The sequence below is a fragment of the Mycoplana sp. ABR4_002 genome (assembly GCF_056159645.1).
The window spans coordinates 2,284,559-2,341,716 of the sequence record NZ_JBSWVO010000001.1 but is presented as its reverse complement, the minus strand read 5'-3'; the positions used below and the strand labels follow the sequence as shown (position 1 = coordinate 2,341,716).

Genomic DNA, 57,158 nt, shown 5'->3' with positions numbered 1-57,158 from the left:
GACAAGGAGGAGGGCGTCATGACGCAGCTTTCCGGGCACTGCCTGTGCGGATCGGTGCACTTCCGCGCCGCCCTGCCGGTCATCCGCGCCGGCCACTGCCACTGCGAAAGCTGCCGCCGCGCAACCTCCTCGCCGGTGACGAGCTTCGTCAGCGTGAACCGGAGCAAGGTCGTCTTCGAGGGCGAATGCCTGCGCCACTACGCCTCCTCGCCGGGCGTCCGCCGCAGCTTCTGCGGACGTTGCGGCTCTCCGACGAGCTACGAGAGCGACGACCGGCCGGACGAAATCGACCTCTATGTCGCCGCGCTTGACGATGCCTCGGGCGTCAAGATCACCCAGCACTGGTTCTGGGGCGAACGGGTCCCCTGGCTTGCCTGCGACGACGACCTATTGAAACACCATTGAGGAGCAAGCGATGAGCGATACCGACACCTCGGCGATGAGCGAGGCCGAACTCGCCCGCCATTCGGAGAAGATGGCGAAGAAGAAGCAGGCGCGCGAGAAGATCATGGCGACGAAGACGGACGAAAAGGGCCTCGTCATCGTCCATACCGGCAAGGGCAAGGGCAAGTCGACGGCCGGCTTCGGCATGATCTTCCGCCATATCGCCCACGGAAAACCCTGTGCCGTCGTGCAGTTCATCAAGGGCGCGATGGTAACGGGCGAGCGCGAGCTGATCGAAAGGCACTTCTCCGACCTCTGCCAGTTCCACACGCTCGGCGAGGGCTTCACCTGGGAGACCCAGGACCGCGCCCGCGACGTGGCGATGGCGCAGAAGGCCTGGGAAAAGGCGAAGGAACTGATCCGCGACGAGCGCAATTCGATGGTGCTGCTCGACGAGATCAACATCGCGCTGCGCTACGACTATCTCGACCCCGCCGAGGTGGTGGAATTTCTGAAGCAGGAGAAGCCCTACATGACCCACGTGGTAATGACGGGCCGCAACGCCAAGGAAGAACTGATCGAGGCCGCCGATCTCGTCACCGAGATGGAACTGGTCAAGCATCCGTTCCGCTCGGGCATCAAGGCGCAGATCGGCGTCGAGTACTAGCGGAACCGGCGCGGGCCCGCCGGGGCCCGTGCTACCAGCCGAGCCAGAGCCGCAGCGGCTGGCTCGGATCGGCCATCAGGCGGATGGCGAGCGCGAGGCTGGTGAAGATCAGGAGCGGCTTGATGATCTTCGCACCTTTTTTCATGGCGAATCGCGAGCCGGCCTGCGCGCCGAGCAACTGGCCGACGCCCATGGTGATGCCGACCTTCCACAGGACGACGCCATAGGCGAGGAAGAAGGCGAAGGCGCCGACGTTGGAGCCGAAGTTCAGGAGCTTCGTGTGCGCCGTCGCCTTGAGCACGCCGAAGCCTGCCAGCGACACGAAGGCCAGCATGAAGAAGGAGCCGGTGCCCGGCCCGAACACGCCGTCGTAGAAGCCGATCAGCGGCACCACCGTGAAGGCGAAGGCCGCTTCCGACAGCCGCCGATGCTTGTCGACGTCGCTGATGTTCGGCTTCAGCGCGAAATAGAGCGCGATGCAGACCAGAAGCAGCGGCAGGACCATGCGCATCGCGTCCGCCGGGATCACGGTCGCGAGCACCGCGCCGAAGACGGCGCCGACCGCCGACAGCGCCCCCATCGGCAGCTGCCGCTTCAGTTCGACGTGGCCGGCAGCGGCATAGGCGACGGTCGCCGAGCCGGAGCCGAACAGCGACTGCAGCTTGTTGGTGCCGAGCGTCTCCAGCGGCGGGATGCCGGCGAGCAGCATGGCGGGAATGGTGATCATGCCGCCGCCGCCGGCGATCGAATCGATGAAGCCGGCGATGAAACCGGCGATGAACAGCAGCAGGAGTACGTGGAGCGCGAGATCGATCAAGGGGTCACCGGCAGTCAGGTCATGGTCGCGCACCTTTGTCAGATGGCGGCGGCAATTGCAAAGGGCAGGCCGCGACCGTCAGAACGCGCCGAGCACGGAACCCAGCAACAGGATCGCGACGAGCGCCAGAATCGCGCCGCCGATGCTGACGACGGCGATGTCGCGATAACTCTCCCGGTGGGCCGTGCCGCACACAGCCAGAAGCGTGATGACCGCGCCGTTGTGGGGCAATGTGTCCAGGGTGCCGGAAGAGATGACGGCGACGCGGTGGAGCAGCGAGAGGTCGAGCCCGGCATCCGCGGCTCGGGCGATGAATGTCGGGCCGAGCGCGTCCAGTGCGATCGTCATCCCGCCGGAAGCGGATCCCGTCAGGGCGGAGAGAATGTTGGTGGCGACGGCCAGCGATGTCGCCGGGCCGCCACCGATGCCCAGCACCCAGTCCTTTACCGACGCGAAGGCGGGCATGGCGGCCATGACCGCACCGAAGCCGACCAGGCTGCAGACGCTGATCGCCGGCAGCACCGAGGCATTCACGCCCGCGTCGACCGTGTCGCGCAACCGGGGCAGGCGGGGCAGGTTCAACGCAAGCGCCAGTACGATACCGGCCGCAAGCGCGGTCACCACCGCCCAGACGCCCGCCACGGCAGCCAGCGAGGTGGCGCCCCAGCGGGCGTCGGCAAGGAAGGCAGCATCGATCCGGGGGAGGATGACGAGCGAAAGCAGCATGTTGCCGGCGATGACCGCGGCGAGCGGCGCCGCTGCTGCGGCAAAGGACGGCTCCAGGCCGGCGCCCTTGCCGCGGTTGATTTCCGCCGGGTCGAATTCGCGCGCGGCGCTGGCCCGCTCCCTGAGTTTCGGATCTTCGGCGATGTCAGCCGCCGGCGCCGCCTGTTCCCTGCCGAAGCCTTCGCCGGCGCGCCGGGCGGTTGCTTCCTCGCGCACCAGCCACCACAGGCCGAAGGCGACCATGATCAGCGAGGCGACGATGCCCAGGCCCGGCGCGGCAAAGGGGGTCGTACCGAAGACCGGCATGGGAATCGCGTTCTGGATCGAAGGCGTGCCGGGCATGGCGGACATGGTGAAGGTGGATGTGCCAAGCACGATCGCCGCCGGCATCAGCCGGCGCGGAATGCCGGCCCGTCGGAACAGGTCCTCCGCCATCGGGGCAATTACGAAAAAGGCGACGAACAGACTGACCCCGCCATAGGTCACGAGCGCCCCGGCGAGGACGACGGCGGCGATCGCGCGACCCTTGCCAAGCCTGTCCATCAAGGCGCGAGAGATCACGGCGATGGAACCGGTCTCCTCCATCAGCTTGCCGAACAACGCGCCCAGCAGGAACAACGGGAAGTACTGGGCGAAGAAACCGGCAGCGCTGGGCATGAAGACCTGCGTCCAGCTGGCAAGCAACGGCTCGCGTGAGAACATGGCAGCGACAAGGGCAGCCAGCGGCGCCAGCAGAAGGATGCTCCAGCCGCGGTAGGCAAGCGCGATGAGGAGGGCGAGGGCTATGACATGCCGAGAAGTCCCATGTCATTTCTCCCGGATCAGGTCGTCGAGGTCGAGGGAGGGGCGCCTGCCGATATCGTCTCCGTGCGCGTCGAGAAAGGTCTGCGCTGCCTCGCGTCCCCTGTCGCGCAACATGACCAGGAAGGGCCATTCGGCGTTGAGCTTGGAGGATGCGCCAAGATCCAGCATCACGTCGCTTGCGATCCGGTGCAGGCGCATCGAAGCCCAGCGTGCGCCCTCGGCATGGCCGGGGTCGGCAACCTTGCGCATGATCGCAGCCATGCGCAGCTCCTTCAGGAGCACGGCGTTGAAGGAGACCTCGTTGATCCGGCTCTGAATTTCTCGCGCCGTCTTCGGCGTGCCCGGCCGCTCGATCGGATTGATCTGTACGAGGATCGTGTCTTCGGCGGCACAGTCCTCGATCAGCGGCGTGAGGGTGGGATTGCCGGCAAAGCCGCCATCCCAATAGGGGTCTCCGTCGATCTCGACCGCATGGTAGAGCGTGGGAAGGCAGGCGGAGGCAAGCAGAACCTGCGGGGTCAGTTCGGCGTTGCTGAAAACCCGACCCCGGCCGGTGCGCACGTTGGTGGCGGTGATGAACAAGCGGACCGGGGAGGCGACGAGCCGGTCGAAGTGGATGCAGGCCTCCAGGATCTCGGTGAGCGGGTTTCGCCCCGCCGGATTCATCTGGTAGGGCGAGACGACGCGCGCCATCGCCTCCATCAGGACGTAGGCCGGCGACAGGTCGAGCGTCCATCGACCGAGCAGAATGTCGAGCGGCGTGCGCTGGAGCGGGCTGTAGAGCGCGGCGTCCGACACGAGCCGCCAGAATCGTTCGAGCGATTCCCGCGCGCCCTGTCGGCCGCCCTGTTCATAGCCATCCGCGAGCACTGCCGCATTCATGGCGCCGGCCGAGGTGCCGGAAATGGCTTCCAGACTCAGCCAGGCCTCCTCGAGGAGGCGATCGAGAACTCCCCAGGTGAACGCCCCGTGGGAGCCACCGCCTTGCAGAGCAAGATCGATGGGGCGGGCATTGCTCTGCTTGGGCGCCTTGCTCAAGTGCAATCTCCGTGTGAACCGGCATTCTACTGCACCGCAGCAAGTTCCTGAACACGAAAAACCGAAGCAGTGGTCCATCGTCATCCTCGGTCGAATGACGCCAACGCTGCAGCCGACGCCGCAATCCGGTTTGACCGCAAATGGCCGCTCCGATAAACAGGTTGTACATGCGACGGTGCCCCGAAGGGGGCCGGAAAGGTGCCCGGTGCGGCCGACCCCGTTGGGGGCCACAGTCGGGACTGTCGAAACGGGTACGCCCGCACTGCGCATGTCCGGAAGGCGAGGACACGGCAGATGAGGCAACCGGCGCAAGCCATCGAGAGTGGACAACCGGCGCTGGTGCTGGGCCTTGGCTGCGAGCGCGGCACGGATGCGGCCGAAGTGATCGCGCTGGCCGAGGAGGCCCTGCGCCGAAGCGGCCTCAGGCGCTCCGCAATTGCCATGATCGCGTCGCTGGACACGCGTGCCGACGAGCCGGCCATGCTGGCCGCTGCTCGGCATTTCGGTGTGCCGTTCCGGACCTTTGATGCGGCCACGCTGGAGGCGCAGACGTCGCGGCTCGCTAATCCCTCAGAGGTCGTCTTCCGCTATACCGGCTGCCACGGCGTGGCCGAAGGCGCGGCTCTGGCCGCCGCCGGGTCCGGGGGGCGGCTGGTGGTGGCGAAGAAGCGCTCGGCTGCTGCGACCGTCGCAATTGCCGAGTCGGATCAATCGTTTGTGGGGCGATCTTCAGAGGTTGAGTCGGCTGGGCGGACGCCGGAGAGGGCAGGTTGATGGACGAGTTGCTTTCCACCCTGCCGGACCTTGAGCCCGGCACCGTCTGGCTGGTCGGCGCGGGCCCCGGCGATCCCGGTCTTCTGACGCTGCTTGCGGCGCACGCGTTGCGCCAGGCCGACGTCGTCGTCCACGACGCCCTCGTCAACGGCGAGTGCCTGAAGCTGGCCAAGGCCGGCGCGGCACTGGAGTTCGCCGGAAAGCGCGGCGGCAAGCCGTCGCCGAACCAGCGCGACATTTCCCTGCGGCTGGTGGAACTTGCCCGCAACGGCAAGCGCGTGCTGCGGCTGAAAGGCGGCGATCCCTTCGTCTTCGGCCGCGGGGGCGAAGAGGCATTGACCCTGATCGAGCACAACGTGCCGTTTCGCGTGGTGCCGGGCATCACCGCGGGGATCGGCGGGCTCGCCTATGCCGGCATTCCCGTCACCCACCGCGAGGTGAACCATGCGGTGACCTTCCTGACCGGCCATGATTCCTCCGGCGTCGTTCCCGACCGCATCAACTGGCAGGGCATTGCCGCCGGATCGCCCGTCATTGTCATGTACATGGCGATGAAGCATATCGGCCAGATCGCCGCCAACCTCATCGGTGCCGGCCGGTCGCCTGACGAGCCGGTCGCCTTTGTCTGCAATGCCGCCACGCAAGATCAGGCGGTGCTGGAGACAACGCTCGGCCGCGCCGAGGCCGACGCGGCCGACGCCGGCCTCGAACCGCCGGCAATCGTCGTGGTGGGGGAGGTGGTGCGGCTGCGCGGCTCGCTCGACTGGCTGGGGGCGCTGCGCGAGGGCAAGATCCTGGCTCCGGACCCATTCGGCTCGCGGACGCTCAAGGATCGCGCATGAGCGGCTTGATGATCGCGGCGCCGGCGTCGGGGTCGGGCAAGACCACCGTGACGCTCGGCCTGCTGCGCGCCCTGGCCGAGCAGGGCGTGGCGCTGGCGCCCGGCAAGGCCGGGCCGGACTATATCGATCCCGCCTTCCACGCGGCCGCCAGCCGGGTCGAATGCCTGAACTACGACCCCTGGGCGATGCGCCCGCAACTGCTCTTGGCCAATGCGGCCGCGCAGCAGGGCGGCGACAAGCTTCTCCTGGTCGAGGCGATGATGGGGCTGTTCGACGGCGCCGCCGACGGCAGCGGCACCCCCGCCGATCTCGCGGCGATGCTCGGCCTGCCGGTCGTGCTCGTGGTCGACTGCAGCAAGCTCTCGCACTCGATTGCCGCGCTGGTGCGCGGCTACGCCGCGTTTCGCGCCGACGTCGCCGTCTGCGGCGTCATCCTCAACAAGGTCGGCAGCGCCCGTCACGACAAGATGCTGCGCGATGCGCTCGAAAGGGCCGGGATCACGGTGCTCGGGAGCATCGACCGCGATCCGGCGCTGGAACTGCCGGAGCGGCACCTCGGCCTGGTACAGGCGGGCGAACACCGGGCGCTGGAGACCTTCATCGACCACGCCGCGCGGGTCGTGCGCCGCTGCGTCGACCTCGACCGGCTGCTGCAATGCGCAAGGGCTGCGCCGCGGGCCGGGACCGAGGCGCAGGTATCACTGCTGCCGCCGCTGGGCCAGCGGATCGCAGTTGCGCGCGACCGCGCCTTCGCCTTCTGCTACCCGCATCTGCTTGGCGGCTGGCGGGCGCAGGGCGCGGAAATCTCGTTTTTCTCGCCGCTCGCGGACGAGGCACCCGCGGTCGCCAGCGACGCCGTGTTCCTGCCTGGTGGCTATCCCGAGCTGCATGGCGGCGCCCTTGCCAGTGCCGCGCAGTTCCGTGGCGGCCTGCTGGCCGCAGCCAGACGCGGCGCCCGCATCTACGGCGAGTGCGGCGGCTATATGGCGCTGGGCGAGGGTCTGGTCGACGCCGACGGCGCGCGGCATGCCATGCTCGGGCTGCTGCCGCTGGTGACCAGCTTTGCCGAACGACGCCGGCAGCTCGGCTATCGACGGCTGACGCCGCTCTCCGGTTCCGGCTTTGCCGGGCCGATGACGGCGCACGAATTCCATTATTCGACGGTAGCGCAGGAGGGCGAGGCGGACCGGCTGTTTGCCGCAACCGACGCCACGGGGCGGGATCTCGGCCTGTCCGGCCTGCGACGCTCCAACGTCTCGGGGTCCTACATGCACCTCATCGACATTGCAGGTGAAGCGTGAGCGAGGCACCGATCCAGCACGGCGGCGGCGTTGCCGCGGCCGCTACGCGCTACGGCGGTCGGCCGCAGGACTGGCTCGATCTTTCCACGGGCATCAATCCCTGCCCGGCGAGCCTGCCGCCGATCGATCCGGCGGCATGGCACCGCCTTCCGGACCAGAACCGGCTCGTCGAGGCGCGGCTGGCGGCGGCCCGCCACTACCGCGCGGACGAGTGCCTGCCGCTGCCGGTGCCGGGCACCCAGGCGGTGATCCAGATGCTGCCGCGGCTCGCTCCTGCGGGACGCCGGGCCGCGGTGTTTTCCCCGACCTATGGCGAATATGCACGCGTGTTGCGGGCGTCCGGCCTTGCCGTCGATCCGATCGACAGCCTGGACGCGGTCCGTGACGCGCACGGACTCGTCGTTGTCGTCAATCCGAACAATCCCGATGGCCGCCGCCACCGGCCCGAACACCTGCTCGACCTGCGGCGCCGGCTGTCGGCAACCGGCGGCACGCTCGTGGTCGACGAGGCGTTCGGGGACATGGAGCCGGAGCTGTCGCTGGCGAAGGAGGCGGGGAGGGCGGACGGCCTCGTCGTCTTCCGGTCGTTCGGCAAGTTCTTTGGTCTGGCCGGCCTGCGGCTCGGCTTCGTCCTGACGACGGAGACGCGTCTGACGGAGTTTGCGGAGTGGCTGGGGCCCTGGGCCGTCTCGGGGCCGGCGCTGACGATCGCGGCCGGACTGATGTCGCAAGACTGCACACCGATCCGTCGGACGATCGGCGAGCGCAAGGCCGCGCTCGACCAGGTCCTGGCCGGGGCCGGGCTGAGGACCGTCGGCGGGACGGCGCTGTTTGCGCTGGTGGAGCACGAACAAGCGGTGGAAATGCACGACTGGCTCTGCAACCGGCATGTTCTCGTGCGGGCTTTCGACTATGATCGCCGCTGGCTGCGCTTCGGTCTTGCACCCGATGCGGCGGCCGATCGACGCCTCGCCGAGGCCCTTGCCAGTTTCCCCGCCTGAGCCATGATCGCCACGCTTCTTGTTCTCGCCGCCGCCCTCGTACTCGATCGCCTCGTCGGCGATCCGCCGCGGCTGTGGAAGCGCGTGCCGCACCCGGTCGTCGTGTTCGGCTGGGCGATTTCAGCACTGGACCACGTCTTTAACCGCAAACGCATGCGACCCGAGACGCGCCGGTTCAACGGCGCGGTCGCCATCGGCCTGCTGATCGCGGGGTGCCTCGTCGCCGGCTACGCCATCCATGGCCTGCTGTCGCTGTTCGGCTGGTTCGGGCTGGTTGCCGAGACGGTGTTCGTCGCGCTCCTGCTGGCGCAGAAGAGCCTGGCCGACCACGTCGGCGCGGTTGCGGCCGGACTGCGCCGCGGCGGGCTGGACGGCGGCCGGGCCGCGGTGGCGATGATCGTCGGACGGGACCCTGCGAGCTTGGACGAGCCCGCGGTCAGCCGGGCGGCGATCGAGAGCCTGGCGGAGAACTTTTCCGACGGCGTGGTCGCGCCGGCGGTCTGGTACGTGCTGCTGGGGCTGCCGGGACTGCTCGCCTACAAGATGCTGAACACGGCCGACTCGATGATCGGCCACAGAAGCGCGAAGTACCTGGAATTCGGCTGGGCTGCGGCCCGGCTCGACGATCTCGCCAACTGGCCGGCGGCCCGGCTTTCCATATTCCTGATCTCCGGTGGGGCCTGGGTCGCCGAGGGCGCGCGCGCCGCGCGGGCAGCGCTGGACCTGGCCTTGCGCGACCATGGCCTGCATCGCTCGCCCAATTCCGGCTGGCCGGAAGCGGCGATGGCGGGCGCGCTCGGCGTCGGCCTCGCCGGGCCCCGGGTCTATGGCGGGGTGCGGGTCGAGGAGCCGATGATCAATGCCGCCGGGCGAACGGTCGCCACCGCCGCCGACATCGACCGCGCCCTCGTGGTGTTCGGGCGTGCGTGCGACGGCCTGGTGCTCATGCTGGTTGCCGGGATCGCCGCGCTGGCAATCCTCTAGACCGCTGGCATCAGTCGATGCCTGCCAGTTGCTGCAGGCGGTCGATGTCCGGTACGGCAACGTGCCGGTTGTTCTCGATCCGGATGACGCCGTCCTTGCGCAGCTTGGTGAACTGGCGGCTGACCGTCTCGATCGTCAGGCCGAGGAAGTCGGCTATGTCGGCGCGCGACAGCGGCAGGTCGAAGGCCGTCCCGTCGACCGTTTCGGGGTCGTGATGGCTGGCGATCAGATGCAGGAAGCTCGCGACCTTTTCCTGGGCGCTCTTGCGGCCGAGCGTCAGCATCCAGTCGCGCGCCTCGTCGAGTTCCTTGAGCGTCTGCTGGTGCAGGCGATGCTCCAGATCGGGCGCACGCGCCATCAGCCGCTCGAGAATCTGGCGCGGGAAGAGGCAGATTTCGGCGCTGGTCGCCGCCTCGGCGCTGTGCGGACTTTCGTGCGAGAACGGGCGGCCGACGAAATCGGGCGCGAACTGGAGGCCGACGATCTGCTGGCGTCCGTCGGGCATGACCCTCAGCAGCTTCACCACGCCGCGCATGATGTTGGCGCAGCTTCCCGCCGTTTCGCCCTGGCCGACCACCTCCGTGCCGGCGTCGAGGCGCTTGCGGGTCGAATGACGGGAAAGCTCGCCGAGCTGGTCCGACGTCAGGGCGCCGCAGACGCCGCCGTGCCGGGCCTCGCAGGAGCGGCATACGACCGGGACGTCGGAATTGTGGATGTCGTTACGTTGCATGTCCATTTCTGCCGCCCCTGTTCGAACTCCGCCCACCAACTGTACGAGACCGCGGGCGCTGACAATGCGACATTGGTCGCCGCCGGTCGTTTCGCGGCAATTTACCGCGACCGATCATTGATAAATGCTAAGTGTGCAACCGCTCGGCCGACTTGATCGAGATCAAATTGCGGAAAATCAAGGTCGGGAGAGCCTCCTGTCCCGGGGCCGCAATCGCCCGAATGCTCCGTATAGGTGCAAAAGCGCGGATAAATCACCCTGGATTGTTGGCAATGACGTTTGCGCAACATAGTGTTGCCAAATCGCGGCGGCCACAGAAGTGCCCCATTGGCATTTCCGCCGCATTTACTTATAGGATCGCGCGACCATAGTTTCCATTGAGGTACAGGCGTGACAGCTACATTCGACAAGGTTGCCGACATCATCGCAGAAACCAGCGAGATCGATCGCGAGACGATCATGCCCGAGAGCCACACCATTGACGATCTCGGCATCGACAGCCTCGACTTTCTCGATATCGTTTTTGCGATCGACAAGGAGTTCGGCATCAAGATTCCGCTCGAGCAGTGGACGCAGGATGTCAACGAAGGCAAGGTGGCGACCGAGGAATACTTCGTTCTGAAGAACCTCTGCGCCAAGATCGACGAGCTGCGCGCCGCCAAGGCCTGACATCCAATCGCTGGGTGCAGCGCCGTGCGCCGCCCGCGACCGCTTCGCGCTTCCGGCCTGCCGGGTTCTGGCAGGCCTTTCGATTTTCCGGGTGTACCCGTAGGCTTGGGTTCTCGATGCTGCTTGAATATTTCCAGATGATCGACCGGGTTGAATCGGTCGATGCCGAGCGCAAGACGCTCAAGGCTCGCTCCGTGGTGCCTTCGAAGAGCCCCGTTTTCGAGGGGCATTTTCCCGGCATGCCGCTTGTGCCGGGGGTGCTGCTGATCGAGACGATGGCGCAGGCTTCCGGCTTCCTCGTGCTGGCCGCGAGCAACTTCGCCGCGATGCCGTTCCTGATGTCCGTCGATGGCGCCAAGATGCGCACCTTCGTCGAGCCCGACGCCGTCTTGGACATCGAGGCCTTCCTCGAGCATGACGGTTCGGGGTTTGCGGTGACGAAGGCGAAGATCACTTCGGACGGCAGGAAGATCTGCGACGCGCAGCTGAAGCTGCGCACCATGCCGTTCGACCAGGTGCCGCTGGCCGGTATCGTCCGCCAGCGCGCCGAGGAACTCGGCTTGTTCAATGCTCTTGCGGCGAAAGGAACTGACGCATGACGAAGGCTCCAAACGACGTCGTCATCACCGGCGTGGGGATCGTCACCTGCCAGGGGGTGGGAACCGAGCCGCATGTCGCCCTTCTGGGCGCGGCTGCCGCGCCCGAACTGAAGATCGAGACGGAGCGCTTCGCGCCCTATCCGGTCCATCCGATGCCGGCGATCGACTGGTCGCAGCAGATCGCCAAGCGCGGCGACCAGCGGCAGATGGAGAACTGGCAGCGCCTCGGCGTCTTCGCCGCCGGGCTCGCGCTGGACGATGCCGGCTTGAAAGACGATGTCGAAGCCTGCGGCACCATGGACATGATCGTCTCCTGCGGGGGCGGCGAACGTGACCTCAACGTCGATTCGCTGATCGTGGACGAGGGCCTGAAACGGAACGACCGCGAACGGCTGCTGAACGAGAAACTCACCACCGAACTGCGCCCGACCCTGTTTCTCGCCCAGCTGTCGAACCTGATGGCCGGCAACATCTCGATCGTGCACAAGGTTACCGGATCGTCGCGGACCTTCATGGGCGAGGAGGGGGCCGGCATCAGCGCCATCGAGACGGCGTTCGCGCGCATTGGCGCCGGCCAGTCGACGCACACGCTGGTCGGCGGCGCCTTCGTCGCCGAGCGGCCGGACGTGATCCTGCTCTACGAGGCGATCCAGGCCCATGCGACCGGAAGCTGGACGCCGCTCTGGTCGCGCGATGCGGACGCGGGTGGCGGCGTGGTCACCGGCTCGGTCGGCGCGTTCCTGGTGCTGGAATCGCGCGAGCACGCCGAGGCCCGCGGCGCCCGCATCTATGCAACGATCGACGCGATCGGCGGCGACCGCGGCCGGCGCGAGGACGGGCTGCTGGAGCGTCGGCTCAATCGGCTGGTGGACGGGATCGAGCCCGATGCCGCAAAGGCGGTGCTGTTCTCTGGTGCATCCGGCATGCATGAGGTGACCGGCCGCGAGAAGGCGTGGCTCGAGGCCCGATTCCCCGGTGTTCCGGTGCGCGGCTACAGCGGCGTCGCCGGCCATGCGCTGGAGACGCAGTTTCCGCTCGGCCTGGCGTTCGCGGCGCTCGCACTGTCGAGCGGGGCGGCGGTCCCGGCCTTCGATCCGGACGCCGAGCAACCCATGTCCGGCGCGGCGGAAACCGCCATTGTCACGACCGTCGGCCACATGCGCGGCGAGGGCGTTGCCGTGCTGAAAAAAGCAAAGTGAGGACGGGCATGAGCAAGCCAGCCTACAGGGATCATCTCGGGCGTCCGATCGTCGCCGTCACCGGCATGGGCGTCATCACCTCGCTCGGCCAGGGGCTGCAGGACAACTGGTCCGCCCTTTCCGGCGGGGTGTCCGGCATTCACGGCATCACGCGCTTCCCGGTCGACGGGCTCAGCACCCGGATCGCCGGCACGGTCGACTTTGTCGAGCTTCCAGCCGAAAACCCGGTGGAGCGCTCCTACCTCTATGCTCGGGAGACAACCGAGGAAGCGCTGGCCCAGGCCGGCCTGTCCGGCGACTTCAACGGGCCGCTGTTCCTCGCCGCGCCACCGATCGAGCCGGAATGGAGTTCGCGCTTTGCGCTGGCCGAGCGGGCCCCGCCGTCGACCCAGCCCGGCGATGCCTACGACCGGTTCATGACGGTGCTGCGCGAAAAGGCCGACCCGGCGCTGTACGAGGCGTGGCTGTTCGGCGCGATCTCCGAGCGGCTCGCCGACCGTTTCGGCACGCGCGGCCTGCCGGTGACGCTGTCCACGGCCTGCGCCTCGGGCGCGACCGCGATCCAGCTCGGCGTCGAGGCGATCCGCCAGGGGCGAACCGAGCGGGCGCTGACGGTGGGGACGGACGGCTCGGTCACCGCCGAGGCGCTCATCCGGTTCTCGCTGCTGTCGGCGCTGTCGACGCAGAACGACCCGCCGCAGAAGGCTTCGAAGCCGTTCACCAAGGACCGCGACGGTTTCGTGATCGCCGAAGGGGCGGCCACGCTGGTGCTCGAATCGCTGGAAGCGGCGCTGGCGCGCGGCGCGCGCGTACTCGGCATCATGAAGGGGTGCGGCGAAAAGGCGGACCACTTCCACCGCACCCGCTCCTCGCCCGACGGCGGACCGGCGATCGCGACGATCCGCGCGGCGCTGGCCGATGCGGGCCTTGCCGAGACCGAGATCGGCTACATCAACGCGCACGGCACCTCGACCCCGGAAAACGACAAGATGGAATACCTGTCCATGTCGACGGTCTTCGGCGAGGGACTGGCGAGGATCCCGGTTTCCTCCAACAAGTCGATGATCGGCCACACGCTGACGGCGGCCGGCGCGATCGAGGCGGTGTTCTCGATCCAGACCATGCTGACCGGCACGCTGCCGCCGACCATCAATTACCAGAACCCGGATCCCGGCATCGTGCTCGACGTGGTGCCGAACGTGAAGCGCGACAAGCAGGTCAAGGCCGTGCTTTCGAACTCCTTCGGCTTCGGGGGGCAGAACGCCAGCCTAGTGATGACGGCGGAACCAGCCTGATCGACGGACGCGGGGCGGACGGGGCGCTGGTTTCAGCGCCACATCTGCCCGCAGCGTTCAACTTCCGGACGCCCGGTCTGCGGAAAACAGTTCCGCTTTTGCAGGTCATGCGCTAGAGCATCGGGCCGAATACGGCGCGGCGCCCGCGGTGGGCGTCGGCCTTCGCGTCGGGACGAGATCCTTCCGTCCACGACCGCTCCAACCGAACAGATGCCGCCGGCGCGGCAAGGAACAGGATCATGCGCGCACTCCAGCTTCTCGACGACCGCAAGCTCGAACTGACCGACATCGCCGAACCGCCGGCCCCGGGGCCGGGCGAGGTGACGCTGCGGGTCAAGGCGGTGGCGCTCAACCACATCGACGTCTGGGGCTGGCGCGGCATGGCGTTCGCCAAGCGCAAGATGCCGCTCGTGATCGGCGCCGAGGCGTCCGGCGTCGTCGACCAGATCGGCCCGGGCGTGGCCAATGTCCTGCCGGGCCAACTCGTCTCCGTCTATGGCGCGCGCACCTGCGGCCTGTGCAAGCCCTGCCGCGAGGGGCGCGACAACCTCTGCGAACATGTCGGCGGCGTCCACGGCTTCCATCTCGACGGCTTTGCGCAGGAAAAGATCAACATCCCGGCGCGCCAGCTCGTGCCCGCGCCTCCGGGCGTCGATGCGGTCGCCGCGGCGCTCGCCCCCGTCACCTTCGGCACCGTCGAGCACATGCTGTTCGACAATGCCAGGCTGGAGTCGGGCGAGACGATCCTGGTCCATGCCGGCGGCTCGGGAATCGGCACCGCCGCGATCCAGCTCGCCAAGAAGATCGGCTGCACGGTGATCACGACCGTCGGCTCGAACGACAAGATCGAGAAGGCCAAGGCGCTCGGCGCCGATCACGTGATCAACTACCGCGAGGACCGCTTCGAGGGCGTGGTGCGCAAGCTGACGAAGAAGAAGGGCGTCGACGTCGTGTTCGAGCATGTCGGCAAGGACACCTGGGCAGGCTCGATGCTGTGCCTGAAGCGCGGCGGGCGCCTCGTCACCTGCGGTTCGACCTCCGGTGTCTCAACGGACGTCAATCTGATGATGCTGTTTCAGCAGCAGCTGAAGCTGCTCGGCTCCTTCGGCTGCCGGATGGAGAACATGGCCAACGCCATGCAGAAGATGGCGCGCGGGATCGTGCATCCGGTGATCGACACCGAGGTGACCTTCGACGGCATCGCGACTGCGCTGGAGCGGATGGAATCGCGCCAGATCTTCGGCAAGATCGTGCTGCGGCTGGATTGATCCCCGTGCGCAAGGTCATCACCCGCGTCGTGCTGGCGCTGCGCAACTTCGACCAGTGGCTGGTTGCGCAGCTCGTCTTCGGCCTCCTGAACGTCCTGAAGCTCCTCCCGGCCGACGCGGCGATGAACTTCGCCGACCGTTTCGTGCGGTGGATCGGGCCGAAGACAGGCCGCCACACGCTGATGCTGACGAACCTGCGCAACGCCTTTCCGGAAAAGTCTGAGACCGAGCTGGTCGAGATCGCGATGGAAAGCTGGGGCAACATGGGGAGGATGGCGGCGGAGTACGTCTTCCTCGACCAGCTGTTCGACTTCGATCCCTTCAGCGACAAGATCGGCCGGGTCGAGGTCTCGGGCATCCCGCTGTTCGTCGACCTGCGCTACAACCAGCGCCCGTTCATCGTGTTCACCGGCCACACCGGCAATTTCGAGATGCTGCCGGTCGCCGGGGCGGCCTTCGGTCTCGACGTCACCGTGCTGTTCCGGCCGCCGAACAATCCCTACGTGGCCGAGAAGGTGTTCGAGTTTCGCCGCGCGCGCATGGGCAACCTCGTGCCGTCGCACGCGGGCTCGTCGTTCACGCTGGCGCGCAAGCTCGATGCCGGCCATCCGGTCGGGGTGCTCGTCGACCAAAAGTACAAGAAGGGGCTGCCCACGACCTTCTTCGGCCAGCCGGTCCGCACCAATCCGCTGCTCGCAAAGCTCGTTCGCCAGTTCGACTGCGAGGTCTTCCCGGCCCGGTGCATCCGCCTTCCCGGCAACCGATTCCGGCTGGAGCTGGAGCCGGCGATGGAGATCCCCCGGCGGGCCGACGGGGCGGTCGACGTCGAGGCGACGGCGCAGAAGCTCAACGACAAGGTCGAGCAGTGGGTGCGGGAGTATCCCGGCCAGTGGCTTTGGTATCATGACCGCTGGGCGATCAAGAAGAAGCTGAGGGCGAAGAAGCGCTAGCTCGCCGCAGCCAGGCGTCGGGTCGCGTCAGCAGAGATCGGCGCCGCCGATAAGGTGCTCGCGCTCGAATGCGATGTGCCGGCGGATGGATTCGAAGAATCCCCGCAGCATGTAGCCCGCCGCTTCCGCGTTGACCACGGTGGTGCCGCTCCCCAGCGCCAGCAGGGTATCGACCAGTTCCTCGGCGTAGCATTCGTCCTCGCAGTGCTCGAACTTCAGCCGGTCGAGCGTCCTGCCGAGCGCCCCGTCGCCGGCCGCCCTGGCCGCGAGATAGGGAAACAGCACCTGCTCCTCGTAGCGGTGCAGGCCGTGGATCAGCGGGCCCAGCATCTTCGCGGCATAGATGCACTTCTGCCGGTTCACGCGGTCGGGCAGGCTGTCGGCGATCTCCTCCAGCGCGTCGCACAGAAGCAGCTGCTCGCGATGGGCGCCCGCCAGCCAGTCCAGCGACACGCTGTCGCGGGGCATGTCGGAAAGAAGGCGATCGACCCTGTCATTTTCCCGATTCACCAGCGGCATCGGCTTCCTTCCTCTTCTGATCATTCCCGATGTCATTGATGCCCGCGCCGGCGCCGCCATGCGTTGATCTGTATCAAGGCCCGCCGGCCGGGCATCTGCGAGCAGTGTCGCGAGTGTCGGGCCCGGATTCGGGGAAGATGTCCGGCATGCAACTTTGAGTTGGGGATGCCAACGATGAAATCTGGTTTCGAAATCGGCCTCGTGGCCGTCGGCGCGTTTCTCGCGCTGCTCGGCGCGGCCTTCGCGCACGACAACCTGTTCCAGGCCCATATGGGGGTCCTGTTCTTCGCGCTGCTGGCCGGCACCGTGGTCATGCTGCGGCGCGTCTCGTTCGCGCCGTATCCCGTGCCCGGCGGGCGGTCGCCGGCGAGGGCCGAACCTGGCCCCTACTTCGACGAGGTGGTCAAGTACGGCGTCATCGCAACCATGTTCTGGGGCGTGGTCGGCTTTCTGGTCGGCGTCGTCGTCGCGCTGCAGCTCGCCTATCCCGACCTCAACATCGAGCCGTGGTTCAACTTCGGGCGCATGCGTCCGCTGCACACGTCCGCCGTCATTTTCGCCTTCGGCGGCAACGCGCTGATCACGACCTCCTTCTACATCGTCCAGCGCACCTCGCGAGCGCGGCTGTTCGGCGGCGATCTCGGCTGGTTCGTGTTCTGGGGCTACCAGCTGTTCATCGTCATGGCGGCTACCGGCTACCTGCTCGGCATCACGCAGGGGCGGGAGTACGCCGAGCCGGAATGGTATGTCGACCTGTGGCTGACCGTCGTCTGGGTCGCCTATCTCGTCGCCTTCCTCGGCACGATCCTGACGCGCAAGGAACCGCACATCTACGTGGCGAACTGGTTTTACCTGTCCTTCATCGTCACCATCGCGATGCTGCACGTCGTCAACAACCTGTCGGTGCCGGTGTCGTTCCTCGGCGCCAAGAGCTACTCGGCCTTTGCCGGCGTGCAGGATGCGCTGACGCAATGGTGGTACGGCCACAATGCGGTCGGCTTCTTTCTCACCGCAGGCTTCCTCGGCATGATGTACTATTTCATCCCGAAGCAGGCCAACCGGCCGGTCTATTCCTACCGCCTCTCGATCATCCACTTCTGGGCGCTGATCTTCCTCTACATCTGGGCCGGGCCGCACCACCTGCACTACACCGCGCTGCCCGACTGGGCGCAGACGCTCGGCATGGTGTTTTCGATCATCCTGTGGATGCCGTCCTGGGGCGGCATGATCAACGGCCTGATGACGCTCTCGGGCGCCTGGGACAAGATCCGCACCGATCCGCTCATCCGCATGATGGTGATGGCCGTCGCCTTCTACGGCATGGCCACCTTCGAGGGGCCGATGATGTCGATCAAGGCCGTCAACTCGCTCAGCCACTACACCGACTGGACCATCGGCCACGTGCATTCCGGTGCGCTCGGCTGGAACGGGCTGATCACCTTCGGCGCGCTCTACTACATGGTGCCGAAGCTGTGGAACCGCGACCGCCTCTATTCGGTCCGCATGGTCAACTGGCACTTCTGGCTCGCGACCCTCGGCATCGTCATCTACGCCGCCGTCATGTGGGTTGCCGGCATCCAGCAGGGGCTGATGTGGCGAGAGTACGACGAACAGGGCTTCCTCGTCTACTCCTTCGCCGAAACGGTGGCCGCGATGATCCCCTACTACGTGCTGCGCGCCGCGGGCGGCGCCCTGTTCCTCGCGGGCGCGCTGCTGATGGCCTTCAACATCACCATGACCATCCTGGGCTATCAGCGCGACGAAGAGGCGATCCCCGGCGCCGCACCCGTCCTGCAGCCCGCCGAATAGGAGCACGATCATGTCAATCCTGGAAAAACACGTCCTCATCGAGCGCAACGCCACGCTGCTTCTGGTCGGCTCGCTGCTGGTCGTCACGGTCGGCGGCATCGTCGAGATCGCCCCGCTGTTCTATCTCGAGAACACCATCGAGAAGGTAGAGGGGATGCGGCCCTACACGCCGCTGGAGCTCGCCGGCCGCGACATTTATGTCCGCGAGGGCTGCTATGTCTGCCACAGCCAGATGATCCGGCCGTTCCGCGACGAGGTCGAGCGCTACGGCCACTATTCGCTCGCCGCCGAAAGCATGTACGACCATCCGTTCCAGTGGGGCTCGAAGCGCACCGGGCCGGACCTGGCCCGCGTCGGCGACCGCTACTCCAACGAGTGGCACGTGCAGCACCTGATCGAGCCGCGCTCGGTCGTGCCGGAATCGATCATGCCGAGCTACGCCTTTCTCAAGGAAACGCCGCTGAAGGTCTCCGACGTGACCATGCACCTGCGGGCAAACCGCGCGGTCGGCGTTCCCTACGACGACGTCATGCTCGACAACGCCGCGGCGGACCTCAAGGCGCAAGCCGATCCCGAGGCGGACACTTCCAGCCTCCTCGAGCGCTACCCCAAGGCCAAGACCGGCGACTTCGACGGCGACCCGCAGCAGCTGACCGAGATGGACGCGCTCGTTGCCTACCTGCAGATGCTCGGCACGCTGGTGGATTTCTCCACCTACGACGACGCCAGTGGCTACCGCTGAGGAGGGCGCCGATGGAGACCTACACCACCCTGCGGCACTTCGCCGACAGCTGGGGACTGCTCGCCATGACGATCTTCTTCGTCGCCGTCGTCCTCTTCACCTTGCGTCCCGGCGCGCGGAAGGCCGCCGAGAACGCCGCCGAAATCCCCCTCAAGGAGGACTGATACCGTGGCTGACAAGCACATTGACGACATCTCGGGCGTCGAGACCACCGGCCATGAGTGGGACGGCATCCGCGAACTGAACAACCCGATGCCGCGCTGGTGGGTCTGGACCTTCTACGCCACGATCGCCTGGGGACTGGCCTATACCATCGCCTATCCGGCCTGGCCGATGCTGTCGGATGCCACGCGCGGCATGCTCGGCTATTCGAGCCGCGCCGAGGTGGCCAAGGACCTCGAGGCGGCGCGCACGGCGCAGACGGTCCATGTCGAGCGGATCGCATCGACGCCGCTCGAGGGCATCCTCGCCGATCCGGAACTGCGGCAGTTCGCCGTCGCCGGCGGCGCCTCCGCCTTCAAGGTCAACTGCGCGCAGTGCCACGGATCGGGTGCGGCGGGCTCGCCGGGCTTTCCCAACCTGAACGACGGCGACTGGGTCTGGGGCGGCAGCATCGAGGCGATCTACCAGTCGATCGCGCACGGCATCCGCTTCGAGGGCGATCCCGACGCGCATGTCTCCGAAATGCCGGCCTTTGCCGACATGCTGCAGCCGGAGGAGACCAGGCAGGTGGCGGCCTATGTGGTCAGCCTCACCGGCACGCCCGCGGACCTCGCCATGGTCGCGCCCGGAAAACAGCTCTTCGGCGACAACTGTGCCTCGTGCCACGGCGACGATGCGCGGGGCAACCGCGAGATGGGGGCTCCCAACCTGGCCGACGCCATCTGGCTGAAGGGCGACACCGAGGCGGCGATCGCGAGCCAGATCCGCGCGCCGCGACATGGCGTGATGCCGGCCTGGCTGCCGCGGCTCGGCGAGCCGACCGTCAAGCAGCTCGCGGTGTTCGTGCATGCGCTGGGCGGCGGCGAATAGCGCCGGCCGGGCATTGGCGCCGTCGCGGTCGGGGTCCGTGCTCCGGCCGCTCCGACGAGCACCTAAAGATCGGACCAGACCGCCAGCTCGTATCCATCCGGGTCGGCGAAGTGGAAGCGCCGCCCGCCCGGGAACGAGAAGATTGGCTTGACGATCCTGCCGCCGGCCGTCTCGACGCCGGCGGCCGCGCCTTCGAGGTCGTCGGCAAAGAGGATCACCAGCGGCCCGCCGGCCGCGTTCACCGGCGCCAGCGTCGTGAAGCCGCCGGTCAGACGGCCATCCTGGAATTCGCAGTAGTCCGGGCCATAGTCCGTGAAGGTCCAGCCGAATGCGCCGCCATAGAATGCCTTGCTGCGGGCAATGTCGCCGACGTTGAGTTCGATATAGTCGATCTTGCGGTCCTTGCCTGACGTTGCCATTACGTCACTCCCTCCTGTTCCATCAAGCCTTTGAGTGCCTCAAGGTCGCGCGCGACATGCGCGGCGTCGGCCTCGAACGCGCTTTCGTCCATCCCGGGCAGGCGATACAGGGTGAACATCACCTCGGCCCCGTCGCCGTTCGGCACGATGCGCAGGGCATTCTCCACCCGGACGCCGTCGGGCATCGTCACGATGTGGTCGATCACGCCGAAACCGTTCGGTGGCGCAAAGCGGACGCGCACCGGGCCGATCGGGCCGCCGTCGGCAATCCACTCCTCGCCGTCCTGCGTCAGCCCGGCGGCGAGGCCGGATGCCCAAAGCGGCATTTTCCGCGGATCGGAGGCGAAGGCGTAGACCTCGCGCCAGGGACGGCGGACGGTGCGATGGACGACGCGGGCGGGCATGGTCGGCATGAGGTTTCCTCCGGTTCGCCCGAAGCATAGGGACGAACCGGAAAGATGTCGAACAAAAAGTGAACACGGGGCCGCCGGCCGCGTGACCGGGGCAGGGGGCGGCGCCCCGCAGGGCGCAATCAGTCGCGTGTCCAGATGGTCCCGTCGATCTTGCCGCGCAGTTCGGGGTAGTCGGCGGCGTGGAAGGTCGGCACGCGGCCGGCCTTGCGCTGGTCGAAATAGTCCTTCGTCAGCTTGGCGACCGTTCCGGACAGAAGCAGGATCGCAATCAGGTTGATCGTCGCCATCAGTCCCATTGACGCGTCGGCGGCATCGAACACCGTGGCGATGCTCTCGTAGGCGCCCCAGACGACCATCAACAGCACCGCGACCCGCATGATCGTCAGACCGGTGCGGTTGCCGGCACCGAGGAAGGTGAGGGCGTTCTCGGCGTAGGAATAGTTGCCGATGATCGACGTGAAGGCGAAGAAGAAGATCGCAATCGCGATGAAGGAGGAGCCCGCGCCGCCGATGTGGGCGCTCATCGCCGCCTGTGTCAGCTGCGTGCCCGTGACGCCGCTTTCGGGGACGAGCGCGCCGGACAGCAGGATCATCACCGAGGTCGCGGTGCAGATGAGGATCGTGTCGATGAACACCCCGAGCGCCTGGACGAAGCCCTGCGAGGAGGGGTGGTGCGGATCGGGCGTGGCGACGGCGGCAATGTTGGGCGCCGAGCCCATGCCGGCCTCGTTGGAGAAGAGGCCGCGCTTGACGCCGTTGAGCATGGCGGCGGCGATGCCACCGGTGATGCCGCCGGCCGCCTCGTGCCAGCCGAAGGCGCTTGCGACGATCGTTCCGATCACGCCGGGGACCAGCGAGGCGTTGGCGACCAGCACCCAGACGGCCATCAGCAGATAGGCGACGGCCATGAACGGCACGACCACCTCGGCCACCCGCGCGATCTGCCTGATGCCGCCGAAGATGACCGCGCCGGTGATCGCCGCGACGACCAGGCCGACCGCGATCTTCGGCACGCCGAAGGCGCCCTGCATCGCATCGGCGATCGAATTGGCCTGGACGGCGTTGAAGATCAGGCCGAAGGAGAGGATGAGGCAGACGGAGAAGATCGCGCCGGCCCAGGGGGCGCCCAGCCCGTGGGCGATGTAGAAGGCCGGCCCGCCGCGATACTGGCCTTCTTCGTTCCTGGTCTTGTAGAGCTGCGCCAGCGCACTCTCGGCATAGGCCGTCGCCATGCCCACCAGGGCCACCATCCACATCCAGAACGTGGCCCCCGGGCCGCCGAGGTAGAGGGCGACGGCGACGCCGGCGAGGTTGCCGGTACCGACCCGCGAGGCGAGGCTGACCGTCAGCGCCTGGAACGGGCTGATGCCGGCCTTGTCCTCCCTCTCGCTGCTCCTGATGACGCGGAACATTTCCGGAAAATGGCGAAACTGCAGGAAACCGAGCCGGAAGGTGAAATAGAGACCGACCGCAAGCAGGCCGTAGATCAGGACATAGCCCCAGAAGATCGTGTTGAGGAAACTGATGATCGCATCCATGGTCCTATCCCCTTTCCTGGCTGGCTTGCCACCCGTCGCGACAGCATATGGTCGTTGTCGGCTGCGTCATCGCGCCACGGCCGCTTCCCGAGGGAGTTAGGGCCAAACTTGACACAGATCAACGATGCAGGCCGGTGCCGGCCGCATTGTCCGGGCCTATCCAACGGATATTCCGGTGCTCTTTCCATGAATGATTTGTCTCCCGGCCTGCTTCCGCCGACCGTCGAACGCCTCGAGGCCGAGGCGGTCAATTCGGCGAGGCTCCGCAAGCCACTCTACGAAAGGCGCAGGAAGATCTTCCCGAAGCGGGCCGAGGGCCGGTTCCGGCGCTTCAAGTGGATCGTGATGCTGGTCACGCTCGGCATCTACTACCTGACGCCCTGGCTGCGCTGGGATCGCGGCGCGCATGCGCCCGACCAGGCGGTGCTGGTCGACCTTGCCGGCCGGCGGTTCTACTTCTTCTTCATCGAGATCTGGCCGCAGGAGTTCTTCTTCGTGGCCGGATTGCTCGTGATGGCGGGGTTCGGACTGTTCCTCGTCACCTCGGCCTGCGGGCGCGCCTGGTGCGGCTATGCCTGCCCGCAGACGGTGTGGGTGGATCTGTTCCTCGTCGTCGAGCGGGCGGTCGAAGGGGACCGCAACGCGCGCATGAAGCTCGATGCCGGCCCGTGGAGCTTCGACAAGCTGCGCAAGCGCATCGTCAAGCACGCCGCCTGGCTGGCGATCGCGGTTGCCACCGGGGGCGCCTGGATCTTCTATTTCGCCGATGCGCCGACCCTGATGAGCCGGTTCGTCACCTTCGACGCCGCGCCCGTGGCCTACATCACCGTCGGCGTGCTGACGGCGACCACCTATATCTTTGGTGGGCTGATGCGCGAGCAGGTCTGCACCTATATGTGCCCGTGGCCGCGCATTCAGGCGGCGATGCTGGATGAGAACTCGCTGGTCGTCACCTACAACGACTGGCGCGGCGAGCCCCGCTCGCGCCACGCCAAGAAAGCGCTGGCCGCCGGCGACAGCGTCGGCGACTGCGTGGACTGCAACGCCTGCGTCGCCGTCTGTCCAATGGGTATCGACATCCGCGACGGACAACAGCTCGAATGCATCACCTGCGCGCTCTGCATCGACGCCTGCGACGGGGTGATGGACAAGATCGGAAAGGAACGCGGCCTGATCGCCTATGCCACGCTGTCGGACTACGCCGCCAACATGGCGCTCGCCACCGATGGCGGCGCGGGGTCGATCGATCCGGCGCGCGTCCACGCGCCGGACGGCCGCCTGTCTGCCAGGGTGAAGCCGTTCGACTGGCGGGTGATCGTCCGCCCGCGCACGCTGTTTTATCTCGCCGTCTGGACGCTCGCGGGGCTGGGGCTTCTGATCGCGCTCGTCTCGCGCGACCGGCTCGGGCTCAACGTCCTGCACGACCGCAATCCGCAATATGTGATCGAGTCCGACGGTTCGATCCGCAACGGCTACGAGGTCAAGCTTCTGAACATGATCCCGGAGCCGCGTGTGATCACGCTCTCGATCGACGGGCTGCCGCATGCGACCATGCGCGTTGCCGGCCAGGACAGCGGCGACGGCCGCCGCTTCGAGGTTGCGGTCACACCGGACAAGGTGACGGCGCTGAAGGTGTTCGTCACGCTGCCGAAGGACTTCCGCGCCGAGGCCGGCGACGGCTTCCGGCTGGTGGCGGAGGACCGGCCCGGAAACGAGCGCAGCACCTACGACGCCATGTTCAGCGTTCCGGGAGGTGTGCAATGAGCCGGACTGTCGGGAAGAGAAAACCGTTCGTCTTCACCGGCTGGCACATGCTGGGCGTGATGGCGCTGTTTTTCGGCACCGTCATAGGCATCAATCTCGTGATGGCCTGGAACGCCATCAGCAGCTGGAGCGGGCTGGTGGTGCCCAACTCCTATGTCGCAAGCCAGCAGTTCAACGCCAAGGTCAAGGCTGCCGAGGCGTTTGCGGCGAGCGGCTATACGGGCGAGCTCGACGTCAGCGACGGCCGCGTCCGCTACCAGCTGCGCGACGCCGACGGGCAGCCGGTCACGGGCGGCAGCGTGACGGCGACGTTCAAGCGGCCGGTCGACGAACGCGGCGACTTCCGGCTGCCGCTTGCCGCCGACAGCGCGGGCAACTACTCTGCGGTGCAATCCATCCCGCCCGGCCAGTGGATCGCCGACATCGGCACCGTCCGGGACGGCGCGCCGCTCTTTCATCAGACGATCCGGCTGGTCGTCGCAGGAGGCAGGCCATGAGTTGCTGTGCACCGGGTACCGAAGGGGCGCTGGGCGTCGCGGCGACCGGTGCCCTGCCGTCGGCGGAGGAACTGAGGCTTGCTAGCCGCGACCTCGGCGCGGGTCTGCGGCAGACCGACCTGAGCGTGCCGGGCGTCCACTGCGGCGCCTGCATCGCCACGCTTGAGGACGCCCTGCGGGCGCTGCCGCAGGTCGAGCACGCCCGCGTCAACCTGACGGCGAAACGCGTCTCGGTGCGCTGGCGCGACGAGAACGGCTTCGACCCGCGGGCGATCGTCACCGCGGTCGCGGGCAGGGGCTATGCCGCCCATCTCTACACCGCCCCGCTGGCGGGTGAGGACGAACTGCGCAACCAACTGATCCGGGCCGTGGCGGTGTCCGGCTTCGCCGCCATGAACATCATGCTGCTGTCGGTGTCGGTCTGGTCAGGCGCCGAAGCCTCGACCCGCGACCTGTTCCACTGGATCTCCGCGCTGATCGCCGGGCCGGTGCTGATCTATGCCGGCCGCTTCTTCTTCCGCTCGGCCTGGGGGGCGCTGAAGCACGGCCGCACCAACATGGACGTGCCGATCTCGCTCGCGGTCACGCTGTCCTACTTCGTCTCGCTCTGGGAGACGATCCACCACGGCGAGCATGCCTGGTTCGACGCCACCGTGACGCTGCTGTTCTTCCTGCTGATCGGCCGGACGCTGGACCACGTCATGCGCGACCGGGCCCGTTCGGCGATCACCAGCCTTGCCAGGCTCTCGCCGCGCGGCGCCCTGCTGGTGGCAGAGGACGGTACGCGCGAGTACCGGCCGATCGAGGAGATCGCGGTCGGCGACCGGCTCTCGGTCGCCGCCGGGGATCGAATCGCCGTCGATGCCCGCGTCGTTTCCGGCCGCAGCGATGTCGACCGCTCGCTGGTCAGCGGCGAAAGCGCGCCGGTGACGGCGGGGCCGGGGATGACGCTCGAGGCCGGGGTGATGAACCTGACGGGGGCGCTCGTCGTGGAGGCGACCGCCGTCGCGCGCGAGTCCTTTCTTGCCGAGGTGATCGGCCTGATGGAAGCGGCCGAGGGCGGGCGCGCGCGCTACCGCCGCATCGCCGACCGCGCCGCCTCCTACTACTCGCCGGCGGTCCACCTGCTGGCACTGGTCTCCTTTGTCGGCTGGGGTCTCCATGACGGCGACTGGAAGCACGCGATGCTGGTGGCGGTCGCCGTGCTGATCATCACCTGCCCGTGCGCGCTCGGCCTTGCCGTGCCGGTGGTGCAGGTGGTCGCGGCCGGGCGCCTGTTCGGGGCCGGCGTCATGGTCAAGGACGGTTCGGCCATGGAGCGGCTCGCGGAGATCGACGCCGCGCTGTTCGACAAGACCGGGACGCTGACGATGGGGACACCGCGCCTCGTGGAGCGGCGAAGCGCGCAGGGCGCCAATGACGACGGGCCGTTCGCCGTCGCCGCGGTGATGGCCGGGCATTCGCGCCATCCGCTGTCGGCCGCGCTGGCGGCCGCCCATGCCGGGCCCTTGCCGCAGGTCGGCGCCGTCGCCGAATTTCCCGGCTGCGGCCTTGAGACGGTGACGGCGGAGGGTACCTGGCGGCTCGGAAACCGCGCCTTTGCCGGCGGCGGGGCAGGGGACGAGGCGTCGGAAGACGACTCCGGCGCCCCGGAGGTCGTGCTGTCGCTCGACGGCCGGCCGGTCGAGACCTACCGGTTCGAGGACCGGCTGCGGCCGGGCGCGCGGGACACCATCGGCCGGCTGGGCAAAGACGGGATCGAGGTCGGCATTCTCTCCGGCGACCGGCCCGCCGTGGTCGAACGCGTTGCCGCCCGCCTTGGCATCGGTCGCTGGGAAGCCGCCCTTGCGCCGCGCGACAAGACCGAGGCGGTCAAGGCGAGCACGGCCGCGGGCCACCGGGTGCTGATGGTCGGCGACGGCATCAACGACGCGCCGGCGCTGTCGGCCGCGCATGTCTCGATGGCGCCGGCGACGGCCGCCGACATCGGCCGGCAGGCGGCCGACCTCGTCTTCCTGCGAGACGGGCTGGACGCCGTGGCCTTCGCGGTCGACACGGCGCGCCGCGCGGGGCGGCTGATCCGGCAGAACTTCGCGCTGGCGATCGGCTACAACGTCATCGCCGTGCCGGTGGCGATCCTCGGCCACGCGACGCCGCTGGTTGCGGCCGTCGCCATGTCCACCTCCTCGATCATCGTCGTGGCCAATTCGCTGCGGCTCGGAACCCGGGCGCCGGCCGGCGCGGATGCGGCCCGCCGAGAGCCGACGGACGGCCGGGTGCAGCCCGCATGAGCATGCTGGTGTACCTCATCCCGATCGCGCTGTTGCTTGGCGGGCTCGGCCTCGTGGCCTTCCTGTGGTCGATCCGCAGCGGCCAGTACGACGATCTCGACGGCGCCGCCTGGCGGGCGCTCGACGACGGGGACGGGGCCACTCGGCACGTGCGCCAGCCGGATCGGCAACGCCGGCCGCCGTGATGAAACGGATGAAAATTCAAACATCTTCTTGTGATAAATCGATTTGAGTGCCAAAACCGCAGCTGCCGAAGGTCGAGAGCTCCCAACCCTTCCTCCGGCTCATCAGTTTTGCGCACGGCCTGATCTCGTCGTTCGGCCAGGCGCCATTTCCGAACGGAGGTAACAACGTGGCACAGGCGGAAATCGGTTTGATCGGTCTCGGCGTGATGGGGTCGAATCTGGCGCTCAACATCGCCGAGAAGGGCAACAGGATCGCGGTCTTCAACCGTACGGTCGCCCGCACCCGCGAGTTCTACGAGGAGGCGGGGGCGCTGAAGGACAACATCGTGCCCTGCGACACGATCGAGGATTTCGTCGCCGCCATCCGCCCGCCGCGGCCGATCATCATCATGATCCAGGCGGGTGCCGCCGTCGACCAGCAGATGGAGTTGCTGCGCCCCTATCTTTCGCCGAGCGACATCATGATCGACGCCGGCAACGCCAATTTCCGCGACACGATGCGCCGCTTCGACGCGCTGAAGGACAGCGGCCTGACCTTCATCGGCATGGGTGTTTCCGGCGGCGAGGAGGGCGCGCGCCATGGCCCCTCGATCATGGTCGGCGGCACGGAGGATTCCTGGAAGCGCGTCGAGAAGGTGCTGACCTCGATCGCGGCCAAGTACAACGGCGAGCCCTGTGTCGACTGGCTCGGCGAGAACGGCGCGGGCCATTTCGTCAAGACGATCCACAACGGCATCGAGTATGCCGACATGCAGATGATCGCCGAAATCTACGGCATCCTGCGCGACGGGCTGAAAATGGGCGCGGCCGAGATCGGCGAGGTGTTCGCCACCTGGAACAAGGGGCGGCTGAACTCCTACCTGATCGAGATTACGGCCAAGGTGCTGGCGGCCGTCGATCCGATCGGCGGCAAGCCGATGGTCGACATGATCCTGGACAAGGCCGGTCAGAAGGGGACCGGCAAGTGGTCGGTGATCGAGGCCCAGAACATGGGCGTGCCGGCGACGGCCATCGAGGCCGCGGTGGCGGCGCGATCGATCTCGTCGATGAAGGGCGAGCGCGAGGCGGCGGAGAAGATCCTCGGCCTGCCGACCGTGCCGGAACTGGCTGTCGCGGACCGCGCCGCCTTCATCAAGAACCTCGAAAGCGCGCTGCTGGCGGCCAAGATCGGCGCCTACGCGCAAGGGTTCACCGTCATGTCCGCCGCCTCCAGGGAGTTCGGCTGGAACCTGCCGATGCCGACCATCGCCAAGATCTGGCGCGCCGGCTGCATCATCCGCTCGCAGTTCCTCGATGAGATCACCACGGCCTTCACCAAGAACCCCGACGCCGCCAACCTGATCGTCACCCCGGCCTTTGCCGCCATGGTGAAGGAAACGGACGGCGCGTTGCGCAGCGTCGTCTCGACCGCCGTGCTGGGTGGTCTGCCGGTGCCGGCGCTGGCTTCGGCACTCGGCTATTTCGACAGCTACCGGCGCGCGCGCGGTACGGCCAACCTGATCCAGGCGCAGCGCGACTTTTTCGGCGCGCACGGTTTCGACCGCGTCGACGATGCCGACAGCCACCACGGTCCCTGGGGCTCCGGCGCTTCGGCCTGAGCCGCGGCAGGGTTGACAGGACGCGAGGGCTGGCGCCATGGCGCCGGCCCTTTTCGTTCGAGCCGATGCGCCCGAGCGCGGGTCAGTCCGTCGTGATCGGATAGCTGAGCGTCTGCAATTCGGCGGCGGGCAGGCCGTCGATGCGGCCGACGACGGCGCGGGCCAGTTCACGGCCGGCAAGACGGATATCCTCGCGGATCGTCATCACCTCCGGCCGCAGCCAGTTGAGGAAGGCACTCGGCTCCTTCGAGGCGATGTCGATGTCGTGGCCGATCTGCCGTCCGGAGGCCTCGACCGCCGCGATCAGCGCGACGGCGCCCGAGCCGCTGCCCGAGACGATGCCGTCGGGCGCGCCGCTCGCCCGCATCACCCTCTCGCAGGCCGCACGGATCTCCGGCAGGCCGGAATCGAGATTGACCTCGCTGAAGGGATGGATCGATGCGCCGAAGTCGTGCACGGCCCGCTCGAAGCCGGTGCGCATGTGGATGTTGAAGGTCAGGTGGGGCGGCGGCTCCAGCAGCATCAGGTGCCGCCGGCCGCGCTCCACCAGGCGCCGCACCGCCTCGTAGGCGAAGCGCTCGTTGTCGAAATCGTGATAGGGGTGCTCCAGCCCCATCACCGTGCGGCCGTGGGTGACGAAGGGCAGGTTGCGCTCCATCATCAGCGCCACGCGCGCGTCTTTCGGCTCGGTGCGCGAGATGATCACGCCGTCGGCGGCGCCGGTCTCGAGGATGTAGCGGATCGGGTCCAGCGCGTTCTCCGCCGTGCGGTAGGGCGTGACGACCAGATGGTACTGGGTCGGCGCGAGGATTTCCGAGATGCCGGCGACGAGCGGGCTGGTCAGGCCCATGATCTCTTCCTCCAGGCTCAGCACCAGGCTGATGACGTTGGTCTTGCCGGTGCGCAGCCTGACCCCGGCGCGGTTGGGCTGGTAGCCGACCTGGCGCGCGACCAGGCGGACGCGCTCCTTCGTCTCCTGGCTGATGTCGGGCGCGTCCTTGAGCGCTCGCGATACCGTCGTGACGCCGAGGCCGGTCATGAAGGCGATCGTCTTCAGCGTCGGCCGCTCCGATCCGCTCAGCCTGACCTCACCCTGTTCCTTGTTGGACCTGTTCATGCGCCCCGCCTCCTCCTCGCTGCTGGCCGGTTATCATGGTTCTCGTCCGGCCGCCACTCCTTGGGGTTCGATCATTCTGTAACGATACAGTATCACTGTCGAGCCCATCTTCAACGCCGTTGATGTGCTTGTGAGGCTGACAAGGGCGGGGCGTGGCGTGCCGATCGAAGGCGCCTGGAACAACGCACAAGTTGGTCAGTGTTCTGCTTAAACTAAGAAAAACAATAAGGTAGATTAGGGTATGCGAATTTCTTAGTTGCCGTCAAAACTCTTCGATCGTTTCACGAGCCCCCGCAGTGTGAAAAATGCAGGATATCGTGACGAGCCCGCTTGCGCGACCGGGCGGCTTGATCTAACTTTCATCTGTAACGTTTCAGTGAGGGAGGAGACTCATGAAATTTCGTTCCGCGGTCGCCGGTCTGGCGGCAACGGTCGCGCTGCCGCTCGTTGCGGCCCACGCGACGGACCTGGAGGTGACGCACTGGTGGACGTCCGGCGGCGAGGCGGCGGCGGTGGCCGAGCTGGCCAAGGCCTACGACGCCAGCGGCAACAAGTGGGTCGACGGCGCCATCGCCGGGGCGGGCGGCACCGCGCGCCCGATCATGGTCAGCCGGATCACCGGCGGCGACCCGATGGGGGCGACACAGTTCAACCACGGGCGCCAGGCCGAGGAGCTGGTGCAGGAGGGGTTGATGCGCGACCTGACCGACGTCGCCGCGCGCGAGAACTGGAAGGATATCATCCGGCCGGCCAGCCTGCTCGACAGCTGCACCATCGACGGCAAGATCTACTGCGCACCGGTCAACATTCATTCCTGGCAGTGGCTGTGGTTGTCGAACGCCGCCTTCGAGAAGGCCGGGGTGGCGGTGCCGAAGAACTGGGACGAACTGGTCGCTGCGGCGCCGGCGCTGGAAAAGGCCGGGATCGTGCCGCTCGCGGTCGGCGGCCAACCGTGGCAGGCGAACGGTGCCTTCGACGTGCTGATCCTGGCGCTCGCCGGCAAGGACGTCTTCCTGCAGGTCTTCGGCGACAAGGACGCCGAGGTGGCGGCCGGTCCGGAGATGGCGCGGGTGTTCAAGGCGGCCGACGACGCGCGCCGCATGTCCCGGGGCACGAACGTGCAGGACTGGAACCAGGCGACCAACATGGTGATCACCGGCAAGGCCGGCGGCCAGATCATGGGGGACTGGGCCCAGGGCGAGTTCCAGCTGGCCGGGCTGAAGGCCGGCGAGGACTACACCTGCCTGCCCGGTCTCGGCCTGAACGAGATGATCGCCACCGGTGGCGATGCCTTCTACTTCCCGCTGCTGGAGGACGAGGAAAAGGCGAAGGCGCAGGAAGCGCTGGCTTCGACGCTGGTCAGCCCGGCGACCCAGGTCGCCTTCAACCTCAAGAAGGGGTCTCTGCCGGTGCGCGGCGACGTCGATCTCGCAGCCGCCAACGACTGCATGAAGAAGGGGCTCGACATCCTTGCCAGGGGCAACGTGATCCGCTGGACCGACCAGTTGCTCTCGGCCGACAGCCAGAAGCAGAAGGAGGACCTCTTCTCCGAGTTCTTCGCCAATCCCTCGATCACCCCGGAGGACGCGCAGAAGCGCTTCGCCGCGATCATCGCGTCTGCGGACTGATCGCCCTGCATCCGCCGGTCGCCGGCCCGGATCCGGGCCGGCGGTCCTGAGACATGACGGACAGGGGAGGAGACCCATGCCGGGCCACGCTCGCAACCGCCGGCCGAGGCGACTGCTGCGCCATCTGAATGCCAAGATCGCATCGATCCCGATGATGCTGACCGCCGTCGTGATCTTTCTCGGCGGCACGCTCTGGACGGTTCTTTATTCCTTCACGAGCTCGAAGCTGCTGCCGCGCCTGAAGTTCGTCGGCTTCGACCAGTACGAGCGGCTGTGGGCGGCGCCGCGCTGGCTGCAGTCGATCGAGAACCTCGCCGTCTACGGCGTGCTGTCGCTGGTGTTCAGCATGGTGATCGGTTTCGTGCTGGCGGCGCTGATGGACCAGAAGATCCGGTTCGAAAACACGTTCCGGACGATCTTCCTCTATCCCTTCGCGCTGTCCTTCATCGTCACCGGGCTCGTCTGGCAGTGGCTGCTCAATCCCCAGCACGGCGTCCAGTCGGTGGTGCGGGCGCTCGGCTGGAGCGGCTTCGACTTCGATCCGCTCTACACCCCGAGCATCGTCATCTACGGCATCCTGATCGCGGCGCTGTGGCAGGGCACGGGGCTGGTCATGTGCCTGATGCTGGCGGGCTTGCGCGGCATCGACGAGGACATCTGGAAGGCGGCGCGGGTGGACGGCATCCCGATCTGGAAGACCTACCTGTTCGTCGTCATCCCGATGATGCGGCCGGTGTTCGTCACCACGCTCGTGATCGTCGCAAGCGGCATCGTGCGGGTCTACGACCTGGTCGTGGCGCAGACCAGCGGCGGGCCGGGCATCGCCTCGGACGTGCCGGCGAAATATGTCTACGACTACATGTTCCAGGCACAGAACCTCGGCCAGGGGTTCGCCGCCTCCACCATGATGCTGATCACGGTCGCGATCATCATCGTTCCCTGGGCCTATCTGGAATTCGGAGGAGGGCGCAAGCGTGTCTGACCGGGGTCACCTGAAGAAATCCGCTGTGTCGACGGCCGCCATCGCCGGGCCGGGCGGCGCCGTTCCCCGCGGCGCGAGGCCGCGCCGGCTCCTGACACCGCGGACGATCATCGTCTACGGCACGCTCGGTGTCGCCGCGCTCTACTATCTGCTGCCGCTCTACGTGATGATCGTCACGTCGCTGAAGGGCATGCCGGAGATTCGCATCGGCAACATCTTCTCGCCGCCGATGGAGATCACCTTCGAGCCCTGGGTGAAGGCCTGGTCGAGTGCCTGCACCGGGTTGAACTGCGACGGCCTCTCGCGCGGGTTCTGGAACTCCGTCATCATCACCGTGCCGTCGACGCTGATCTCGATCGCGATCGCCTCGGTCAACGGCTATGCGCTGTCGAACTGGCGCTTCAAGGGGGCCGACGTCTTCTTCACCATCCTGATCGTCGGCGCCTTCATTCCCTACCAGGTGATGCTCTATCCGATCGTGATCGTGCTGCGCGAGATCGGCCTCTACGGCTCGCTTTCCGGGCTCATCGTCGTGCACACCATCTTCGGCATGCCGATCCTGACGCTGCTGTTCCGAAACTACTTCGCCGGCCTGCCGGAGGAACTGTTCAAGGCGGCGCGCGTCGACGGCGCGGGCTTCTGGGGGATCTACCTCCGCATCATGGTGCCGATGTCGATGCCGATCTTCGTCGTCGCGATGATCCTGCAGGTGACCGGCATCTGGAACGACTTCCTGTTCGGCGTCGTCTTCACCCGGCCGGAGTACTACCCGATGACGGTGCAGCTCAACAACATCGTCAACTCGGTCCAGGGCGTGAAGGAATACAACGTCAACATGGCCGCGACCATACTGACCGGCGCCGTACCCCTCATCGTCTATTTTGTCTCCGGCCGGCTGTTCGTCCGCGGCATCGCCGCCGGTGCAGTGAAAGGATAAGCGCAATGACCAGCGTTTCCGTCAAAGACCTGAAACTGAGCTTCGGCCAGGTGACCGTGCTGGACCAGTTGAACCTCGACATCCAGGAGGGCGAGTTCCTCGTGCTGCTCGGCTCGTCGGGCTGCGGCAAGTCGACCCTGCTCAACTGCATCGCCGGGCTGCTCGACATCACCGACGGGCAGATCCACATCAACGGTCGCAACGTCACCTGGGACGAGCCGAAGGACCGCGGCATCGGCATGGTGTTCCAGTCCTATGCGCTCTATCCGCAGATGACGGTGGAGAAGAACCTGTCGTTCGGCCTGAAGGTGGCCAAGGTGCCGCAACCCGAGATCGACCGGCGCGTGGCGCGTGCCGCGGAAATCCTGCAGATCGGCCCACTACTGAAGCGCAAGCCGTCGGAGCTTTCCGGCGGCCAGCGTCAGCGCGTGGCGATCGGCCGGGCGCTGGTGCGCGACGTCGACGTGTTCCTGTTCGACGAGCCGCTGTCAAACCTCGACGCCAAGCTGCGCTCGGAACTGCGCGTCGAAATCAAGCGGTTGCACCAGTCCCTGCGCAACACGATGATCTATGTCACCCACGACCAGATCGAGGCGCTGACACTGGCCGACCGCATCGCCATCATGAAGGGCGGCGTGATCCAGCAGCTCGCCGACCCGAACACCATTTACAATGCGCCGAAGAACCTGTTCGTCGCCGGCTTCATCGGCTCGCCGTCGATGAATTTCCTGCACGGCGAGATCGTCGCGGGTACCGACGGCGGCGCCATCTTCATCGCCGACGGCGTGCGTTTCTCGCTCGACCGCTATGTCGCGGGCGAGGCGCTTGCGCCCGGACGCAAGGTCGTTCTCGGCGTCCGCCCCGAGCACGTGACGGTCGACGAAGCCGGCGCCACCGGCGAGATCCATGAGGCCGTCGTCGACATCGAAGAGCCGATGGGCGCCGACAACCTGTTGTGGTTGCGGCATGCCGGCCATACCATGTCGGTACGCACAGCAGGCGCCCGGCGCTTCCAGCCGGGTTCGAGGGTGAGACTGTCGTTCGACATGTCGCTGGCGTCGGTGTTCGACGCGGCGAGCGAAGAACGGATCTGAAACGGGCGGCAGAGGGCCGCCCAGCCGATCGTCAGAGACCTGCAGCCCTCGTCCGCTCGCCGGAGGTTCCGGCAAGCGAGGAGAAGGGCGGAGCTTCGGGGGCGCGTCCCCGAGCGAAGGCGGGCACCGCAAAATCACCGGTACGGACCATTCGAGGCCAGGCAAATGAACGCAACGTCAGACATCACCGCGATTGACCTCGCCGGCACCTGGCAGCTGTCGACGACGGAGGGTGGCCATACGGCGCCGATGGTCGTGCCCGGCGACGTCCACAGCGCCCTGCTGGCCGCGGGCCTCATTCCGGACCCGTATGTCGGGCGCAACGAGCGCGAGGTGCAGTGGGTGGCGGAGGCCGACTGGGCAATCGAGCGCGCCTTCCACGTCAGCGCCGACATGCTTCAGGCGCGCTGGTACCTCGACATCTGCAGCATCGATACGGTCGCTTCGGTGTATGTCAACGGCGTGCTGGTGCAGGACACCGACAACTGCTTCCGGCGCTATCGGCCCGACGTGACCGAAGCCCTGCAGGCGGGCCAGAACACGCTGCGCGTCGTCATTCATTCCGCCATCGCCGCCGCCGCCGCGCGTCAGGCGGACCAGCCGTTCTTCGTTCCCTGGCACGAGGGCAACTCGCCGATCGCCAACGGCAACATGCTGCGCAAGCCGCAATGCCATTTCGGCTGGGACTGGAACCTCGCGATCGCCCCGCTCGGCATCTACGGCGCGATCGTCCTGCGCAAATTGGAGATCGCCCGCATCGAGCACGTCACGACGCGCCAGTTCCATCATGCCGACGGTGCGGTCGACCTCTATGTCACCGCGACCTTCGTTGCCGAGGAGCCCGGCATCCTGCCGGTGCACTTCTCGCTCGACGGCGAACGCGTGCGGCTCGACATCGGCGTCAACGCCGGCGAGACGGTGCTGACCCATCTGTTCCGCGTCGATGCGCCACGGCTGTGGTGGCCGGCCGGCAGCGGCGAGCAGGAGCTGTCGCGGGTCGTGGTCGAGACGCCGGCCGAGACGGTGACGCGGACGGTCGGCTTTCGCAACGTCGAACTGGTGACCGACCGGGACGAGGCCGGAAGCCGGTTTGCGCCGCGCGTCAACGGCCGGGACCTCTTCTGCCGCGGCACAAACTGGATTCCGGCGGACGCGCTGTTCTCGCGGGTGACGAAGCAGGGCGTGCGCGACCTGCTGCAATCGGCGGTTGAGGCCAACATGAACATGGTGCGCGTCTGGGGCGGCGGGTTCTACGAGCCGGACTGGTTCTACGACCTGTGCGACGAGCTGGGACTGATGGTCTGGCAGGATTTCATGTTCGCCTGCAATCTTTATCCCTCGACGCCGGACTTCCTCGATAACGTCGCTGCCGAGGTGGACTACCAGGTGCGGCGGCTCTGCTCGCACCCTTCGATCGTGCTGTGGTGCGGCGACAACGAACTCATCGGCGCGCTGGGCTGGTTCGACGCCTCGCGCAAGGATCGCGACCGCTATCTCGTATCCTACGACCGGCTGAACCGCACGATCGAACTGGCGCTGAAGAAGGCGGCGCCGGGCGCGATCTGGTGGCCGTCGAGCCCGGCCTCCGGCTATCTCGACTTCGGCGACGCCTGGCACGCCGACGGCTCGGGCGACATGCATTACTGGTCGGTCTGGCACGAGAACAAGCCGTTCCACGACTATCGCCGCGTGCGTCCGCGCTTCTGCTCGGAGTTCGGCTTCCAGTCCTACACCTCGATGCCGGTCATCCGCCGGTTTGCCGACGAGCGCGACTTCAACATCGCCTCGCCGGTGATGGAGTGGCACCAGAAGAACGCAGGCGGCAACGAGCGGATCGCGGCCACCATGTTCCGCTACTTCCGCTTTCCCAAGGACTTCGAAAGCTTCGTCTATCTCAGCCAGATCCAGCAGGGGCTGGCGATCCGCACCGCCGTCGACTACTGGCGGTCGCTGAAGCCGCATTGCATGGGCACGCTCTACTGGCAGCTCAACGATACCTGGCCGGTCGCCTCCTGGTCGAGCCTCGATCACGGCGGCAGCTGGAAGGCGATGCACTACATGGCGCGTCGCTTCTTCCAGCCGGTGGCCGTCGCCGCCGTTCCCGCGCCGGACGGGGCGCGGGTCGACCTGTCGATGGTCAACGACACGGCTGGCCCGGTCGAGGTTGCGCTCAGCACCTGGCTCGTCACACTGTCCGGCGAGAAGCGCCCGCTCCGCGAGGTTTCAGCGGTCTGCGGACCGGACCGGGCCGAGATCCTGCTTTCGGTTGAGGTCGCCGACCTGCCGGACGACATGCTCCTGTTCTGGCGTTTCGAGGCGTCGAACGGCATGCGCGGCGAGGGCCACCATGTGTCCGTGCCCTACAAGGCGCTCGACCTGCAGCCGTCCGGACTGGCGCTGAAGGCCGTGCGACGCGCCGACGGCGCCTATGACGTCACGGCCGCGTCGGCGGCGCTTGCGCTTTATGTTTTAGTCGAAGCAAATGTTGCAGGCCGTTGGTCTGACAACGCTATCGATATTTTGGCGGGGGAGGAGCGGACGCTGGTCTTTACGCCGGTGGAGCCGGCCGGAGCCGGTGGGCCGCCCACCTTCCACGCCCTTGACCTCCACGCCTGCCAGTCGCCTTCCGGCGACCGGGCAACCAGCCGCCATCCTGCCAAGACCGTTCGAGGAGACCGCTAAGTGCAGACCATCAGTTTCCAGCTCTACAGCGCCCGCAACTTCCAGCCCTTTTCCGACGTGTTCCGTCTGGTCTCGAGGGCGGGCTACCGCCAGGTCGAGGGCTACGGTGCCCTCTATGCCGCCCTTGACCCTGACGCGATCGCCGCGACCAAGGCGGATCTCGACAGGAACGACCTGACCATGCCCACCGCCCATTTCGGCCTCGACATGCTGGAGAACGAGGTCGATCGCGTATTGCAGATTGCCCGGCTGCTCGGCATCAGGGCGATCTACTGCCCCTATCTGCTGCCCGAACATCGCCCGGCGGACGCCGCCGGCTGGCGCGCCTTCGGCGAGCGGCTGCAGAAGGCGTCCGATCCCTATCGCTGGGCCGGGCTCGACTTCGGCTGGCACAACCATGACTTCGAGTTCGCCGCGCTGCCGGACGGCACCTGCCCGCAGGACCACATCTTCGCCGGCGGACCCGACCTGTCCTGGGAGGCCGATATCGCCTGGATCGTGCGGGGCGGGGCGGATCCGTTCGCCTGGATCGAAAAGTATGCCGACCGCATCACCGCGGTGCACGTGAAGGACATTGCCCCGGCCGGCGAGGCCACGGACGAGGACGGCTGGGCCGACGTCGGCCACGGCACGGTGCCCTGGGGCGACCTGATGAAGGCCCTTGGCGCCACCAAGGCCCGGTATTTCATCGTCGAGCACGACAACCCCAAGGACCTGGGCCGGCTCGCCGACCGGTCGATCGCCGCGATCCGCTCCTTCTGAGCGGGCCACCCGTCCCATCATACGAACCGAAAGAGCAGCACATGACCAAGGAACTCGGCGTCGGCATCATCGGATGCGGCAACATCTCCACCACCTACTTCTCGCTCGTGCCCCTGTTCAAGGGCATCAGGATCGTCGCCTGCGCCGACATCAGCATGGCCGCCGCGGAAACGCGGGCGGCGGAGTACGGCGTCGAGGCGCAGCCGATCGAGACGCTGCTGACAAACCCGGATGTCGACATTGTCGTCAACCTGACGATTCCCGAGGCGCACTATCCGGTATCGCGGGCGATCCTGGAGGCCGGAAAGCACGTCTATTCGGAGAAGCCGCTGGTGCTGTCGCTCGAGCAGGGCGAGGAACTGCGCCGGATCGCGACGGAGAAAGGGCTGACGGTCGGCTGCGCGCCCGACACCTTCCTCGGCGGCGGACACCAGCTTGCCCGTGCGGAGATCGACGCCGGCAAGGTCGGGCGCATCACGTCGGGCACCTGCCACGTGATGAGCCCCGGGATGGAAATGTGGCATCCGAACCCGGACTTCTTCTTCCTTCCCGGCGGCGGACCGGTGCTCGACCTCGGGCCCTACTACATCGCCAGCCTCATCAACCTGATCGGCCCGGTCAGGCGGGTTGCGGCGATCACGTCTTCGGCATCGCCGACCCGCACCATCACCAGCCAGCCGCGCGCCGGCGAGGTGATCCCGGTCAAGACGCCGACGACGGTCCATGCGCTGCTGGAGTTCGAAAGCGGCGCGACGATCACGATGGGGGCGAGCTGGGATGTCTGGTCGCACCGCCATGCGCCGATCGAGCTGTACGGCACCGAAGGCTCGATCTTCGTGCCCGACCCGAACTTCTTCGGCGGCGCGGTCGAGGTGAGCGGCAGGAGCAAGGATGTCACCGAGGTGCCGATGTGGAGCCATCCGCTCGCTGTCGACAACGAGGAGTTCCCGGGCGGCATGCGCGCCAACTACCGCGCCGTCGGGCTTGCGGAAATGGCGGCCGCGATCATGGCGGGGCGGGAGCCGCGCTGCTCGCTGGCGCGAACCCTGCACGGCGTCGACGTGATGGTGTCGATCCTGAAGTCGGGCGAGGAGGGGCGCTTCGTCGACCTGTCCACCACCTGCACCCAACCGGCGGCGCTCGGTATCGACGAGGCGCGGTCGCTGCTGCGCGACGCGGCGCTGTCGTCGGCGAGGAAGGGCACGCCGACGCGGAAGGTGGCGATCGCCTAGAGCGGTCGCGCCGACACGTCCTTAGCCACTTGTGGAACGTGCCCGGGCGGGAGTATCCAGTCCCGCCCGAATTGAAAGCAAAGGAATACCATTATGGCCTGGCTGCCCGCGGAAAACCGCTACGACACCATGAAATACAACCGCGTTGGACGCTCCGGCCTCAAGCTGCCGGCCATCTCGCTCGGGCTCTGGCACAATTTCGGAGACGAGACGCCGCACCAACGCAAGGTCGAGATGTGCCGTACCGCCTTCGACCTCGGCATCACCCATTTCGATCTCGCCAACAACTACGGACCGCCGGCCGGCTCGGCCGAGACCGCGTTCGGCGAGATCCTGCGCACCGACTTTTCCGGCCTGCGGGACGAACTGATCATTTCGTCCAAGGCCGGCTACGACATGTGGCCGGGCCCCTACGGCGAGTGGGGCAGCCGGAAGTACCTGATCGCCTCCTGTGACCAGAGCCTGAAGCGGATGGGGCTCGACTACGTCGACATCTTCTATTCGCATCGCTTCGACCCGGAAACCCCGCTGGAGGAGACCTGCGGCGCGCTCGACCACATCGTCCGCTCCGGTCGCGCGCTCTATGTCGGCATTTCCTCCTACAACTCGCAACGCACCCGCGAGGCGGCCACGATCCTGAAGGAACTCGGCACGCCATGCCTGATCCACCAGCCGAGCTACTCGATGCTCAACCGCTGGGTCGAGACCGACGGCCTGGTCGACACGCTGGAGGAACTCGGCATCGGCTCGATCGTGTTCTCGCCGCTGGCACAGGGCATGCTGACGACGAAGTATCTCGGCGGTATTCCCGACGAGAGCCGTGCGGCGCAGAATCACTTCCTGAAGAAGGATTTCATCCGCCCCGAGATCCTCGACAATATCCGCAAGCTCAACCAGATCGCCGAACGCCGCGGCCAGACGCTGGCGCAGATGGCGATCGCCTGGGTGCTGCGGGGCGGCCGCATCACCTCGGCCCTGATCGGCGCCAGCCGTGCAGCGCAGATCGTCGATTGCGCCAAGGCGCTGGAGACGCCCGATTTCACGGCCGAGGAACTGAGCGAAATCGATCGCTACGCGAAGGAGGCGGACATCAACCTCTGGGCCCGCTCGGCCGAGCTCGAATAGTCCGACCGACAGTGGCCGCCCGAAACCTTCGGGCGGCCTCTCTCAGCAAGATGATGAGGTGCGTACGGCAGGCGTGGCGCGCCGCCGGGGAGGCCAACGTTGATCCGCAATCCGATCCTGCCGGGCTTCAACCCGGACCCGTCGATCTGCCGCGTCGGCGACGACTACTACATCGCCACCTCGACCTTCGAGTGGTATCCGGGCGTACAGATCCATCACTCGCGGGATCTCGTGAACTGGCGGCTGGTGCGCCGGCCGCTCGAGCGCGCGGGCCAGCTCGACATGCGCGGCAACCCCGACAGCTGCGGGGTCTGGGCGCCGTGCCTTTCCCATGCCGATGGGCTGTTCTGGCTGGTCTACACCGACGTCAAGCGTTTCGACGGCAACTTCAAGGACGCGCACAACTACATCGTCACCGCGCCCGCGATCGAAGCCCCCTGGTCCGATCCCGTCTACGTCAATTCCTCCGGCTTCGACCCGTCGCTGTTCCATGATGAGGACGGTCGCAAGTGGTTTCTCAACATGCAGTGGAATCACCGGACTGAAAGTTATGGCGGGGCGCCGAAGTCGCCGGCTTTCGACGGCATCCTGCTGCAGGAGTGGGACGCCGCCGAGCGGCGCCTCGTCGGGCCGGCGCGGAACATCTTCGCCGGCAGTGCGCTCGGTCTCGTCGAGGGGCCACACCTGTTCAAGCGCAACGGCTGGTACTACCTGACGACGGCCGAAGGTGGCACCGGCTACGACCACGCGGTGACGATGGCCCGGTCGCGCCATATCGACGGACCCTATGAGATGCACCCTCAGGTGCACCTGATTACCGCGAAGGACCATCCGCACGCCGGCCTGCAGCGCGCCGGCCACGGGCAGTATGTCGAGACGGCGGACGGCCAAGCCTACCACACCCACCTGTGCGGCCGCCCGCTGCCCCCCCATCGGCGCTGCACGCTCGGCCGCGAGACCGCAATCCAGAAATGCGTCTGGCGCGACGACGGCTGGCTCTACCTGGAAGAGGGCGGTGCGCTGCCGGCGGCGGCAGTGCCGGCGCCCCTGGAGTCCGTTGCCGAAGAGCGCCCGGCGGAGATCGAACGGCATTTCGACGGCGGGGCGCTGCCGCCGGAGTTCCAGTGGCTGCGCACGCCGAGGGCGGAGCGGCTGTTCTCGCTTTCGGACCGGCCCGGCTACCTCCGCTTGTTCGGCCGCGAGAGCATCGGCAGCTGGTTCGAGCAGGCGCTCGTCGCTCGTCGCCAGGAACACCACGACTTCCGCGCCGAGACCGTGCTGGACTTCCTGCCCGATACCTATCAGCAGGTGGCGGGCCTCACCCACTACTACAATCGCCACAAGTTTCATGCCCTCGGCCTGACCTTGCACGAGCGGCTGGGCCAGGTGCTGACCATACTGTCCTGTGCTGGCGACTATCCGGAAAGTCGCCTGGCGTTTCCGCTCGGCAGCGGCGTTGCGGTCGGGGCAGGACCGGTGGGGCTGGCGATGGAGGTCGCGGGCAACGAACTGCAATTCTTCTGGCGGCCGGCCGACGGCGGCCCATGGTCGGCAATCGGACCGGTGCTGGACGCCGGCGTGGTGTCCGACGAGGGCGGGCGCGGCGAGCACGGCTCCTTTACCGGCGCCTTCGCCGGGCTGTTCGCCTTTGACACCTCGGGTCAGGGCAGGACGGCCGACTTCGGCCGTTTCCTCTACCGGGCAGCGTCCTGAGCAAACCCCGGTCGCGCGGGAACCGGGGGACCGATCAAGCTTCGCCCGGCCGTCAGGACGCCGGGCCGACGACGTCCGCGTGCGAGGGGAAGAAGCGCTGCTGGCCGTGGCGCTTGCCGAACATGATGTCGTGCTGCAGGAAACGATAGTCGCGGATGACCGGATCGATGTCCTTCTGGCGCGACCAGTCGGCGGTGGCGCGGCCGTCCTGGCGGATCAGCTGGTAGCGATCGACGACCTCAAAGCGCTCCTGAACGCGGCCCAGGAAACCGGTGTAGTAGGGGTGCTCATACCCGGCCTCCTTGAGGATATGGTAGGGCAGAAGCGCCGGGCTGATGGTGCCGAGGCCTTCCTTTGCGCCGGTCTTGTTGGACCAGATCACAAGCGGTGTCTCGTGCTCGGCCCGCATCTGCTCCACCGGTGCGCGCCGCGTCGCAGTGACCTGCTTCATGTAGCCGGTCGCGGTGTAGACCTTGTTGAGCGGCGGCAGGTGGTCGCCGAACACCACGATGATCGTCTCGCGGTCGCGGTCGCGCGCCCAGTCCATCAGCATCTTCAGGCTGTCGTCGGCCTCCTTGATGCCCTGGGCATAGGTAGCCAGCGCCTGTCGTTCGGCCAGCGGCAGGTTGCCCTCGACGCCGATCGTGTTCCTGGCGTAGCGGTTCGGCTCGTAAGGACCATGGCCCTGAAGCGTGACCGTGAAGAAGAAGAACGGGTCCTGCTGCGCGTCGGCCTGCTGGATCAGTTCCTTCATCAGCGCCTCGTCGGAAGCGAAGATGCCGCGCTTGGGCATCGCCGGCATGGTCTCCTGGGTCCGGAACGTCTCGAAGCCGAAGGACTTGTAGACGGAGGTCCGGTTCCAGAACCAGCCGGCAAAGGGATGGATCGCGCGTGCCGTGTAGCCCTCGCCGCGGAAGAAGGTGGCCAGCGAAGGAATCGGATTGCGGATGTACTGCTGGTAGGGGATGCTGCCGGTTGGCAGGAATGCGTTGGAGAAGCCGGTCAGCGCCTCGAACTCGATGTTCGCGGTCAGGCCGCCGAACTCGGGCGAGAAGATTGCGCCCGTCGTGTTCGCGCGGATGACCGGCATCGGGTCCGGGGTCAGCTTCACCGCCGGCAGGCGCGTCGGATCCCAGAGCGATTCGCTCATCACCACGATCACGTCCGGCTTGGAGCGATGACTCGTGCCGGCCGGCAGCGGCTCCTGGAAGATGCGATCGATCGCGTCGTTCATGTAGCCCGCGGGCGCGCTGACATTGGCCATCGGCAGGTTGATCGCAAAGGCGAGCGCGAAGCCGTTGTGGCGGTAGTTTTCGGCCTGGTCCCACATGATCGGGAAGATCCGGAGCCGATCGCGAAGCCAGGAGAACTGGTTGTAGTCCATGATCGAGACGAAGCCGGCCAGAATCGGCACGGCGATCGCCAGCCGAAGCGCGCGCTCCTTCATGGACAGGGGACGGAAGCGCTTCCAGGCGTAGACCCAGGCGGAAACGAGCGCCGCCAGGGCGCCCACGGTGCCGAGGCCGACCGCGACGGCCATCCCGGGCCGGTCGCGAACCAGCGCCGGCATCAGTTCCATGATCTGCCGACCGAACAGCAGGTCGGTCGGGTAGAGCGGGTCGGTGAGAAAGATCTGCTTCTGGACGGAAATAAAGGCCATGACGAGCGCGAGCGGGGCCAGCACAAGCACCGCCTTGTGCTGGCGGCCGATCAGCGCGTCGAGGGCGAGAAAGGCGAGCACGAACAGGGCGCAGGTGGTCCAGCCGGGCTGCGAAAGGGTCGTGAGGAAGGTGGCGGTGCCGGCAAGCGACTTGCGGGTGATGAGTTCGACAGCGGCAACGGTCAGGATCGCCAGCAGCAGCGTCAGCCCGACGGAGCGCAGGGCTTCCATCCCCCGTGCCATCCAGAGGGGGCGGCTCGTCTTGACGCCAAGCGTCTGCTTGCGGGCCGTGACGGCCACGGCTGAACTCACAGTGCGCACACTCTACTCCAGGCTTCACAAAAGTTTATTATGGTTGTCATATCCCTGTCATCTTGAATGGGGGATGAATGCTCTTGCAACGCCTGAGGTCGTCCCTGGTTGCGCCGTCGGCCGGACAGGAGACGCCAGGGCGGGGCTCGTTCATCGTGGCGCCGGTCGACTGCACAAACGAAAGCCGTTCGTTTTCAAATCGGCCGCCATGCTCTAAAGAGCATGCTGCGGAGCTGGCCTGACGCCGGCGCGCGGGCTGATCGAGGACAGAGATGATCGATACCAACAACCGGACCACGCTTCGCATCGCGGTCGCGCAGCTCAACCCGACGGTCGGGGACGTTGCCGGCAACCTGGCCAAGGCGCGCGCGGCGCGGACGGATGCGGGCGTACAGGGCGCGGATCTGCTGCTTCTGACGGAACTGTTCATTTCCGGCTATCCGCCGGAGGACCTGGTGCTGAAGCCCGCCTTTCTGAAGGCGTGCGAGGCCGCGGTCGAGGCGCTGGCGGCCGACACCGCCGACGGCGGTCCCGGCGTCATCATCGGCTTTCCACGGCTTGGCGATACCGGCCGGCACAACTCGGTCGCCGTGCTCGATGGCGGCAAGATCATCGCGACACGCGACAAGGTCGATCTGCCCAATTACGGCGAGTTCGACGAGAAGCGCGTGTTCGACCAGGGCGCGATGCCGGGGCCGGTCAATTTCCGCGGCGTCCGGCTCGGCATCCCGATCTGCGAGGACATCTGGGGCGACCTCGGGGTCTGCGAGACCCTGGCCGAGAGCGGCGCCGAGTTGCTGCTGTCGCCCAACGGCTCGCCCTATCACCGCGGCAAGATCGACATCCGCCATCAGGTGGCGATGCGGCAGGTGATCGAAACGGGCCTGCCGATCGTCTACGCCAACCAGCTCGGCGGGCAGGACGAACTCGTCTTCGACGGCGCGAGCTTCGGCCTCAACGCCGACAAGTCGGTTGCCTTCCAGATGAGCCAGTTCGAGGAGACGGTCGCGCTCGTCACCTGGCGCCGGGAAAACGGCGGCTGGCGGTGTGACGGCGGGCCGATGTCCAAGCTTCCCGAAGGGGAGGAGGCGGACTACCGCGCCTGCGTGCTCGGCTTCCGCGACTACGTCAACAAGAACGGCTTCAAGAACGTCGTGCTCGGCCTGTCCGGCGGCATCGACTCGGCGATCTGCGCGGCCATCGCTGTCGATGCGCTCGGCGAGGAGCGGGTGCGCTGCGTGATGCTGCCCTATCGCTACACCTCGCAGGAATCGCTGACCGACGCCGCGGCCTGCGCCGAGGCGCTGGGTTGCCGCTACGACATCGTCCCGATCGAGGCGCCCGTTGCGGGCTTCCTGGACTCGCTGTCCGACATGTTCGAGGGCACCGAGCCGGGGATCACCGAGGAGAACCTGCAAAGCCGCACGCGCGGAACGATCCTGATGGCGATCTCCAACAAGTTCGGCTCGATGGTGGTGACGACCGGCAACAAATCGGAGATGTCGGTCGGCTACGCTACGCTCTACGGCGACATGAACGGCGGCTTCAATCCGATCAAGGACCTCTACAAGATGCAGGTCTACGCGCTGGCCCGATGGCGCAACGGCTGCGTGCCGCCCGGCGCTTTCGGTCCGTCGGGCGAGGTGATCCCGCACAACATCATCGACAAGGCGCCGTCGGCCGAGCTCAGGCCGAACCAGACCGACCAGGATTCTCTGCCGCCCTATCCGGTGCTGGACGACATCCTGGAATGCCTGGTGGAGAACGAGATGGGTACGGAGGAGATCGTCGCGCGGGGGCACGACGAGGCGACTGTGCACCGGGTCGAGCACCTGCTCTACATCGCCGAGTACAAGCGCCGGCAATCGGCGCCGGGCGTGAAGATCACGAAGAAGAACTTCGGCCGTGACCGGCGCTATCCGATCACCAACCGGTTCCGCGACCGCTGACCGGAGCAGGACCATGCGCAGCTCGGTCGAGATCCACGACGTAACGACGGGACGCACGCGTATCGTCTGGCAGACCGATCGCCTGGTCGAGGCGCCGAACTTTGCGCGCGACGGCGCCGCGCTGATCGTCAACGGAGATGGGCGGCTGTACCGGCTGCCGCTCGATGGTCGCCCGCCGGAGCCGATCGACACCGGGTTTGCGGTTCGCTGCAACAACGACCACGGACCATCGCCGGACGGCCGGCTTCTGGCGATCACCGACAAGTCCGAATTCGGCAAGTCCGCGATCTATCTCCTGCCGGCCGAAGGTGGCGCGCCACGGCTTCTCACGCCCAACCTGCCGTCCTACTGGCACGGCTGGTCTCCGGACGGGACCAGCCTCTGCTACTGCGGCATTCGCGATGACGTCTTCGACATCTATACCATTTCGGCCGACGGCGGGGAGGAGAGGCGGCTGACGTTCGGCGAGGGCCGCAACGACGGCCCGGACTGGTCAAGCGACGGGTGGATCTATTTCAACTCCAGCCGTACCGGCCGCATGCAGATCTGGCGGGTGCGGCCGGACGGCCGCGACGTCACGCGGATCACCGACAGCCCCTGGAACGACTGGTTTCCGCACCCCTCGCCCGATGGCAGGCGGCTGCTGGTGCTGTCCTACGACGGGGACGTGCTTGACCATCCGCGTGACCGTCATGTCTGCCTGCGCCTGATGGAGGCCGACGGTGGCAACGACCGCGTGCTGTTCGAGCTGTTTGGCGGGCAGGGGACGATGAACGTGCCGAACTGGTCGCCCGACGGCCGGGCATTCGCCTTCGTTCGATACGTCCCGGCTGCCTGACGGTCCTGTCCTCGGGCGTGTCGGATCAAGACGTGCATAACCGCTGCCCAGAACAATCTTAAGTAATTGGATACCACGCCGCTTAAGGGAAAGTTCCCTCTTTTTCGCTATTTTCCCGGGTTAACGACAAGAGGGGCATGTCGGTCCAAGGCATGCATGAGGGGAAAATGGCGAGTGCTGGGGCTGCGGTCGTGCGCCGTGGCAGCGTTAAGATCATGATCGGTCTTGCGGCGGTGGCGATCGTCGCCCTGTTCGCTTGCGCCAACTTCATGGTGCTCGACTACTCTGTCCGGCAGGCCAACGAGTTTGTCGCCAGCACCGAGAAAACTCTGGTCAAGAACGAGTTCCGCCACCAGATCGAGCAGGTGGTGCTCTACCAGAGCGGCATGTCGGTCTGGGACAAGAGTTTCGACGAACTGGCCGACGGCTCGTTCAGCGACGAGTTCATCCGCCGGGAACTGCGCGACTGGCTGTGGAGCGACTTCGGCTTTTCGTGGATGGTGTTCACCAAGCCCGGGGCCAGCACGATCCTGGCCGTGCACAAGGGCAACGTTGTCGAGGCCAGGAAAGCCGACAAGCTGCTGTACTGGATCAGCGACCTGACCAAGCGAGCGGAGGCGGCCTACTACGCGGCGCTGCGCCGCACGCGCGACGGCTGGTTCCTGGGAGGTCCCCGCGAGAGCGGTACCGTTCTGTCGCCGGCCCTGGACCAGATCAACGTCACCGGCATGCGGATGATCGACGGAACGATGAGCATCGTCGTCGTACAGTCGGTGGTGCCGAAGCGGCTGTTCATCCCGGACGAGCGCAAGGCGCCGGTGCTCATGGTCACCGTCAAGCCGATCTCGGCGAAGATGCTGGCCGGCTCGGAACAGCGGCTCGGACTGAAGGAACTCGGCTTTTCGCCGATCACCACCGTCGACGACAACCTGCTGCTGACCGGCGTCGGCGGCGACGCGTTCAATCCGATGGTCGCTTCCTGGCGCCCCAACCGTCCGGGCTCGTTCGTGTGGGCCATGGCGATGCCGCAGATCACTGCGCTGGTGGCGATCTTCGGCCTGGTGATGGGTTTCGTCACCTACAAGTTTTCGGCCCTGGTCCGCGCGCTGCAGCGCAGCGAGTCGCGCAATTCCTATCTCGCCCGCCACGACGCCCTGACCGGGCTGCTCAACCGTTCCGGCTTCGACGACAGCGTCAAGAAGATGCTGGAAACGGCCGAAAGGCCGCTCGCCGTGTTTGCCATCGACCTCGACCGGTTCAAGGCCGTCAACGACCGCTACGGCCACGCTGCCGGCGATGCCGTGTTGAGGACGGTCGCCGGCCGTTTCCTGGAGCGGATCGGCACGCGGGGGACGGTGGCGCGGCTCGGCGGCGACGAGTTCGCCGTGCTGCTTCCAGGCCTGGTGGCGAGGCAGGACCTTCTGGACCTGGCCAACGGCCTCGTCCGCGACGCGCAGATACCGATCCCGTTCGAGGGCCAGATCCTCAGCGTCGGCAGCAGCGCCGGCGTCGCCGTCTTCCCGGACCATGGGCGGACGGTGCACGACATCATGGTGGTGGCCGACGCCGCGCTCTATGCCGCCAAGAACGGCGGCCGGAACCAGGCGATGTTCGCCACACCGGCCGATGCCGGGCAGCAGCCGGCGATCGACGCGGCCTGAGCCGCCACTCCATCGCCGGAAACAGACACTCCGGTGTCGATACCGGCCTTGAACGACGGCCGGCGATGTGCACAAGTGCAGTCCGTCAGGTGCCCCCAAGGGGGATAATCGGGAATTCGGTGGGGCTCGCCCCGAAGCCGGAACGTGCCCAGCGCTGTGACGGGGACGGCCAAGCCGGGAAGGATGCGATCCTTTCGACACTGCCACTGGTCCTTGACCGGGAAGGCAGGCATGGCCGGGTGAACCGGAGTCAGAAGACCGGCCTGGCGAGATGGACCTGCCCGCGCGGACGGCGGACGGTTGAACGCATTGTTGGGGAGATGACGATGCAACCTCCGCCGATGGACGATCTCGTCCGCGCGCAAGCCTTTTCGCCCGATGACCGGGCGGCCGTATACCGCGCCATCGAAACGCGTCGCGACGTGCGCGACCAGTTCCTGTCCGAGCCGCTGCCGGATGCCCTGGTCGAACGCCTGCTGCGGGCGGCGCACAGCGCCCCCTCGGTCGGCTTCATGCAACCATGGAATTTCATTCTGGTCCGCGATCCGCAAGTGCGTGGAGCGGCCCACGCGGCCTTTGCGCGCGCCAATGACGAGGCGGCGATGATGTTTCCCGAGGAGCGGCGGTCGCTGTATCGCTCGCTGAAGCTCGAGGGCATCCGCAAGGCGCCGCTCAGCATCTGCGTAACCTGCGATCCGGACCGCGGCGGCGGCGTCGTGCTGGGCCGGACGCACAATCCGCGCATGGACGTCTATTCCACCGTCTGCGCCGTGCAGAACCTGTGGCTGGCCGCGCGCGCCGAGGGCGTCGGCGTCGGCTGGGTCAGCATCTTTCATGACGCGGACATTCGCAGCCTGCTCGGCATCCCGGAGCGGATCGAGATCGTCGCCTGGCTGTGCCTCGGCTTCGTCGACGAGCTTTACCGCGAGCCCGAGCTTGCGGTGAAAGGCTGGCGCCAGCGCCTGCCGCTGGAGGAGCTGGTGTTCGAGGGGCGGTGGGACTGTCGGGGCGAGAGACCGTCGGCGCGCGGATCCTAGTTCGCGCCGGCGGGGTTGCGCAGATCGATCGCATGCTCCTTGTCCGGCAGGAAGACCGGGCCGACCGAGCGCACCTTGTCCTTTGCCGGATCGAAAGGCCGTTCGGCGATCGCCTCCTCGCTCGCCGGCGTGCCGACCGGCCGCATGCGGATAGTCGTGACCGAGCCTGCATCGTCCCTGGTCAATCCCTTTGCCGCGCCAAGGCCGGAGCCGGTGTCCCGGCCGGCCAGCGGGATCGCACGCCCTCCCGCCGCCTGGCGGTAGTAGGCGGCAAGATCGCAACCGCAGTCCTCCGACCGGGCGGCGTCGCGCGTGCGGTAGGCAAAGGCATTCGGCAACCGGGCATAGGTCCGTCCGGTCACGGTCGAGACCATCTGGCCGGTGTCGACCGAATCGAGTGCCTCGTAGAAGAGTTCGGTCTCGGTCTGCGGGCACATCCTGGTGCAGAGGCGCTGGTCGCGGCGGAAGTCGAGCGGCGATACGCCGTGGGCGATCGGGAAGAACGCGCCGTCGCAGGTCCTGACGCAGACCGTCTTGAGCCGGCCCGCCGGTGCATAACCCGGCGCGGCGGCATAGCGTGACGAGAGACCGTCGTCACCGAATTCCTCGTCCGGCATGGTCACTGGCGAATCGTAGGCCAGTTGCTCCTCCGCCGGCCGGCCGTTGGCGATGGTCTCGTTGCAGCCGTACAGTTCGAGGTCGGCCAGCAGGGTCGCGCGGGCGGTGCGGTCGCCGGCATGGGCGATCGCATTGCGCCGTTGTTCCAGAGCCTGCAGGCTGCGCTCGATCTCGGCGGTGGTCCCCTCGACGGCGGCGCACTCGTCGGCATTCGCACCGCCATAGATTTTGACGCTGCCGTTGCTGCAGCCGAGCCGGCGGAGGTCGGCCCTGGCCTTTCGCAGCTGCAGATTGCGCTGCGAGATCTCGTTGGAATACCGGCGCGTCTCGCTGCTTCGGTCCGCGACCGGGGGCAGGCTGGCAAGCTGCGCGCGCAGATCGATGCAGGTGTCGCTCGCCCGTGCCGGCAAGGCCACCGCGCAGGCAATTGCGGCAGCCGCCAGAACCATCGATCGGTACATGCTCAGGGGGGCCATGGTGGCTCCGGTCAGACTCGCAGGATGCACCGCCATCATACGGCCCCGGCGCGCGGGTGCAACGAACTGCCCACGAAAGTGATTAATATCGGCAATGCCGAGGTTTGCGCTAACGGCCGACCAGACCGGCACGAGTCGCCGGAATTGATATCGCCCGGCCCTTGGTGTAGCAAAGTGCGTCCACCGGCCGGCGTTCGGGCCAGTCAAGCGGGCCAGTCAATCCCGGTCGGACCGGTCCGGTCCCATCCACAGCCACAGGTCCTTTATGCGCCTTTCCTCCGTTCTGCTGAGCCCGTTCTATGCCCTCCAGCTGGCGTCCGGCGCCAAGTCCTTTGCGGACAATCCGATCATCGGCAGCAAGACGCTGAACCGGATGGGCCTGCATGCCAAGCGCGTCGGCCTGGCGATGGACATGGCCGACTGGCGGCGCAAGTCGCTGGCGCACCGGGTCACGGCCGAGCAACGACGCGAATACGAGCAGAACGGCTTCGTCAAGATCGAGAACTTTCTGCCGCCCGAGGTGTTCGCGCAGGTGACGGCCGAACTGGAGAACGCCGATTTCGACCGCTACGACATGCTGCAGGGCACGACGGTCACGCGCCGGGCGCTGATCGACGACAGCGACCTGGAACGCCTGCCGGGCTTCAAGGCCGCCCGCAACGATCCGCGGATGTCGAACCTTCTGCGCTATGTCTCCTCGCATGACGGCCAGCCGCTGCTCGTGGTGCAGGTGGTGATGGCGCTGCCGTCGACGCCGTCGAAGGAGGCTGCCTCCGATCCGCAGACGGCCCTGCACAGCGATACCTTCCAGCCGACGGCCAAGGCCTGGCTGTTCCTGAAGGATGTCGGCGAGGAGGACGGTCCGTTTTCCTACGTGCCAGGTTCGCACAAGATCACGCCGCAACGCATGGCCTGGGAAAAGCGCATCAGCGAGAACGCCGACACCCTCGAGAACAAGTATTCGGCGCGCGGCTCCCTGCGCATCATGCCGGACGAACTTGCCGCGCTCGGCTACGGCCAGCCGGTGCGGATGGTGGTCAAGGCGAACACGCTGATCGTCGCCGATACCCACGGATTCCACGCGCGCTGCCCGAGCTACAAGTCGACGACGCGGGTGGAGATCTATGGCTCGCTGCGCCGAAACCCGTTCCTGCCGGTTACCGGCCTGCACATCGCCTCGCTGTCCGTCATCAGGTCCCGGGTCAACCGGCTCGTGATCGGCGCCATGCGGCTGCGCGGCCGGCTCGGCCTGAAGGGTTCGCCCTGGGCGCCCGCCGGTCCCGGCAAGGCGCTGGAATGGTCGAAGCGGCTGAAGAAGCCGAAGGCTTAGGGCGGACCGGCGCCGGGCGCGCCATCGGCGCCAAAGACCTGTGCCCCATCGGTGACGGTGGAAAAGCGGGACGGGCCGACAGTCCGGAGCCGGGAACCGGCGGCCGGCTAGGTGCCCGCCGCTCCCTGATCGTCGGATCCGCTCACGCGGGGGAGGACGCCTCCACCACCGCCAGGGCCGCCATGTTGACGACGCCGCGTGAGGTCACCGATGGCGAGAGGATGTGGGCGGGCATGGCGGCGCCGAGCAGGATCGGGCCGACATGCAGGCCGTCGGTCATGGTCTTCAGCACGCCGAGGGTGATGTTGGCCGCATCGAGATTCGGAAACACCAGGAGGTTGGCCTCGCCGGTCAGCGTGCTGCTCGGCATGACGCGCTGGCGCAGGGCCTCGGAAATCGCCGAATCGCCGTGCATCTCGCCGTCGGCCTCGAGCTCCGGTGCCATTTGCCGCACCAGCGCCATTGCCGCGCGCATCTTGAAGGCGCTGACGGAATCGCGCGAGCCGAAATTGGAGTGCGACACCAGCGCCGCGCGCGGAACGATGCCGAACCGGCGGATTTCCCTGGCGGCCATCACCGTCGTCTGGGCCACTTCCTCGGCGGTCGGGTCGATGCTCACATAGGTGTCGGTGAAGAAGGTCGCGCCGCGCTGCGAGATCAGCAGGCTGAGCGCGGAGAAGTCCGTCACGCCTTCGCGCAGGCCGATGATCTGTCTGACGTCGCGCAGGTGCTTGGCATAGCGCCCCTCGACGCCGCAGATCAGCGCGTCCGCCTCGCCACGGCGAACCGCGAGTGCGCCGATCACCGTCTGGTTCGTGCGCACGATCGTGCGTGCGGCCTCCGGGATCACGCCCTGCCGGCCGACCAGCTTGAAATAGTCGTCGACATAGTCACGGTAGCGCGGATCGTCTTCCGGGTTGACGACCTCGAAATCGACGGAAGGACGAATGCGCAAGCCGTAGCGCTTGAGCCGGGTCTCGATGATCTGCGGGCGGCCGATCAGGATCGGCAGGGCGATGCTTTCCTCCAGCAGAACCTGCGCGGCCCGCAACACGCGCTCGTCCTCGCCCTCGGCGAAGATCACGCGCTTCTTCTCCGCCTTCCGGGCGGCGGCAAAGATCGGCTTCATGACGAAGCCGGAGCGCCAGACGAAGCGGTTGAGCAGGTCGAGATAGGCGTCGTGATCGGCGATCGGCCGGGTGGCGACGCCGCTGTCGGCCGCCGCTTGCGCGACCGCCGGGGCGATGCGCAGGATCAGGCGCGGATCGAAGGGCGAGGGGATCAGGTAGTTCGGGCCGAACACGGGTGTCTCGCCGGAATAGGCGCGCGCGGCGACGTCGGAGACCTCCTCGCGGGCGAGGGCGGCGATCGCGCGGACCGCCGCCATCTTCATCTCCTCGTTGATCGTCCGGGCGCCGCAATCGAGCGCGCCACGGAAGATGTAGGGAAAGCAGAGTACGTTGTTGACCTGGTTGGGAAAGTCGGACCGACCGGTACAGATCATCGCGTCGGGCCGCGCGGCGCGCGCCTCCTCCGGCATGATCTCCGGCGTCGGGTTCGCCAGCGCCATGATCAGCGGCTTGTCGCCCATGCGGGCGAGCAGTTCCGGCTTCAGCACGCCGGCGGCGGACAGGCCGAGGAACACATCGGCCCCATCGATCGTCTGGGCCAGCTCGCGCTTGTCGGTCTCCTGCGCATAGACGGACTTCCACTGGTCCATCAGTGCCTCGCGGCCCTTGTAGACGAGACCTTCGATGTCGTGGACCCAGATGTTCTCGCGCCGGGCGCCAAGCGTGACGAGCAGATTGAGGCAGGCCAGTGCAGCCGCGCCGGCGCCGGAGGCGACGATCTTGGCCTCCGCGATGTTTTTTCCGGCGAGTTCCAGGCCGTTCAGTACCGCGGCGGCGACGATGATCGCTGTCCCGTGCTGGTCGTCGTGGAAGACCGGTATGTTCATCTTCTCACGCAGGCGGCGCTCGACCTCGAAGCACTCCGGCGCCTTGATGTCCTCGAGGTTGATGCCCCCGAAGGTGGGCTCGAGCGCCGAGATGACATTGACCATCTCGTCGACGGCGGCCGCGTCGACCTCGATGTCGAAGACGTCGATGCCGGCGAACTTCTTGAACAGGACCGCCTTGCCCTCCATCACGGGCTTGGAGGCAAGCGGGCCGATATTGCCGAGTCCGAGCACGGCGGTGCCGTTCGAGATGACCGCCACGAGGTTTGCGCGCGCGGTGTAGTCGGCCGCGGTCTCGGGGTTGTCGCGGATCGCAAGGCACGGAGCGGCGACGCCGGGCGAGTAGGCCAGCGCGAGGTCACGCTGGTTGCCGAGCGGCTTGGTCGGCTGGATCTCGAGCTTTCCCGGTCGCGGATGACGGTGGAAGAACAGCGCCTGCTGGTCGATGTCGCCGCTCGCGGGCGTGGGTTTCGTCTTCGATTTATCGCCAGTGGTCATGTGCTTCCTGCCCGAGTTCAACGCGTCGTGCCGCCGCTTCTGGCACGGATGCGACGCGCCGTGAAGCTTGGCCGTTGCCATAAAGCCGCAATTTCCCGTGCGTGCAAGCCATACCTCCTGTTCGTAACAGTGGCGGGTGCCGACGGACGGGGCGGCTGTCATTCTCCTGATACACGAGTCTGGTTTCAGCTTGGCGGGGCGGACGCCTGTCCGCGACGGTGACGGCAGCGACGGAGCGCAGGAAAATGGACGTCAACGACTCGACACCGGAGGTTCGACGCGTGCGGACCCTGTTCCTGTCCGACGTGCATCTCGGCTCTCGGGCGGCGAAGGCCGACTTCCTGCTCGACTTCCTGCGTTGGCACGAAGCCGAGACAATCGTGCTCGTCGGCGACATCGTCGACGGCTGGAGGCTGAAGCGCAGCTGGTACTGGCCGCAAGGCTGCAACGACGTGGTGCAGAAGCTGCTGCGCAAGGCGCGCAAGGGGACGCGGATCATCTACATCCCCGGCAATCACGACGAGTTTCTGCGCGACTTTCCCGGCATCCACTTCGGCGGCATCGAGGTCGCCGAGCAGATCACCCACGTCGCGGCGGACGGCAAGCGCTATCTGGTCCTGCACGGCGACGAGTTCGACGTCGTCGTGCGCAATGCCCGTCTGCTCGCCTATCTCGGCGACTGGGCCTATGATGCAGCCATTGCCGTCAACGTCGCGCTTGCAGCCGTCCGCCGGCGCCTGGGCCTGCCCTACTGGTCGTTCTCGGCCTGGGCGAAGCTGCAGGTGAAGCACGCCGTCAATTTCATCGGTGCCTTCCAGCAGGTGGTTGCGGAAGAAGCACGCAGGCATAACGCCGACGGTGTCATCTGTGGCCACATCCACCACGCCGTGATCGAGGACATCGACGGCATCCGCTACATCAACACCGGGGACTGGGTGGAGAGTTGCACAGCCGTTGCCGAGCACTTCGACGGCAGCATGGAGCTGATTGCCTGGCAGCTGCCGGCGGCACGGCCTCCCGCGCCGGTGTCGCTCTCGCTCGGCCATGCGACCATGGTCGCGGCCCACGAAGCCGCCTGACGGCAGGTCGGGGTGTTGGGGGCTCAGCCCCAGAGGCGCGTCTCTGGCGGATAAACGAGCGAATCGGTGTAGCGCAGCACGGGCTCGCGATCGCGCGCCAGCAGCAGCGGTCCGTCGAGATCGACGAAATCGGCCCCTTGCGCGAGCAGGACCGCGGGCGCCATCGCCAGCGACGAGCCGACCATGCAGCCCACCATCACCCGCAAGCCGAGGCGCACAGCCTCGCGGCGCAGCTCCAGCGCTTCGGTCAGGCCGCCGGCCTTGTCGAGCTTGATGTTGATGGCGTCATAGCGGTCGGCGAGCGCGGCAAGGTCGGCGGCCAGGTGGACGCTTTCGTCGGCGCAGACAAGCACTTTCCGCTGCACCTGCCGCAATGCCTCGTCCCGTCCGGCCGCAAGCGGCTGTTCCACCAGGTCGATCCCGGCCTCGGCACACACGGCGAGATGATACGCAAGGTTTTCGCCGCTCCAGCCCTCGTTGGCGTCGAGGATGATCCGCGACGTCGGCGCGGCGGCGCGGACCGCCCGGATCCGTTCGGCGTCGTCGGCGGTGCCGACCTTGACTTTCAGCAGTTCGCGGCCGGCGTGGCGGGCCGCCTGCGCCGCCATTTCCTCGGGCGATGCCAGCGAAATCGTGTAGGCCGTGGTCAGCGGCTGCGGCGGCGCGGCATTGACCTTCGCCGAGGCGGGTTGGCCGCTGCTCTTGGCCTCGAGATCCCACAAGGCGCAGTCGACGGCGTTGCGGGCGGCGCCGGCCTTCATGTCTCGGCGAAGGTCCTCGCGCGAAGCGCCGGCTTCGACAGCGGCCGCGACGGCGGCGATTTCGGCCAGCACGCTGTCGATTGATTCGCCATAGCGCTGGTAGGGGACGCACTCGCCCCAGCCGGTGTGGCCGCCTGCGGTGATTCGGCAGGTGACGACGGCTGCTTCGGTCTTGCTGCCGCGCGAGATCGTGAAGCTTCCGGCGATCGGAAAGCGCTCCGTCGCTGTGGCAATGTGTCGGCGCATCGTTCTTGGGCTCCAATGGAGAAAAATCAGGGCGGTGCAGGGGGCCGCGCAGGCTTCTTGCGGTGACAGATCACGGTCGAACCGGTATGAGTCGCAATCAATGGTTCCTACCATCATTCGTCTGCATCGTCCGGCAAGAAGCAAGAGCATTGAAATCCGCGACCATCCCCTCCGCCGAAGTCGAAGCCTGTGACCGCCCGCAAGGAGGCGGCGAGCTCTGGCGGCTGTCCGGGGTGTGGCGCGCGCAGACCGCGGTCGAGGCCAAACGCAAGCTGGCGACGCTCAACGGCCGCAACTCGAGCGCTCCGCTCGAAATCGACGTCAGCGCGATCGAGGCGATGGATACGGCGGGTGCGTGGCTGATCCGCCAGGTGATGGCGTCACGTAGCGCAGCCGGTGCGGAGGTCCGCATCGTCGACCCGCAAGGCCGGTTCCTCGATCTCGTCAAGGCATTGCCGGAACAATTGCGCCAGCCACGGAAGGAAGGGCGCAAGGCAAGCTTGCTGCAGCGGCTGCTGACGCCGATCGGCAAGGCGGTGGTCGAGGTCTGGGGCGACCTTGTCGCTGCGATGTTCATCCTCGGTTCGGCGGTCCGTGGCGCGCAGCTGA

Annotated in this window: 50 protein-coding genes, 2 pseudogenes and 1 riboswitch (2 of these 53 running past the window's edge); of the genes and pseudogenes, 39 read left to right on the top strand and 13 right to left on the bottom strand. The window is 67.0% G+C overall.

Annotated features, from left to right (window positions below; genetic code table 11):
- The 3 genes in view from cobN to cobO are tightly spaced (at most 10 nt apart) and all read left to right on the top strand, a layout consistent with a single transcriptional unit that may run on beyond the window.
- Window positions 1–22, top strand: partial view of a cobaltochelatase subunit CobN gene (gene cobN, locus ACXAGF_RS11310; protein ID WP_475017062.1) — the end only. The gene continues 3,803 nt to the left of window position 1, outside the view; 22 of the gene's 3,825 nt are visible here — the last part of the coding sequence; the start codon falls outside the window, past its left edge; it ends in the stop codon at window positions 20–22.
- Window positions 19–405: a GFA family protein gene (locus ACXAGF_RS11305; RefSeq protein ID WP_475017060.1), complete on the top strand. Its 387-nt coding sequence runs from the start codon at window positions 19–21 to the stop codon at window positions 403–405. The genes cobN and ACXAGF_RS11305 overlap by 4 nt, the downstream gene beginning before the upstream one ends.
- Window positions 406–415: 10 nt before the next feature.
- Window positions 416–1,051, top strand: a complete 636-nt coding sequence (gene cobO, locus ACXAGF_RS11300; protein WP_475017059.1) for a cob(I)yrinic acid a,c-diamide adenosyltransferase — start codon at window positions 416–418, stop codon at window positions 1,049–1,051.
- 31 nt (window positions 1,052–1,082) lie between these two features.
- Here cobO and ACXAGF_RS11295 read toward each other — a convergent pair whose 3' ends face one another.
- The 3 genes and pseudogenes from ACXAGF_RS11295 to ACXAGF_RS11285 form a co-directional block, all read right to left on the bottom strand.
- Window positions 1,083–1,868, bottom strand: a complete 786-nt coding sequence (locus tag ACXAGF_RS11295; RefSeq protein ID WP_475017058.1) for a TSUP family transporter — start codon at window positions 1,866–1,868, stop codon at window positions 1,083–1,085.
- Between the two features lie 78 nt (window positions 1,869–1,946).
- Window positions 1,947–3,400, bottom strand: a pseudogene (locus tag ACXAGF_RS11290) (GntP family permease).
- Between the two features lies 1 nt (window position 3,401).
- Window positions 3,402–4,436, bottom strand: a complete 1,035-nt coding sequence (locus tag ACXAGF_RS11285; protein ID WP_475017056.1) for a patatin-like phospholipase family protein — start codon at window positions 4,434–4,436, stop codon at window positions 3,402–3,404.
- Window positions 4,437–4,730: 294 nt separating this feature from the next.
- On the opposite strand from ACXAGF_RS11285, the gene ACXAGF_RS11280 reads away from it, so the two are divergent.
- The 5 genes from ACXAGF_RS11280 to cbiB are packed head-to-tail and all read left to right on the top strand — an operon-like array spanning window position 4,731 to window position 9,338.
- Window positions 4,731–5,210: a cobalamin biosynthesis protein gene (locus ACXAGF_RS11280; protein ID WP_475017054.1), complete on the top strand. Its 480-nt coding sequence runs from the start codon at window positions 4,731–4,733 to the stop codon at window positions 5,208–5,210.
- The gene (gene cobA, locus ACXAGF_RS11275; RefSeq protein ID WP_475017053.1) at window positions 5,210–6,052 is read left to right on the top strand and encodes a uroporphyrinogen-III C-methyltransferase; all 843 of its coding nucleotides are present in this window, start codon (window positions 5,210–5,212) and stop codon (window positions 6,050–6,052) included. Before ACXAGF_RS11280 ends, cobA begins: the two co-directional genes overlap by 1 nt.
- Window positions 6,049–7,353 (top strand): cobyrinate a,c-diamide synthase, encoded by a 1,305-nt coding sequence (locus tag ACXAGF_RS11270; RefSeq protein WP_475017051.1) that lies wholly within the window; start codon window positions 6,049–6,051, stop codon window positions 7,351–7,353. The genes cobA and ACXAGF_RS11270 overlap by 4 nt, the downstream gene beginning before the upstream one ends.
- Entirely contained in the window at window positions 7,350–8,354 is a 1,005-nt protein-coding gene (cobD, locus tag ACXAGF_RS11265; RefSeq protein ID WP_475017050.1) for a threonine-phosphate decarboxylase CobD, read from the top strand. The genes ACXAGF_RS11270 and cobD overlap by 4 nt, the downstream gene beginning before the upstream one ends.
- A gap of 3 nt (window positions 8,355–8,357) precedes the next feature.
- Window positions 8,358–9,338 carry an adenosylcobinamide-phosphate synthase CbiB gene (gene cbiB / locus ACXAGF_RS11260; protein ID WP_475017049.1) on the top strand — a complete coding sequence of 327 codons (981 nt, stop codon included), beginning with the start codon at window positions 8,358–8,360 and terminating at the stop codon, window positions 9,336–9,338.
- 10 nt (window positions 9,339–9,348) lie between these two features.
- Here cbiB and ACXAGF_RS11255 read toward each other — a convergent pair whose 3' ends face one another.
- Window positions 9,349–10,074, bottom strand: a complete 726-nt coding sequence (locus tag ACXAGF_RS11255; RefSeq protein WP_475017046.1) for a Crp/Fnr family transcriptional regulator — start codon at window positions 10,072–10,074, stop codon at window positions 9,349–9,351.
- Between the two features lie 384 nt (window positions 10,075–10,458).
- Here ACXAGF_RS11255 and ACXAGF_RS11250 point away from each other — a divergent pair, with 384 nt between their 5' ends.
- The 6 genes from ACXAGF_RS11250 to ACXAGF_RS11225 all read left to right on the top strand — a co-directional run bounded on the left by ACXAGF_RS11250 (window position 10,459) and on the right by ACXAGF_RS11225 (window position 16,048).
- The gene (locus ACXAGF_RS11250) at window positions 10,459–10,737 is read left to right on the top strand and encodes an acyl carrier protein (protein ID WP_475017045.1); all 279 of its coding nucleotides are present in this window, start codon (window positions 10,459–10,461) and stop codon (window positions 10,735–10,737) included.
- A 116-nt stretch (window positions 10,738–10,853) separates the two neighbouring features.
- Window positions 10,854–11,336, top strand: a complete 483-nt coding sequence (locus ACXAGF_RS11245; protein ID WP_475017043.1) for a 3-hydroxyacyl-ACP dehydratase FabZ family protein — start codon at window positions 10,854–10,856, stop codon at window positions 11,334–11,336.
- On the top strand, window positions 11,333–12,535 hold the full coding sequence (locus ACXAGF_RS11240; protein WP_475017041.1) for a beta-ketoacyl-ACP synthase: 1,203 nt from the start codon (window positions 11,333–11,335) through the stop codon (window positions 12,533–12,535). The genes ACXAGF_RS11245 and ACXAGF_RS11240 overlap by 4 nt, the downstream gene beginning before the upstream one ends.
- 8 nt (window positions 12,536–12,543) lie before the next feature.
- Window positions 12,544–13,830, top strand: coding sequence for a beta-ketoacyl-ACP synthase (locus ACXAGF_RS11235; protein ID WP_475017039.1), 1,287 nt, complete (start codon window positions 12,544–12,546; stop codon window positions 13,828–13,830).
- A gap of 239 nt (window positions 13,831–14,069) precedes the next feature.
- Window positions 14,070–15,098 carry a zinc-binding dehydrogenase gene (locus tag ACXAGF_RS11230; protein ID WP_475017037.1) on the top strand — a complete coding sequence of 343 codons (1,029 nt, stop codon included), beginning with the start codon at window positions 14,070–14,072 and terminating at the stop codon, window positions 15,096–15,098.
- Window positions 15,095–16,048: a lipid A biosynthesis lauroyl acyltransferase gene (locus ACXAGF_RS11225; protein WP_475017036.1), complete on the top strand. Its 954-nt coding sequence runs from the start codon at window positions 15,095–15,097 to the stop codon at window positions 16,046–16,048. The genes ACXAGF_RS11230 and ACXAGF_RS11225 overlap by 4 nt, the downstream gene beginning before the upstream one ends.
- Before the next feature lie 27 nt (window positions 16,049–16,075).
- Here ACXAGF_RS11225 and ACXAGF_RS11220 read toward each other — a convergent pair whose 3' ends face one another.
- Window positions 16,076–16,567, bottom strand: a complete 492-nt coding sequence (locus ACXAGF_RS11220) for a hemerythrin domain-containing protein (protein ID WP_475017033.1) — start codon at window positions 16,565–16,567, stop codon at window positions 16,076–16,078.
- Between the two features lie 174 nt (window positions 16,568–16,741).
- On the opposite strand from ACXAGF_RS11220, the gene ccoN reads away from it, so the two are divergent.
- From ccoN to ccoP, 4 genes are read left to right on the top strand one after another with little or no spacing between them, the layout of a single operon-like run.
- Window positions 16,742–18,376: a cytochrome-c oxidase, cbb3-type subunit I gene (gene ccoN / locus ACXAGF_RS11215; protein WP_475017031.1), complete on the top strand. Its 1,635-nt coding sequence runs from the start codon at window positions 16,742–16,744 to the stop codon at window positions 18,374–18,376.
- A gap of 10 nt (window positions 18,377–18,386) precedes the next feature.
- Window positions 18,387–19,118, top strand: coding sequence for a cytochrome-c oxidase, cbb3-type subunit II (ccoO, locus tag ACXAGF_RS11210; RefSeq protein WP_475017029.1), 732 nt, complete (start codon window positions 18,387–18,389; stop codon window positions 19,116–19,118).
- Window positions 19,119–19,129: 11 nt separating this feature from the next.
- Complete coding sequence (locus tag ACXAGF_RS11205) at window positions 19,130–19,282, top strand: cbb3-type cytochrome c oxidase subunit 3 (RefSeq protein ID WP_475017027.1); 153 nt, start codon at window positions 19,130–19,132, stop codon at window positions 19,280–19,282.
- 4 nt (window positions 19,283–19,286) lie between these two features.
- Window positions 19,287–20,150, top strand: coding sequence for a cytochrome-c oxidase, cbb3-type subunit III (gene ccoP / locus ACXAGF_RS11200; protein WP_475017026.1), 864 nt, complete (start codon window positions 19,287–19,289; stop codon window positions 20,148–20,150).
- A gap of 62 nt (window positions 20,151–20,212) precedes the next feature.
- Here the strand turns inward: ccoP and ACXAGF_RS11195 are convergent, their stop codons facing one another.
- From ACXAGF_RS11195 to ACXAGF_RS11185, 3 genes are all read right to left on the bottom strand, one after another.
- Complete coding sequence (locus tag ACXAGF_RS11195; protein ID WP_475017025.1) at window positions 20,213–20,569, bottom strand: VOC family protein; 357 nt, start codon at window positions 20,567–20,569, stop codon at window positions 20,213–20,215.
- Window positions 20,569–20,982, bottom strand: a complete 414-nt coding sequence (locus ACXAGF_RS11190; protein WP_475017024.1) for an SRPBCC family protein — start codon at window positions 20,980–20,982, stop codon at window positions 20,569–20,571. Before ACXAGF_RS11190 ends, ACXAGF_RS11195 begins: the two co-directional genes overlap by 1 nt.
- Before the next feature lie 119 nt (window positions 20,983–21,101).
- Entirely contained in the window at window positions 21,102–22,520 is a 1,419-nt protein-coding gene (locus ACXAGF_RS11185; protein WP_475017022.1) for an alanine/glycine:cation symporter family protein, read from the bottom strand.
- A gap of 186 nt (window positions 22,521–22,706) precedes the next feature.
- Between ACXAGF_RS11185 and ccoG the strand changes: the two genes are divergently transcribed.
- The 5 genes from ccoG (at window position 22,707) to gndA (ending at window position 28,855) form a co-directional block, all read left to right on the top strand.
- Entirely contained in the window at window positions 22,707–24,284 is a 1,578-nt protein-coding gene (gene ccoG / locus ACXAGF_RS11180) for a cytochrome c oxidase accessory protein CcoG (protein ID WP_475017020.1), read from the top strand.
- The gene (locus ACXAGF_RS11175) at window positions 24,281–24,781 is read left to right on the top strand and encodes a FixH family protein (RefSeq protein ID WP_475017018.1); all 501 of its coding nucleotides are present in this window, start codon (window positions 24,281–24,283) and stop codon (window positions 24,779–24,781) included. The genes ccoG and ACXAGF_RS11175 overlap by 4 nt, the downstream gene beginning before the upstream one ends.
- Window positions 24,778–27,072: a heavy metal translocating P-type ATPase gene (locus ACXAGF_RS11170; protein ID WP_475017016.1), complete on the top strand. Its 2,295-nt coding sequence runs from the start codon at window positions 24,778–24,780 to the stop codon at window positions 27,070–27,072. Before ACXAGF_RS11175 ends, ACXAGF_RS11170 begins: the two co-directional genes overlap by 4 nt.
- Window positions 27,069–27,257 carry a cbb3-type cytochrome oxidase assembly protein CcoS gene (ccoS, locus tag ACXAGF_RS11165; RefSeq protein WP_475017014.1) on the top strand — a complete coding sequence of 63 codons (189 nt, stop codon included), beginning with the start codon at window positions 27,069–27,071 and terminating at the stop codon, window positions 27,255–27,257. The genes ACXAGF_RS11170 and ccoS overlap by 4 nt, the downstream gene beginning before the upstream one ends.
- Before the next feature lie 167 nt (window positions 27,258–27,424).
- Window positions 27,425–28,855, top strand: a complete 1,431-nt coding sequence (gene gndA, locus ACXAGF_RS11160) for an NADP-dependent phosphogluconate dehydrogenase (RefSeq protein WP_475017012.1) — start codon at window positions 27,425–27,427, stop codon at window positions 28,853–28,855.
- Window positions 28,856–28,937: 82 nt separating this feature from the next.
- Here the strand turns inward: gndA and ACXAGF_RS11155 are convergent, their stop codons facing one another.
- Complete coding sequence (locus ACXAGF_RS11155) at window positions 28,938–29,972, bottom strand: LacI family transcriptional regulator (protein ID WP_475017011.1); 1,035 nt, start codon at window positions 29,970–29,972, stop codon at window positions 28,938–28,940.
- Window positions 29,973–30,364: 392 nt separating this feature from the next.
- On the opposite strand from ACXAGF_RS11155, the gene ACXAGF_RS11150 reads away from it, so the two are divergent.
- From ACXAGF_RS11150 to ACXAGF_RS11110, 9 genes and pseudogenes are all read left to right on the top strand, one after another.
- On the top strand, window positions 30,365–31,600 hold the full coding sequence (locus ACXAGF_RS11150; protein ID WP_475017010.1) for an ABC transporter substrate-binding protein: 1,236 nt from the start codon (window positions 30,365–30,367) through the stop codon (window positions 31,598–31,600).
- Between the two features lie 76 nt (window positions 31,601–31,676).
- Complete coding sequence (locus ACXAGF_RS11145) at window positions 31,677–32,582, top strand: carbohydrate ABC transporter permease (RefSeq protein WP_475017008.1); 906 nt, start codon at window positions 31,677–31,679, stop codon at window positions 32,580–32,582.
- Window positions 32,575–33,519: a carbohydrate ABC transporter permease gene (locus ACXAGF_RS11140; RefSeq protein WP_475017006.1), complete on the top strand. Its 945-nt coding sequence runs from the start codon at window positions 32,575–32,577 to the stop codon at window positions 33,517–33,519. Before ACXAGF_RS11145 ends, ACXAGF_RS11140 begins: the two co-directional genes overlap by 8 nt.
- Before the next feature lie 5 nt (window positions 33,520–33,524).
- Window positions 33,525–34,613, top strand: coding sequence for an ABC transporter ATP-binding protein (locus ACXAGF_RS11135; protein WP_475017004.1), 1,089 nt, complete (start codon window positions 33,525–33,527; stop codon window positions 34,611–34,613).
- A 165-nt stretch (window positions 34,614–34,778) separates the two neighbouring features.
- Window positions 34,779–37,295, top strand: coding sequence for a beta-mannosidase (locus ACXAGF_RS11130; protein WP_475017003.1), 2,517 nt, complete (start codon window positions 34,779–34,781; stop codon window positions 37,293–37,295).
- Window positions 37,296–38,057 carry a sugar phosphate isomerase/epimerase family protein gene (locus ACXAGF_RS11125; RefSeq protein ID WP_475017002.1) on the top strand — a complete coding sequence of 254 codons (762 nt, stop codon included), beginning with the start codon at window positions 37,296–37,298 and terminating at the stop codon, window positions 38,055–38,057. It abuts the gene before it with no gap.
- A 41-nt stretch (window positions 38,058–38,098) separates the two neighbouring features.
- A pseudogene (locus ACXAGF_RS11120) lies at window positions 38,099–39,229 on the top strand (Gfo/Idh/MocA family protein); the annotation flags it as partial.
- Window positions 39,230–39,382: 153 nt separating this feature from the next.
- A complete protein-coding gene (gene mgrA, locus ACXAGF_RS11115) occupies window positions 39,383–40,414 on the top strand; it encodes an L-glyceraldehyde 3-phosphate reductase (protein WP_475017001.1) in 1,032 nt (343 codons plus the stop codon).
- A gap of 99 nt (window positions 40,415–40,513) precedes the next feature.
- Window positions 40,514–42,127, top strand: a complete 1,614-nt coding sequence (locus tag ACXAGF_RS11110; RefSeq protein WP_475016999.1) for a glycoside hydrolase family 43 protein — start codon at window positions 40,514–40,516, stop codon at window positions 42,125–42,127.
- Between the two features lie 52 nt (window positions 42,128–42,179).
- Here the strand turns inward: ACXAGF_RS11110 and ACXAGF_RS11105 are convergent, their stop codons facing one another.
- A complete protein-coding gene (locus ACXAGF_RS11105) occupies window positions 42,180–44,030 on the bottom strand; it encodes an LTA synthase family protein (protein ID WP_475019264.1) in 1,851 nt (616 codons plus the stop codon).
- A 341-nt stretch (window positions 44,031–44,371) separates the two neighbouring features.
- Between ACXAGF_RS11105 and ACXAGF_RS11100 the strand changes: the two genes are divergently transcribed.
- From ACXAGF_RS11100 to bluB, 4 genes are all read left to right on the top strand, one after another.
- Window positions 44,372–46,048: an NAD+ synthase gene (locus tag ACXAGF_RS11100; RefSeq protein WP_475016997.1), complete on the top strand. Its 1,677-nt coding sequence runs from the start codon at window positions 44,372–44,374 to the stop codon at window positions 46,046–46,048.
- Window positions 46,049–46,061: 13 nt separating this feature from the next.
- Window positions 46,062–46,886 (top strand): TolB family protein, encoded by an 825-nt coding sequence (locus ACXAGF_RS11095; protein ID WP_475016995.1) that lies wholly within the window; start codon window positions 46,062–46,064, stop codon window positions 46,884–46,886.
- Between the two features lie 167 nt (window positions 46,887–47,053).
- Window positions 47,054–48,547, top strand: coding sequence for a diguanylate cyclase domain-containing protein (locus ACXAGF_RS11090; RefSeq protein ID WP_475016993.1), 1,494 nt, complete (start codon window positions 47,054–47,056; stop codon window positions 48,545–48,547).
- Window positions 48,548–48,617: 70 nt separating this feature from the next.
- Window positions 48,618–48,828, top strand: a riboswitch (cobalamin riboswitch).
- 45 nt (window positions 48,829–48,873) lie between these two features.
- The gene (gene bluB, locus ACXAGF_RS11085) at window positions 48,874–49,584 is read left to right on the top strand and encodes a 5,6-dimethylbenzimidazole synthase (protein WP_475016991.1); all 711 of its coding nucleotides are present in this window, start codon (window positions 48,874–48,876) and stop codon (window positions 49,582–49,584) included.
- Here bluB and ACXAGF_RS11080 read toward each other — a convergent pair.
- A complete protein-coding gene (locus tag ACXAGF_RS11080; RefSeq protein WP_475016989.1) occupies window positions 49,581–50,678 on the bottom strand; it encodes a DUF2865 domain-containing protein in 1,098 nt (365 codons plus the stop codon). The genes bluB and ACXAGF_RS11080 overlap by 4 nt on opposite strands.
- Window positions 50,679–50,943: 265 nt before the next feature.
- Between ACXAGF_RS11080 and ACXAGF_RS11075 the strand changes: the two genes are divergently transcribed.
- Window positions 50,944–52,008, top strand: a complete 1,065-nt coding sequence (locus ACXAGF_RS11075; protein WP_475016987.1) for a phytanoyl-CoA dioxygenase family protein — start codon at window positions 50,944–50,946, stop codon at window positions 52,006–52,008.
- Window positions 52,009–52,150: 142 nt separating this feature from the next.
- Here the strand turns inward: ACXAGF_RS11075 and ACXAGF_RS11070 are convergent, their stop codons facing one another.
- A complete protein-coding gene (locus ACXAGF_RS11070) occupies window positions 52,151–54,463 on the bottom strand; it encodes an NADP-dependent malic enzyme (protein WP_475016985.1) in 2,313 nt (770 codons plus the stop codon).
- A 245-nt stretch (window positions 54,464–54,708) separates the two neighbouring features.
- Here ACXAGF_RS11070 and ACXAGF_RS11065 point away from each other — a divergent pair, with 245 nt between their 5' ends.
- A complete protein-coding gene (locus tag ACXAGF_RS11065) occupies window positions 54,709–55,542 on the top strand; it encodes a UDP-2,3-diacylglucosamine diphosphatase (protein WP_475016983.1) in 834 nt (277 codons plus the stop codon).
- A gap of 23 nt (window positions 55,543–55,565) precedes the next feature.
- On the opposite strand, the gene dgcA is transcribed toward ACXAGF_RS11065, so the two are convergent.
- Window positions 55,566–56,549, bottom strand: a complete 984-nt coding sequence (dgcA, locus tag ACXAGF_RS11060) for an N-acetyl-D-Glu racemase DgcA (RefSeq protein ID WP_475016981.1) — start codon at window positions 56,547–56,549, stop codon at window positions 55,566–55,568.
- 149 nt (window positions 56,550–56,698) lie between these two features.
- Between dgcA and ACXAGF_RS11055 the strand changes: the two genes are divergently transcribed.
- On the top strand, window positions 56,699–57,158 hold the start of the coding sequence (locus tag ACXAGF_RS11055; RefSeq protein ID WP_475016979.1) for an ABC transporter permease. The gene runs 692 nt beyond the window's last position; the window shows 460 of its 1,152 coding nt (coding positions 1–460); it begins with the start codon at window positions 56,699–56,701; the stop codon falls past the right edge of the window.

Coding starts and splice junctions, on each gene's coding strand:
- ACXAGF_RS11305 (WP_475017060.1), top strand. CDS start 19: ATGACGCAGCTTTCCGGGCACTGCCTGTGCGGATCGGTGCACTTCCGC.
- cobO (WP_475017059.1), top strand. CDS start 416: ATGAGCGATACCGACACCTCGGCGATGAGCGAGGCCGAACTCGCCCGC.
- ACXAGF_RS11280 (WP_475017054.1), top strand. CDS start 4,731: ATGAGGCAACCGGCGCAAGCCATCGAGAGTGGACAACCGGCGCTGGTG.
- cobA (WP_475017053.1), top strand. CDS start 5,210: ATGGACGAGTTGCTTTCCACCCTGCCGGACCTTGAGCCCGGCACCGTC.
- ACXAGF_RS11270 (WP_475017051.1), top strand. CDS start 6,049: ATGAGCGGCTTGATGATCGCGGCGCCGGCGTCGGGGTCGGGCAAGACC.
- cbiB (WP_475017049.1), top strand. CDS start 8,358: ATGATCGCCACGCTTCTTGTTCTCGCCGCCGCCCTCGTACTCGATCGC.
- ACXAGF_RS11255 (WP_475017046.1), bottom strand. CDS start 10,074: ATGGACATGCAACGTAACGACATCCACAATTCCGACGTCCCGGTCGTA.
- ACXAGF_RS11245 (WP_475017043.1), top strand. CDS start 10,854: ATGCTGCTTGAATATTTCCAGATGATCGACCGGGTTGAATCGGTCGAT.
- ACXAGF_RS11240 (WP_475017041.1), top strand. CDS start 11,333: ATGACGAAGGCTCCAAACGACGTCGTCATCACCGGCGTGGGGATCGTC.
- ACXAGF_RS11235 (WP_475017039.1), top strand. CDS start 12,544: ATGAGCAAGCCAGCCTACAGGGATCATCTCGGGCGTCCGATCGTCGCC.
- ACXAGF_RS11230 (WP_475017037.1), top strand. CDS start 14,070: ATGCGCGCACTCCAGCTTCTCGACGACCGCAAGCTCGAACTGACCGAC.
- ACXAGF_RS11220 (WP_475017033.1), bottom strand. CDS start 16,567: ATGCCGCTGGTGAATCGGGAAAATGACAGGGTCGATCGCCTTCTTTCC.
- ccoN (WP_475017031.1), top strand. CDS start 16,742: ATGAAATCTGGTTTCGAAATCGGCCTCGTGGCCGTCGGCGCGTTTCTC.
- ccoO (WP_475017029.1), top strand. CDS start 18,387: ATGTCAATCCTGGAAAAACACGTCCTCATCGAGCGCAACGCCACGCTG.
- ACXAGF_RS11205 (WP_475017027.1), top strand. CDS start 19,130: ATGGAGACCTACACCACCCTGCGGCACTTCGCCGACAGCTGGGGACTG.
- ACXAGF_RS11195 (WP_475017025.1), bottom strand. CDS start 20,569: ATGGCAACGTCAGGCAAGGACCGCAAGATCGACTATATCGAACTCAAC.
- ACXAGF_RS11190 (WP_475017024.1), bottom strand. CDS start 20,982: ATGCCGACCATGCCCGCCCGCGTCGTCCATCGCACCGTCCGCCGTCCC.
- ACXAGF_RS11185 (WP_475017022.1), bottom strand. CDS start 22,520: ATGGATGCGATCATCAGTTTCCTCAACACGATCTTCTGGGGCTATGTC.
- ccoG (WP_475017020.1), top strand. CDS start 22,707: ATGAATGATTTGTCTCCCGGCCTGCTTCCGCCGACCGTCGAACGCCTC.
- ACXAGF_RS11175 (WP_475017018.1), top strand. CDS start 24,281: ATGAGCCGGACTGTCGGGAAGAGAAAACCGTTCGTCTTCACCGGCTGG.
- ACXAGF_RS11170 (WP_475017016.1), top strand. CDS start 24,778: ATGAGTTGCTGTGCACCGGGTACCGAAGGGGCGCTGGGCGTCGCGGCG.
- ccoS (WP_475017014.1), top strand. CDS start 27,069: ATGAGCATGCTGGTGTACCTCATCCCGATCGCGCTGTTGCTTGGCGGG.
- ACXAGF_RS11155 (WP_475017011.1), bottom strand. CDS start 29,972: ATGAACAGGTCCAACAAGGAACAGGGTGAGGTCAGGCTGAGCGGATCG.
- ACXAGF_RS11150 (WP_475017010.1), top strand. CDS start 30,365: ATGAAATTTCGTTCCGCGGTCGCCGGTCTGGCGGCAACGGTCGCGCTG.
- ACXAGF_RS11145 (WP_475017008.1), top strand. CDS start 31,677: ATGCCGGGCCACGCTCGCAACCGCCGGCCGAGGCGACTGCTGCGCCAT.
- ACXAGF_RS11135 (WP_475017004.1), top strand. CDS start 33,525: ATGACCAGCGTTTCCGTCAAAGACCTGAAACTGAGCTTCGGCCAGGTG.
- ACXAGF_RS11130 (WP_475017003.1), top strand. CDS start 34,779: ATGAACGCAACGTCAGACATCACCGCGATTGACCTCGCCGGCACCTGG.
- mgrA (WP_475017001.1), top strand. CDS start 39,383: ATGGCCTGGCTGCCCGCGGAAAACCGCTACGACACCATGAAATACAAC.
- ACXAGF_RS11105 (WP_475019264.1), bottom strand. CDS start 44,030: ATGGCACGGGGGATGGAAGCCCTGCGCTCCGTCGGGCTGACGCTGCTG.
- ACXAGF_RS11100 (WP_475016997.1), top strand. CDS start 44,372: ATGATCGATACCAACAACCGGACCACGCTTCGCATCGCGGTCGCGCAG.
- ACXAGF_RS11095 (WP_475016995.1), top strand. CDS start 46,062: ATGCGCAGCTCGGTCGAGATCCACGACGTAACGACGGGACGCACGCGT.
- ACXAGF_RS11090 (WP_475016993.1), top strand. CDS start 47,054: ATGGCGAGTGCTGGGGCTGCGGTCGTGCGCCGTGGCAGCGTTAAGATC.
- bluB (WP_475016991.1), top strand. CDS start 48,874: ATGCAACCTCCGCCGATGGACGATCTCGTCCGCGCGCAAGCCTTTTCG.
- ACXAGF_RS11080 (WP_475016989.1), bottom strand. CDS start 50,678: ATGGCCCCCCTGAGCATGTACCGATCGATGGTTCTGGCGGCTGCCGCA.
- ACXAGF_RS11075 (WP_475016987.1), top strand. CDS start 50,944: ATGCGCCTTTCCTCCGTTCTGCTGAGCCCGTTCTATGCCCTCCAGCTG.
- ACXAGF_RS11070 (WP_475016985.1), bottom strand. CDS start 54,463: ATGACCACTGGCGATAAATCGAAGACGAAACCCACGCCCGCGAGCGGC.
- ACXAGF_RS11065 (WP_475016983.1), top strand. CDS start 54,709: ATGGACGTCAACGACTCGACACCGGAGGTTCGACGCGTGCGGACCCTG.
- dgcA (WP_475016981.1), bottom strand. CDS start 56,549: ATGCGCCGACACATTGCCACAGCGACGGAGCGCTTTCCGATCGCCGGA.